We start from the raw sequence: 52,130 nt of genomic DNA, 5'->3' as shown, positions 1-52,130 counted from the left end.
CGCAACACGGTGGAGATCGTGACGCAGGAAGGCGGCGACCCGGCCGCCGTGAGCTTCGACGCCGTGAGCGCCGGCAAGGCGCGCGGCCGCGACGTGGTGCTGGTGGACACGGCCGGCCGCCTGCCGACGCAGCTGCACCTGATGGAAGAGCTCCGGAAGATCAAGCGCGTGGTGCAGAAGGCCGACGGCACGGCGCCGCACGAGGTGCTGCTCGTCATCGACGGCAACACCGGCCAGAACGCGCTGACGCAGGTCAAGGCCTTCGACGAGGCACTGCAACTCACCGGCCTGGTCATCACCAAACTCGACGGCACGGCCAAGGGCGGCGTGGTCTGCGCCATCGCGCGCGAGCGGCCGGTGCCGATCTACTTCATCGGCGTCGGTGAAAAGCTCGAAGACCTGGAAACCTTCAACGCACGCGAGTTTGCGCAGGCGCTGTTGAACTGAGGGATGTGACTCCCGCGCTCCGCCGCTGCGCAGGTCGCTACTCTTCTTCTGTATAGCCGCGCCACTGCTTCATCGCGTGGCGCATCGTCAGCATCTGGCGTTCGAACGTGGGGCAGGCCTTGCACACCATCAGATGCAGGCGCAGCCCGACGCGGTCTGCCCACGGCAGCTGGCGGTCTTCACGGGCCACCATCAGTGCGGTGGCCTCCTTGCAGGTGCGGCGAAACGGGTAAGCGGCCTTCATGTCGTGTGTGTTCGTCCAAACCAGTTCAGTTCCAGGCACTCCCGCAAGCGCAGGCGGGCCCGGTGGAGCTGGACATAGAGATTGGTCGGCGTCAGCCCCAGTTCCTTACAGATCTCGTCGCTGGAGAGCTCCAGCCACTCCCGCATCAGGAACAGGCGCCCCTGCACCGGCGGCAGTTTTTCGGTGCAGGCGTTGAGCACGGCCATGAACTGGCGGCTGCCCAGCGACTGCTCGGGATCGCCCCAGTCGGCGGGCATCTGGGCGTGATGGCCATCGGCCTTGAAGGCCATGTGCTCCAGCGGATCGGTGCTGTCGTCGTCAGAGCCGCTGTCCAGCGTCACCTCGCGCTGACGCTGGCGCAGGATGTCGATGATCTTGTGCTTGAGGATGCCGACCAGCCAGGTGCGCATCTGGGAACGGCCCTCGAAGGCTTGCGGCCGGGCCAGCGCGGCCAGCACGGTCTCGGAGACGGCGTCTTCGGCCCAGGCGTCGTTGCGCAGCTGCAGGCGCGCGAAGCGCAGCAGGTAGGCCCGGCACTCGGCCACCTGGGTCGTGAAGTCGGGCGGGTTCTGGGTCATGGGCATTCGGCGATTCGCTGCGAGTGTAAAGACCCGGCCAGCGGAGGACCGAGGAATATTTTTTGTGCGGCGTGTAAGAACCGATCCTCATCGGCTGACTGACGCCCAACCGGTGAACATCGCCCCGCGACACGCACCGGTTGACTCTCAACCCCCACCTCATTCAGGAGAAAACCGATGAACCAGCGCCAGATGATCACCACCGCCGCCGCTTCGCTGATGAGCCTTGCCATGCTCACCAGCCCCGCCATGGCCCAGGACGCCGCCAAGGAAAAATGCTTCGGCATCGCCAAGGCCGGGCAGAACGACTGCGCCAACCTCTCCGGCTCGCACTCCTGCGCAGGCCAGTCCAAGGTCGACAACGACAAGGGCGAATGGAAGTACGTCGCTGCGGGCACCTGCAAGACCATGGGCGGCATGTCGATGGACGACGCCAAGATGGGCATGAAGAAGTCCTGATCCGCGGCCAACCCTCGCACAAGAAAGCCCGCCACCATGACCGCACACGCTCATCGGCCTCATGCCGCAGCGCCCGAGGTCGGCATCGGTTGGCGGCACCCCCATTACGCAGCGCTGCTGGAACAGCGGCCTGCCCTCGGCTTCATCGAAGTCCATTCGGAGAATTTCTTCGCCCCCGGCGGCGCGGCCTTGGCCGTGCTGCGCGAAGGCCGGGCGCAGCACCCGGTGAGCCTGCACGGCGTCGGCCTGTCGCTGGGCTCAGCGCAAGGTATCGACACCGAGCACCTGGACCAGCTGGCGCGGCTCGTGCAGGCCATCGACCCGGTGCGGGTCAGCGACCACGCCAGCTTCGCGCGCGGTGCCATGGTGCACGCGGCCGACCTGCTGCCCGTGCCGATGAGCCGAGCGGCGCTGGACGCCATGTGCGCCAACGTCCAGCGCGTGCAGGACCGCCTGCGCCGCCCCATCGCGGTGGAAACCCTCTCGGCCTATGTGCAGTGGCGCGAGGCCGAGATGGACGAACCCGAATTCCTCAACGCGCTCGCGCGGCGCAGCGGCTGCGGCCTGCTGATCGACGTGAACAACATCTTTGTGAACGCCCTCAACGGCCAGCTGCGCGGCGAACACGACGACCCGCTGGGCGCATGCCGGCGCTGGCTGAACGCCATCGCGCCAGGACATGTGGCGGAGATCCATCTCGCAGGCCACCGGCACTGCGGCGACATCGTGATCGACGACCACGGCAGCCGCGTGAACGAGCAGGTCTGGGCGCTGTACCGCCATGCCATTGGCCGTTTCGGCGCCGTGCCGACGCTGATCGAATGGGACACGGACCTCCCGGAACTGTCCGTTCTGCTGGAAGAAGCCGACCAAGCCCGCAAGGCCGCGGCGCAGGTGCTGGCCCCGGCCACCGACACACAGGCGGTCGCCGCATGAACACCCTGGACACCCTGACGCTGGCGCAGCAACAGCAGCTTCTGCTGGACGCCCTGTTCGCGCGACCGGGCGATGGCAGGCATGCGGCCGACGCGCGCCTGAACACTCAGCTCGATGTGTGGCATCCCCAGTCCGCACGAGGCCTGGCGGCCTACCGCAGCAACGGCCATGCGATGGCCGAACGCGCGCTGCGCGCCGCCTACCCGGTGATCGCCGCGATGTTCGGCGAGCAGAACTTCGACCTGCTCGCGCGCGACCTCTGGCACACGCACCCGCCCCGCGGGGGCGACCTCGCGCAGTGGGGCGCCGCCCTGCCTGGCTTCCTGCAGGCGAGCGACCAGCTGTCCGACGTGCCCTACCTGGGCGACGTGGCGCGCGCCGAGTGGGCACTGCACCGCGCCGGCAGCGCCGCCGACGCCGAGCCCGATCTGCCCAGCTTCGCGCGGCTGGCCAGCGAAGACCCGCAAGGCCTCACGCTCAGTCTCAGCCCCGGCACCACGGTGATCGGCAGCCGCTTTCCGGTCGCCAGCCTGGTCACCGCGCACCTGTTTGGCGACCCCAGCCTGGCCGAGGCGGCGCAGCGGCTGCGCGACGGGATTGGCGAACACGCCCTGGTGTGGCGCCAGGGCCTGCGCCCGCGCATCGCCGCCATCGATCCTTCGGCGGCCGCGCTGGTGCAGGCGCTGCAGGCCGGCGCCGACCTGCCCGGCGCGCTGGATGCGGCCTGCGCCGCCGACACCGAACCGCCGGCCTTCGACTTTTCGGCCTGGCTCACCGCCACTGTCACCGACGGGCTGGTCATCGGCGTGCAGCGCCTGACCGACCCCGCCCCTCACCTGGAGATGACCCCATGAACACGAGCCTGCTGCAGCGCGGCCTGAGCCTCTGGAACGCGTTGACCACCGCTCTCGACGGCGCCCAGCCGCTGGCCGCGCTGGCGGCACGGGCCTACCTCGCCCAGGTGTTTTTCCTGTCCGGCCTGACCAAGCTACGCGACTGGGACACCACCCTGCTGCTGTTCACCGAGGAATACCGCGTGCCGCTGCTCTCGCCCGGTGTCGCGGCGGTCATGGGCACCGCGGGTGAACTGGTGCTGCCAGCGATGCTGCTGCTCGGGCTGGCCGGGCGCTTTGCCGCGCTGGGCCTGAGCGTGGTCAACGTGGTGGCGGTGCTCAGCCTCAGCGAGATCGCGCCGGCTGCGCTGCAGCAGCACATCACCTGGGGCGTGCTGCTGGCCGCGCTCGCGTTGTATGGCGTGGGCCACTGGTCGGTGGACTGCGCCTGGCTCAAGCCCCGGGTGAACGGCTGGCTGACACCGCAGGCCAGCAGGTAAGCTCACGCAGCGGTTCAAGCCGCGCAACCCCGCCGCCCCGGAGACCCTGCTTGTCGACACCGTCCACCCACCCCCTGCGCCACCACCATGCTGGATAGGGCGATCCAGCAGGCCCTGCGACCGGCCTTCGGCCGTGCCGGCGCCGCCCTGGTTCGGCTGGGTGTGGGCGCCGACGCGGTCACGCTGGCCGGCTTCGTCACCGGCATGGCGGCGGCGCTGGCCATCGGCCTGCGGCAGTTCGTGGCCGGGCTGGTGCTGCTGTTGCTCTCGCGCCTGCTCGACGGTCTGGACGGCGCGGTGGCGCGCGCCTCGACCCCCACCGACCGCGGCGGCTTCCTGGACATCACGCTGGACTTCCTGTTCTACGCCGCGGTCCCGCTGGGCTTTGCGTTCGCCGACCCCGCGGCCAACGCCCTGCCCGCCGCCGTGCTGCTGGCCAGCTTCATCGGCACCGGCAGCAGCTTCCTGGCCTTCGCTGCGCTGGCCGAGAAGCGCCGCCTGGCCGATACCGCGCTGCCGGGCAAGAGCTTCTACTTCCTCGGCGGCCTCACCGAAGCCACCGAGACCATCGCCGCCTTCGCCGCCATGTGCCTGTGGCCGCAGTGGTTCGGCCCCATCGCCTACGGCTTCGCCGCGCTGTGCGCCATCACCACCGCGCTGCGCATCGGCTGGGGCTGGCAGCGGCTGCGCGACGGCGCCTGAGGAGACCCCATGAACCTGCGCAAACTCATGCTTCTGATGGCCGTGCTGATCGGTATCGTGGCCTTCTTCGCATTCGACCTCGGCCGCTTCTTCAGCCTGGAATTTCTCCAGCAGAGCCAGGCGCGCTTCGCCGAGCTGCGCGCGCAGCAGCCGCTGGCGCTGGCCGCGGGTTACTTCCTGCTCTATGTCGCGGTCGCTGCGCTGTCGCTGCCCGGTGCCACCATCGTCACGCTGGCGGGCGGCGCCATCTTCGGTCTGGGCTGGGGTCTGCTGCTGGTGTCGTTCGCCTCCAGCATCGGCGCCACGCTGGCCTTCCTCACCGCGCGTTTCCTGCTGCGCGACAGCGTGCAGAGCCGCTTTGGCCAGCGCCTGGCCGAGGTGGACAAGGGCATCCAGAAGGACGGCGCGTTCTACCTGTTCACGCTGCGGCTGATCCCGGTCGTGCCCTTCTTCGTCATCAACCTGCTGATGGGTCTGACCAAGATGAAGGCCTGGACCTTCTACTGGGTCAGCCAGATCGGCATGCTGGCGGGCACTGCCGTTTATGTGAACGCGGGCACGCAGCTGGGACAGCTCACATCGCTGCAGGGCATCGTGAGTCCTGGCCTGCTGGGCAGCTTCGTGCTGCTGGGCCTGTTCCCGCTGATCGCGCGCAAGATCGTCGAGGCGGTGCAGAAGCGCAAGGTCTACGCGAAGTGGGCCGGCGTGCGGCCGAAGACCTTCGACCGCAACCTGATCGTGATCGGCGCGGGCGCGGGTGGTCTGGTCTCGGCCTACATCGCCGCCGCGGTCAAGGCCAAGGTGACGCTGGTCGAGGCGCACAAGATGGGCGGCGACTGCCTGAACTACGGCTGCGTGCCGAGCAAGGCGCTGATCAGGAGTGCCAAGCTGGCGCACCAGATGCGCCACGCCTCGAACTACGGCCTGAGCGACGCAGCACCCACGTTCAGCTTCAAGGCCGTGATGCAGCGCATCCACGACGTGATCGCCGCCATCGAGCCGCACGACAGCGTGGAGCGCTACACCGGCCTGGGCGTGGAGGTGCTGCAGGGCTACACGAAGCTGGTGAACCCGTGGACGGTGGAGATCACGCTGAACAGCGGCGGCACGCAACGGCTCACCGCGCGCAGCATCGTCATCGCGGCCGGCGCGCGGCCTTTCGTGCCGCCGCTGCCGGGGCTCGACACCGTGGGCTACGTCACCAGCGACACGCTGTGGGATCAATTCGCGAAGCTCGACGAGATCCCGAAGCGACTGGTGGTGCTGGGCGGCGGTCCCATCGGCTGCGAACTGGCGCAGAGCTTCGCGCGCCTGGGTTCGCAGGTGACGCAGGTGGAGATGGCGCCGCGCGTCATGATCCGCGAGGACGAGGAAGTCTCCTCGCTCGCGAAGGCTTCTCTGGAGGCCGACGGCGTGGCCGTGCTGACGGGCCACAAGGCGCTGCGCTGCGAGCTGGTGAACGGCGAGAAGACGCTGGTGGTGGAACACGCTGGCGTGGAAAAGCGCATCGCCTTCGACCAACTGCTGTGCGCCGTCGGCCGCGTGGCGCGGCTCACCGGCTATGGGCTCGAAGACCTGGGCATTCCCACGAACCGCACGGTCGAGACCAACGAGTACCTGCAGACCATCTACCCCAACATCTACGCCGCCGGCGACGTGGCCGGGCCGTTCCAGTTCACCCACGTGGCCGCACACCAGGCCTGGTACGCGGCGGTGAACGCGCTGTTCGGCGACTTCAAGAAGTTCAAGGCCGACTACTCGGTCATCCCCTGGGCCACCTTCATCGACCCCGAGGTGGCGCGCGTGGGCCTGAACGAGCAGGAAGCGAAGGAAAGGAAAATTCCCTACGAGGTCACGAAGTACGGCATCGACGACCTGGACCGCGCCATTGCCGACAGCGAGGCCCACGGCTTCGTCAAGGTGCTGACCGTGCCGGGCAAGGACCAGATCCTGGGTGTGACCATCGTCGGCACACACGCGGGTGACCTGCTGGCCGAGTACGTGCTGGCCATGAAGCACGGCCTGGGCCTGAACAAGATCCTGGGGACCATCCACACCTACCCCACGCTGGCCGAGGCCAACAAGTACGCGGCCGGCGAATGGAAGCGCGCCCACCAGCCGCACCGGCTGCTGGCCTGGGTGAAGCGCTACCACGACTGGAAGCGGACATGAACACCTGGAACACCGCCACCCTCATCGCAGCACTGGCCGGCACGCTGGCGGGTGCGCAGGCGCACGCGCAGACGCTGCCGCCGCTGACCCAGCCCGACGGCGCCCTCCACCCCGGCTGGCGCTATGTCGGTTTTCCCCAGCAGAAGGCGCCGATCCCGCCCACCGTCATCGAGGCCGGCCAGGTCGATGGCCAGCCCGCGGTGAAGGTGGTGACCGCGTCGTCCTACGGCAGCCTGGTGCACGACCTGCAGGACGCGCCGCCCGCGCGCCTGCAGTGGCGCTGGCGGCTGGACCAGCCGCTCTCGGGCGGCAAGGCCTCGCCCGACCTGACCACCAAGGCCGGCGACGACGCGGCGCTCAAGGTCTGCGCCATGTTCGATCACCCGCTGGAGCGCGTGCCCTTCGTCGAACGCACCGTGCTGCGCATCGCGCGCAGCGTCAGCGGCGAGGCCCTGCCCGCAGCCACGGTCTGCTACGTGTGGGACAGCGGCCGCGCCGCCGGCCTGCAGGGCGCCAACCCCTATTCACGGCGCGTGCGCTACATCAGCCTGCGCGGCAGCGAGACCGCGGCGGGCCAGTGGGTCGCGGAGAACCGCGATCTCGCGCAGGACTTCACCACCCTGTTCGGCGACGAACTGCCGCAGGGCGCGCAGACGCCGCACGGCGAGCTGCCCAGGGTCGCCACCGTGCTGATCGGCGCCGACAGCGACAACACCGCCAGCCGCAGCAGCGGCTGGGTGGCCGACCTGCGCTGGACCACCACCACCGGCCCCTGATGTCACACCCCGTAACATCGGGGCCCATGCACCACGGAATCAAGAAGCTGCTGCTGCTCGGCGGCGGACACGCCCATGTCCATGTCCTGTCGCGCCTGGCGCAGCAGCGGCCGGCCGATCTGGACATCACGGTCGTCACGCCCTACCCGTACCAGACCTACAGCGGCATGGTGCCGGGCCTGGTGGCGGGCCACTACAGCGAGACCGACTGCCAGATTCCGCTGGAGCCGCTGATCCGCGCCGCGGGGGCCAAGTGGGTGCGTGCGCGCTGCAGCGGCATCGACGCGGCCGGCCGACGGGCGCGCCTGAGCCCGGCCGGCAAGAGCCGCTCGCAGGACGAGATCCTGCCGCCCGACCTGCCCTACCACCTGCTGTCCATCGACACCGGCCCGGTGATCGACCGCCAGCGGCTCGAAGAACAGATCCCCGGCGCGGCGGACAACGCGCTGATCGTGCGACCGATCGAGGTCTTCGCCTCGCTCTGGCCCCAGGTGCTGGAGCAGGCGCAGCAACGCGCGCTGTCGGTGGCGGTGATCGGCGCGGGCGCGGCCGGGCTGGAGCTGCTGTTTGCGGCCGAGCAGTGCCTGCGCACCCGCGGGGCGGCCGGCGCCCGCTTCACCCTCATCACCGGCGGCGTGGAACCCGCCGCCAGCTACCCCGCCGGCCTGCAGGCGCGCGTGCTGCGCCGGCTCAAACGGCTGAACATCACCGTGCTGCGCGACACCTGTGTCGGCCTGGCGCCGGGCGTGGTGAAGCTGGGCAGCGGCACCGAGCTGGCCTGCGACGTGCCGCTGATCGCCATCGGTGCCCACGCGCCGGCCTGGCTGCAGGGCAGCGGCCTGGCGCTCAGCGAATCGGGGCATGTGCTGGTCAATGAGTTCCAGCAGAGCACCAGCCACCCCGAGGTGTTCGCCGCGGGCGACGTGTGCGCCCGCACCGACCGGCCGCACCCCAGGAACGGTGTCTACGCGGTGCGCGCCGGCCCGCCGCTGGCGGACAACCTGCTGGCGGCCCACGAAGGCCAGCCGCTCAAGCCGCACCACCCGCCAGCGAACACGCTGAACCTGATCTCCTGCGGTGCCGGTCACGCCATCGCCAGCTGGGGGCCGCTGCACGCCGAGGGCGGCTGGGTGTGGCGCTGGAAGGACCACATCGACCGCGCCTTCATGGCCCGATACACCCTGCCCACGGCATGAACACCACACCCGACCGCAGTGCCTGGCAGGTCTTCCTGATCTTCCTGCGGCTCGGGCTTACCAGCTTCGGCGGCCCGGTGGCGCACCTGGGCTACTTCCGCCACGAGTTCGTCGAACGCCGCCGCTGGCTCAGCGAGGCCGCCTACGCCGACCTGGTCGCGCTCTGCCAGTTCCTGCCCGGCCCGGCCAGCAGCCAGGTAGGCCTGGCGCTGGGCCTCTCGCGCGCCGGCTACGCAGGCGCCTTCGCCGCCTGGGCCGGCTTCACCCTGCCCTCGGCCCTGGCCCTGATCGCACTCGCCCTGGGCGTGGCACAGGCGGGCGACGCGCTGCAAAGCGGCGCGGGCGCGGGCCTGCTGCACGGCCTGAAGGTGGTGGCGGTCGCCGTGGTGGCGCAGGCCGTCTGGGGCATGGCGCGCAGCCTCTGCCCGGACACACCGCGCCGCGCGCTCATGCTGGGTGCCGCCGCGGTCCTCATCGCCTGGCCCGGCACGGCCTTGCAGCTGCTGGTCATCGGCGTCGCGGCCGTCATCGGCCTGGCCGCGATGCGTCCGCCATCCGACACCGCCCACGAGCCCTTGCATGTGCCCGTCGGCCGGCGGGCGGGCGCGCTGTGGCTGCTGCTGTTCGCCGCGCTGCTGGTGGGCCTGCCGCTGCTGGCCGCAGCCCTGCCCTCGCAGGCCCTGGCCGTGGTCGACGCCTTTTACCGCGCGGGTGCGCTGGTGTTCGGCGGCGGCCATGTGGTGCTGCCGCTGCTGCAGGCCAGTGTGGTGCCCACCGGATGGGTGAACAACGACGCCTTCCTCGCCGGCTACGGCGCGGCGCAGGCCGTGCCCGGCCCGCTGTTCACCTTCGCGGCCTTCCTGGGTGCCAGCATGCAGAGCGACCCCTCCGGCTGGGCCGGCGGACTGCTGGCGCTGGCAGCCATCTTCGCGCCGGCCTTCCTGCTGGTGGTGGGTGCGCTGCCATTCTGGGAACGCCTGCGCGCCCAGCCCCGCGTGCGCGCCGCGCTCATGGGCATCAACGCCGCCGTGGTCGGCCTGCTGCTGGCCGCGCTGTGGAACCCGGTCATCACCAGCGGCATCCGCGGGATGGGCGACGCGCTGCTGGCGGCAGTGGCGCTGCTGGCACTGATGAAATGGAAATGGCCGCCGTGGGCGGTGGTGGCGGGGTGTGCCACCATCGGGTGGGCCATGGCGGCCTGATCACGCGAAGGACACGAAATGAAACTCGGCTACACCATCACCTACGTCCCCGACGTCGCGGCCTCCTTGGCCTTCTTCGAGCAGGCCTTCGGCCTGAAACGCCGCTTCCTGCACGAGAGCGGCACCTATGGCGAGCTCGACACCGGCGAGACCACGCTGGCCTTCGCCGCGCACGAGCTGGGCGACATGAACTTCGCCGGTGGCCACGTGCACGCCGACACTTCGGCCCAGCCGCTGGGCTTCGAGATCGCGCTGGTCACGGACGATGTGCCGGCCGCGCACGCCCGGGCCGTGGCGGCCGGCGCGCGCGAGATGGCGCCGCCGTCGCAGAAGCCCTGGGGGCAGGTGGTGTCCTATGTGCGTTGCCCGGACGGCATCCTGGTGGAGCTGTGCACGCCGGTCGGCGGGTGATCGGCTTCAGGGTTTGACGAGGTGCCAGATGCCGCGGAAGCCGTCGCCCTTGTGGTCACCCGGCTGCTTGTCGTTGGCCGACTGGTACAGCGGCCGGCCCTTGTAGGCCCACTGCAGGGTGCCGTCGTCGCGGGTCATCAGGGTGAAGTCGTCGAAGGCCTTGGCGCCGTCCTTGGCGAGCATCGGTGGCCAGGTGATGGTGCAGGGCCCGGTGCACAGGATCTTTCCCGGTGCGGTCAGTTCGTTGTCCCAGACGTAGAGGCTCATGCCTTTTTCGTCCGTGAGGATGCCGTTGGTTGTCTTGGGCTGGGCGGCGGCGACGCTGGCACAGGCCAGCAGGAGCAGTGCGACCAAGGTTTTGAAGGTGGTGTGCGGGTGGTTCATGGAGATGTCTCCGGTGGGGTGGGAATTTCCACTCTAGGCGCCTGCCCAGCGTCCGCTTTGACCCCCGTCAAGAGGATGCGTCACACGCGCACTGGCACGGCTCTTGTATGGTCCCTGCACCGCCGTCCGGCGGCCCACACCGGGAGCCCACCATGCCGCAGCAAGTCACCGTGCCCCTCACCTGGCAGCTGGCACCGACCAGCCTGACCCAACCCCTCCTGCCCAACTGGCAGTTCCACCTGTTCAACGTGAACCTCGGGACCTCGTCCAACCCGGCGGTCGAGCAGTCGGCGCTGGCGCGCGTGGGCAGCTACGGCCGCCAGATCGGGCACCTGGCGGAGGCGCTGGAGCTGGTTGTGCGGCGCCTGAAGCTGCTGGAGAGCAAGGACCTGACGTCCGAAGAGAAGGACGTGATCCAGGTGTTCCTGGGCGACGTGTCCACCATCCGGCAGATCAAGGCCTCGATGACCCCGTCCTGAACGGATCAGGCGACGCTCAGCAACCCAGCTGGTCGGCCAGGTGCAGCAGGTCGCTCGCGTGAAGGGTGTTGGCCGCGACCGGTGACACGTCCTTGATGTGCGCCGCGCCGAACTCCAGCGGGCGCTCGATGTAGGCGGTCATCAGGCCGCAGTCGCGCGCCGCGGCCAGATCCTCGTGGTGGGCAGCGACCATCATCACCTCGCCGGGTGCGGCCTCGAACACGTCGGCCGCGCCGAGGTAGACCCGCGGGTCGGGCTTGTAGGCGCGGAACACCTCTGCGCTGAGCACGCAGTCCCAGGGCAGGCAGGCCGCCTTGGCCATGTCGGTGAGCAGGCCCAGGTTGCCGTTGGACAGGCTGCAGATGGTGAAGCGCGACTTCAGGCGCGTGAGCCCGGCCACGCTGTCGGGCCAGGCGGCGAGCCGGTGCCAGACGCGGTTGAGGTCGGCGCGCTCGGCTTCGGTCAGGTGCGCCAGACCGAAGCGCGGCAGCAGGCCATCGAGGATTTCGCGGTGCAGCACATCAAGCTTGACGAAGCCACGCCCGCCCGAGCGCACCGCCTCCATCGCCGGCTGGTAGCCCGCGCGCCAGGCGAGCGCGAAGGCGTCGGCGTCGACCTGCGGAAAGCGCTGGCCCAGCTCGCGCACGATGGAGCCGTGCCAGTCGACGACGGTGCCGAAGATGTCGAAAACGAGAATGCGTGGAGGCTTCATCAGGTACACCACTGGGTTGGAAAGCTCGCCGGGCGGGTCAGCGCACCCGCAGGCGCACGCCGTCGGCCTGCGCGGCCACGATCTCGCCCACTTCCGCCGCAGCGCCGAAGCCGTGCCGGTGGAACACCGCCAGCACCTCGTCCACCGCGTCGGGCGAACAGGCCACCAGCAGGCCGCCGCTGGTCTGCGGGTCGGTCAGCAGGGCCTGGTCGACCGGCTGCAGCGATTCGGCCAGCCGCACCTCGCTGCCGTAGGCGGCCCAGTTGCGGCCGCTGGCCCCCGTCACCATGCCCTGCGCCGCCAGGTCGCGCACACCGCCAATCAGCGGCACGCGGGCCATGTCGAGCGTCACCGTGGTGTCCGAGCCGCGCGCCATCTCCAGCGCGTGGCCGGCCAGGCCGAAGCCGGTCACGTCGGTCAGCGCGTGCACACCGGCGATGGCGGCGAGATCCGGGCCGGGGGTGTTCAGCTTGGTGGTGTTGGCGATCATCTGCGCGTAGCCGTCGGCGCTGAGCGCGTCCTTCTTCAGCGCGGCCGAGAGCACGCCCACGCCCAGCGGCTTGCCCAGCACCAGGCGGTCACCCACTTTCGCGTCGGCGTTGCGCTTGACGCGCCTGGGATGCACCAGGCCGAGTGCGACCAGGCCGTAGATCGGTTCGACCGAGTCGATGGTGTGGCCACCCGCGATGGGGATGCCCGCCGCGGTGCAGACCGCGCGCCCGCCTTCCAGGATCTTGCCGATGGTGTCGGTGGACAACACGCTGATCGGCATGCCCACCAGGGCCAGCGCCATGATGGGCGTGCCGCCCATGGCGTAGACGTCGCTGATGGCGTTGGTGGCGGCGATGCGGCCGAAGTCGAACGGGTCGTCGACGATGGGCATGAAGAAGTCGGTGGTGGCGATCAGCGCCTGCTCGTCGTTGAGCTGGTAGACGGCGGCGTCGTCCGCGGTCTCGATGCCCACCAGCAGCTCTTTCGGAATGGGCATGGCGCTGGTGCCCTTGAGGATTTCACTGAGCACGCCGGGCGCGATCTTGCAGCCGCAGCCGCCGCCGTGCGAGAGGCTGGTCAGGCGGGGCTGGGTGTGGGCGGGCGTGGACGGGGCGTTCATTCGGGGTCTCCGTGGGTTGGGACAAATCGATCCAGCGGGCCAGGCCGGCCGGTTTCAGCGCGGCCCGGCCAGTGCCCGCAGCAGGGCGGCCCGTTCGGCGGCCGGCTCGAACAGCGGCGCTCTGGCCGAGCATTGTGCTTGCAGGGCGGCCAGGGCATCGCCGGCCCCCGCGATGTCCTTGCGGCATTCGCGCAGCCGCGCCACCAGCGCCGCCGCATCGCCCACCGGAAAGTAGCCGCCGTAGTCCGGCCCCAGCATGCCCAGGTTGCCATCCATCTGCGAGGCCAGCACCGGCGTGCCGCTGAGCGCGGCTTCCATGATCACGTGGGCGCCACCTTCCATGCGGCTGGGGTGCACCAGCAGGTGGGCGCGCTGGATGCGGCGGCGCGTGGCCTCGTGCGGCAGGCCGCCGAGCCAGCGGTAGTGCGGGCAGGCCGCGGCCGTCGCGCGCGCCCGATCGGCCAGCGCGGGGTCGAGGGCGTTGCCGATGTGGTCGATCAGGATGCCCTCATCGGGCGCCAGCAGACGCGCAGCCTCGAACACGGTCTGCGGCGACTTCTCTTCGCGCAGATGGCCCACCACCACCACGCGCAGATGCTGGCGCGTCTTGTCCAGGGTCTGGCGCCGCGTGCTCGACTGGAACACCACATGGCACTTGCCGCGGTGGGCCTCGGGCAGGGCCAGGGGCGCCCGCTCCTGCAACACGATGAGGCGGTGCGCCAGCACCAGCGAGCGCTGCGCACGGGCATCGGTCTGGATATCGCGGTAGAGGTCTGTGCCGGTGAGTGCGAGCACCAGCGGCCGGTCGGGATGGGCCTGGGCCCAGGCGGCCACGCTGTCGGCCGAGCGCCGCGCATGCAGCGCCAGCAGCAGGTCGGTACCGTTGTCGGCCATGCGGTCATCGGGCCACGCTTTCACCACGCGAACCTCATAATGGCCCGCTAGCAAACGCGCCCAGCGGTGCGCGGTCTGCCAGTTGCCGTTGTTGGCATCGGCCAGCGCAGGCGTCACGAGACACAGGGAGGGTTTTTTCATGGCGGAACCACAGAGCTCAGCGATTGTGTCCGAAGCAGAAGCCCTGCGCCGTGGCGGCAAAGCCGTGCTGGCACAGGCAATGCAGGACGCGCGCGGCCGCAGCCTGGCGCTGCTCGATGCCTACACGGCCGCGCTCGGCCCCGGGTTGCGCGTGCCCTGCACGCCCGAGCTCAACCCGCCGCTCTGGGAACTGGGCCACATCGGCTGGTTCGCCGACTGGTGGCTGGCGCGTTACCCGCAGCGCCACCTGGGCGTGGCAGCCGATCCGAAGGCCCCGCGATCACCCGCACGCCAGGCCACCCGGGGCGTCGATGCGGACGCGCTCTACCACTCCAGCGAGGTGCCGCACGACCGCCGCTGGCAGCTGCCGCTGCCCGATGCCGACGCGGTGCGCGCCGACCTCCTGGCCAGCCTGGCTGACACGCTGGCACTGCTGGACGAGGCGCCCGAGAACGACGACGGTCTTTACTTCTTCCGGCTCGCGCTGTTCCACGAAGACATGCACGCCGAGGCCGCGATGCACATGGCGCAAACGCTGGGCTTCGATCCCGGGGTCCGGCTGCCGCAGGCCGATCGCGCTGCGCACCGCACCCGTTCGCTGGGCGTCGATGCCACCACCTGGACGCTGGGCCGCAGCGGCCCGGGCTTCGCCTTCGACAACGAGCTCGGCGCACACCCGGTGCCCGTCGGCGCTTTCGAAATCGACGCGCAGCCGGTGAGCTGGGCGCAGTTCCTGCCCTTTGTCGAAAACGGCTCGTACGCGCAGCGCCGCTTCTGGAGCGCGCCGGGCTGGATCTGGCGCCTTTTGGGCGAACGGCAGGCACCGCGCCACCTGCGCCAGACACCACAGGGCTGGGAACAGCAGCGCTTTGGCCAATGGGAGGCGCTGGACCTGTCCGCCCCGGCCCGCCATCTCAGCGCCTTCGAAGCGCAGGCCTGGTGTGCCTGGGCCGGGCGGCGGCTGCCGACCGAGGCCGAGTGGGAGCTGGCGTCGCAGCAGCCCGGCTTCCGATGGGGCGAGGTCTGGGAATGGACCGCCAGCCCTTTCGCGCCTTTCCCCGGTTTCACGCCCCACCCCTACGTGGACTACTCGCAGCCCTGGTTCGACGGCCGGCCGGTGCTCAAAGGCGCCAGTGCCTTCACCGTGCCGCGCATGCGCCACCCCCGGTACCGCAACTACTTCACGCCCGAACGCAACGACATCGTGGCCGGGTTCCGCTCGGTCGCCATGGCGTGAGCGCCGCGACGCTCATGCCGCAGGCGCCCAGAACACGCTGAACCAGCCGCGCTCGTCGGTCCATTGCGTGGCAGGGCCGAAGCCGGCCTCGCGCAGCAGGGCCTCGAAGGCCCCGGGCGTCCATTTGTAGGAGTTCTCGGTGTGCAGGCGCTCGCCATCGGCAAAGCGGCGCTCGCCGCCGGGCCAGCGCACGGTCTGTGCGCCGTCCGAAGCCAGGTGCATCTCGATGCGCGAGGCGGCCTCGTCGTAGAAGGCCACGTGGCGCCAGCGCGCGGGCGCAAAGTCGCTGCCCAGCAAGGCGTTGACGTTCAGCAGCAGGTTGCGGTTGAACGCCGCCGTGACGCCCAGCGCATCGTCGTAGGCGGGTTCCAGCACCGCCTTGTCCTTCACCCGGTCCACACCGATCAGGATGCCGCCGCCCGCACCACCGGCCGCGCACAGCGCGTGCGCCTGGCGCAGCAGGGCCAGCGATTCGCCGGGGTCGAAGTTGCCGATGCTGGAGCCGGGGTAGAACACGCAGCGCGGCGCCGCCGCCAGGTCGTGCCGCTCCAGCCAGTCGGCCGCGGCCGGCGGCAGCGCCAGGCGCGCCGAGAAATCCATGCCCAGGCCCAGCATGGGCACATGACGATGCCGCTGCTGCAGCTCGCCCATGGCGTCCCGCAGGTAGTCCACCGAAATGTCCACCGCCACGTAGCCCCCCGGCCGCAGCACCGGGAATAGCCGCGCGGCCTTGGCGCAGTTGCCCGCGCCCAGGTCGACCAGCACCGCGTGCGGGGGCACCCGCTGCGCCATGGCGGTGCCGTGGGCCGCGAAGATCGCCGCCTCGGTGCGGGTGGGGTAGTACTCGGCCAGCTCGGTGATGGCGTCGAACAGACGCGAGCCCAGCGCGTCGTAGAAGAACTTGGGCGCCGCGCGCGGCGGCTCGGCCAGCAGGCCCGCGACCAGCTCGGCGCGCAGGGCCGCGTCGTTGCTCTGGTGGATCTGCACGAACTCGGGCATGGCCCGATTTATAAACCGCCCCCGCAGCGGTGCAAACCCTCTGGCGCCGGGTTCTAATACCTCCCCCTATCCCCCTTCACCGGATACCCCATGAACCGCAACATCTCCCGCACCCGCCGCGCACTCTTGACCTGCGCCGTGCTCGCCACCACCGCCCTCGCCCCGCTGGCCCACGCGCAGCAGACCGTGTTCCGCGTCACCGCGATCCCCGACGAGTCGCCCACCGAGCTGGCGCGCAAGGCCGCGCCGCTGATGAAGTACCTCGAAGCCAAGCTCGGCATGAAGGTCGAGTTCACGCCCGTGACCGACTACGCCGCCTCCGTGGAGGCGCTGGTGAACAAGAAGGTCGACCTGGCCTGGTTCGGCGGCTTCACCTTCGTGCAGGCCAGCGTGCGCTCTGGCGGCAAGGTGATCCCGCTGGTGCAGCGCGAGGAAGACGAGAAGTTCAAGTCGGTCTTCATCACCAGCGACCCCGCCATCAAGGCCCTGGCCGACCTCAAGGGCAAGGACGTGTCCTTCGGTTCGCAAAGCTCCACCAGCGGCCACCTGATGCCGCGCAGCTTCCTGCTGCAGGCCGGCCTGAACCCCGAGAAGGATTTCAGGCGCGTGGCCTTCAGCGGCGCGCACGACGCGACGATTGCCGCCGTGGCCTCGGGCAAGGTGCAGGCCGGCGCGCTGAACATCTCGGTGTGGGACAAGTTCGTGGCCGACAAGAAGGTCGACACCGAAAAGGTCCGGGTCTTCTACACCACCCCGCCCTACTTTGATTACAACTGGACGGTGCACGCCGACATGCCCGCCGCCACGCGCCAGAAGCTGGCCGACGCCTTCCTGTCGCTGAGCAAGGCCACGCCCGAGGGCAAAGAGATTCTGGAACTGCAGCGCGCCACGAAGTTCGTGCCGACCAAGGCCGAGAACTACAAAGGCATCGAGGCCGCCGCGCGCAGCGCCGACCTGCTGTGACCGGCTGAGGTTGATCGCTTGAAAGTCGCCCTGCAGGCCGCCACCGCGCGGCACCCGGCCGCCCGCCCCGGCACCACGCCCGCCCTGCGCGGGCTGGAGCTGCAGGTGGCCGCCGGCGAGCAGGTGGCCGTGATCGGCCCCAGCGGCGCGGGCAAGACCACGTTGCTGCAGCTGCTGGCCTGCGCGCTGCCGCCCAGCGCCGGCGTGCTGCAGCTGGACGGCCAGTCGCCCTGGCACCTGCCGCGCGCCCAGCTGCAGCGCCTGCGCGGCCGCCTGTTCCTGGCCCCGCAGGTGCCGCCGCTGCCGCCGCGCCAGCGCGTGGTCACCGCCGTGCTGGCCGGCCGCCTGCCGGCCATGGGCACCTGGCAGAGCCTGCGCTCGCTGTTCTACCCGGTGGACATTCCCGCCGCGTTCGAGGCGCTGGACCGCTTCGACCTGGCCGACAAACTGTTCGAACGCGTGGACCGGCTCTCGGGCGGCGAGCGCCAGCGCGTGGGCCTGGCGCGTGCCCTGCTCTCGCCGGCCTCGCTCTGGCTGATCGACGAACCGCTGTCTGCCCTAGACCCGACGCGTGCCAGCCAGGCCATCGACACCCTGCTGTCGGCCGCGCGCGAACGCGGCACCACCCTGGTCGCCACGCTGCACCAGGTGGACGTGGCGCTGGCGCATTTCCCGCGCATCGTCGGCCTGCGCGACGGCACCATCGCCTTCGACCTGCCGGCCGCGCAGGTCGGTCGCGAGCGCCTGGCGGCGCTGTACGCGCAGCACGAGCACGAGCTGACCGGGCCAGCACCGGTAGCGCAAGACCTGGCACAGGCTGCGCCGCAACCCGTGGTGATGCACTGTCGCTGACACATGACCACCGCCACCCTGCCCGCGCACACCGCGCCCACGCGCGACCCGGCCTGGCTGCCGCGCCTGTTCTGGGCCGGCGCGGGCCTCGTGCTCCTCTGGCCGCTGCTGGTCGCCACCGAGTTCCGGCCCTGGGTGATGTTCGAAGAGCAGAGCCTGCGGGTCAGTGGCCAGTTCATCGCCAGCTTCTTCCCGCCCGCGCACTCGGCCGAGTTCCTCACCATGGTGCTGAAGGAGACCTGGCGCACCGTGGCCATGGCCACCGCGGGCGTGGCGCTGGCACTGCTGATCGCGGTGCCGTTGGCGCTGCTGTCGACACGGGTGCTCTCGGTGTCCGCGCTGTCGGGCCGCATGGCGCGCGGGCCGTTCTGGCTGCGCCAGCTCGCGCGCTGGCTGCTGATCGTGCTGCGCAGCATCCCGGAACTGGTGTGGGCGCTGGTGTTCGTGCGCGTGGTCGGGCTCGGCCCCACGGCCGGCGTGCTGGCGATTGCGCTCACCTACGGCGGCATGCTGGGCAAGGTCTACGGCGAAATCCTGGAAAGCGGCGAGACCCACGCCACCGAAGCCCTGCTGCGCAACGGCGCGGGCCGCCTGCAGGCCTTCTTCTACGGCCTGCTGCCCGCCAGCGCGGCCGAGCTGACGAGCTACACCGTCTACCGCTGGGAGTGCGCGATCCGCTCCTCGGTCATCCTGGGCTTTGTGGGCGCGGGCGGCCTGGGCCAGCAGATGGACAACTCGATGAAGATGTTCAACGGCGGCGAGGTCGCGACCATGCTGCTGGTGTTCATGGCCCTGGTCGCCCTCGCCGACCGGGTCAGTGCGTGGCTCAGAAAGGTGCTCGGATGAAGCAGCCCCGCGCCGCCAACGAGGTCTACCGGCTGCCGCCGCCGATCTTCGACGCGCGCTGCAAGGCCTGCTGGTTCACTGTCGGCCTGCTGGTGCTGGTGGTCGCCAGCTTCTGGTCGCTGGACCTGCAGTGGGCGCAGTTTTTCTCGGCCGAGGCGGCGGCCAGCATGGGCCGCTTCGTGGGCGAGTTCTTTCCGCCCGACACCTCGCCGGCCTTCCTGCACAAGGTCGCCGTGGCTGCCTGGGAAACGCTGGCCATGTCGGCCGTGGGCACGCTGCTGGCCGCCATGGCCGGGCTCGCGCTGGCCCTGCCGGCCGCGCGGCTGCACGCGGGCGACGCGGCGCGGACCCGCGCCCCCACACGCCTGCTGCTCAACGCGCTGCGCAGCGTGCCCGAGCTGGTCTGGGCCGCGCTGCTGCTGATCTCGGCCGGCCTCGGCCCGCTGGCCGGCACGCTGGCGCTGGCGCTGCACACTTCCGGTGTGCTCGGCCGCCTGTTCGCCGAGGCGGTGGAGAACGCGCCGCCCGGCCCGGCCGAGGCGCTGCGTGCCCAGGGCGTGGGCCACGGCCGCGTGTTCCTCTACGCCACGCTGCCGCAGGTGCTGCCGCAGCTGATGAGCTACACGCTCTACCGCTGGGAGAACAACATCCGCGCCGCGGCCGTGCTGGGCGTGGTCGGCGCGGGCGGCCTGGGCCAGCTGCTGGCCTTCCACATGGGACTGTTCCACATGCCCAAGACCGCCACCGTGCTGGGCGCGATACTGCTGCTGGTGGCCATCGTCGACGCCGCCAGCCTGGGCGCGCGGCGCTGGATGACGCGGTGATCTCATGAGCGCACACGCACCGCCGGCCCTCACCCCGCTGTCGGCGCTGCAGCGCCGCTTCCATGCCGTGCGCGACCAGTCCCTGGCGCTGGCCGCGCCACTGTCCGAGGCCGACTGCCAGGTGCAGTCCATGCCCGACGCCAGCCCCACCAAGTGGCATCTGGCGCACACCACCTGGTTCTTCGAGACCTTCATCCTCGAACGCGCCGAGCCCGGCTTCCAGCCCTTCGACCCGGCCTACCGCGTGCTGTTCAACAGCTACTACCAGGGCGTGGGCGACCAGCACCCGCGGCCCCAGCGCGGCCTCATCACGCGGCCGGGCATGGCCGAGGTGCGCGCCTACCGCGCGCAGGTCGACGCTCGCATCGACAAGCTGTTCGCGCTAGGCCTGGCGCCCGAGCTGGCCACGCTGGTCGAGCTGGGCCTGCAGCACGAACAGCAGCACCAGGAGCTGCTGCTCACCGATATCAAGCACCTGCTCTCGTGCAACCCGACCGACCCGGTCTACCACCCGCCTCGGTTGCCGGCCCCGGCGGTGCCGCAGCCGCTGCGCTGGTGCGCGTTCGAGGGCGGCGTCGGCGAGATCGGTCACGGTGGCGAGGGCTTCGCCTTCGACAACGAAAGCCCGCGCCACGCCGTGCTGCTGCGCCCGTTTGCACTGGCGGACCGGCTGGTGACGCAGGGCGAGTGGCGCGCCTTCATCGACGACGGCGGCTACAGCGACCCGCGCTGGTGGATGGCCGCCGGCTGGGACTGGCTGCGCGCCCAGCGCATCGCGGCGCCGCTGTACTGGCACAAGAACGAGGAAGCGGGCAGCGATCCCGCGCCACAAGACGGCTGGACCGCCTTCACCCTGCACGGCCGCGTGCCCATCGACCCGCACGCGCCCGTGGTCCACATCAGCTGGTTCGAGGCCGACGCTTACGCGCGCTGGTGCGCCGCGCAGCAGGACGAGCCGGTCCGGCTGCCCACCGAGGCCGAGTGGGAACACGCAGCCCGCCGCCTGGGTGGGCACTGGGCCGACGGTGGCAACTTCCAGGACAGCGGTGCCCTGCACCCCATGCCGCTCGCGCACGGCGCGGACGCCGGGCCGGGCCTGCAGCAGATGGGCGGCGACGTGTGGGAATGGACCGCCAGCGCCTACCTGCCCTACCCCGGCTACCGCCCCTGGACCGGCGCCGTGGGCGAATACAACGGCAAGTTCATGGTCAACCAGATGGTGCTGCGCGGCGGGTCGTGCGCCACACCGCGCGACCACATCCGCGCCAGCTACCGCAACTTCTTCCCGACCGAGGCGCGCTGGCAGTTCAGCGGCCTGCGTCTGGCCCAGGACCTCTGAGCCACCGCACCGGAGCCGGTGCCGCGCGCAGCACGGGGCTGCGGGCGGACCTGGTCGGGCCTTACCAAGGCGTGGTACCCCCCGGCTCGACGAACACCCCGTTCTCTTCACCCGCCAGGGCGTACTGCACCGGCAGCCTCGCGCCTTCGGCCGGGGTCATGGTGCCGTAGCCGGTCAGATCGGTCTTGACGAAACCCGGGCTGACCGAGTTGACGACGATGGGCGTGCTGCGCAACGCCTCCCGGAGCTGCACGGTCAGCATGTTCAGCGCCGCCTTGGAGGCGTTGTAGCCGATGTATTGCGCCGCGTAGTAGGTCGACGACGGGTCGCCGTTGAGCGTGAGCGAGCCGAGCGAACTCGACAGGTTCACAACACGCGCCGCCGGGGCGTCCCGCAGCAGCGGCAGCATCGCCTGAGTCACCGCCAGGGCACCGAAGAAGTTGGTCTCAAACACCCGGCGCACGGCGTCCATCGAGGCCTTGCCGGGCGGGCCATCGGTCGGGTCGAAGATGCCGGCGTTGTTGACCAGGATGTCCAGCCTGCCGTGCTCATGCCGGATCTGCAACGCGGCGGCGCCGATGCTCGCTCCGTCGGTGACATCCAGCCTCAGGGCCTGGGCGGCCAGTCCCTGACGGGCCAGATCTGCGACGGCTGCGCGACCGCGGTCGTCGTCCCTGGCGCCGATGAGGACGTGGACGCCGGCCTGAGCCAGTTGCCGGGCGATTTCAAATCCGATGCCCTTGTTCGCGCCGGTGACGAGTGCGATGCGTTGGGTGGTCATGCAGAAAGTCCTTTCAGAGAAAATGCAACGCCGGCACTATATGAACAATCATTCAGTTTGAGGATTCGCTTTTGGCCTCCACCGCTTCACGCTCACTGAACCCAAGAAGGACGCCGCGCCAGGCCCGGTCGGCGTTCACGCTGGAAGCGATTTTTGAGGCCACCATTCAGCTTTTGGTGGCGGACGGCATGCACCGCCTGACCACCACCAAGGTGGCCGAGCGGGCGGGTGTGTCTGTCGGCACGATGTACCAGTACTTCCCGCACAAGGAGGCGCTGGTCTATGCGCTCAACGAGCGCTATCTGGAAGCCCTGGCCGCGAGGATCGAGGCCACTTGTCAGGCCTGTCGGGGCCGTCCCATCGGCGAGATGGTGGAGGCGCTGATCGACACTTACTGGCGCGCGAAGATGGAGCGCGCGGACGTGACCCGGGCGCTCTACCGCTCCGTCGCCGAGCTGGACAACCAGGCGATGATCGATGCGTTCGCCAGCCGGGCGAACGCGGCCACCTCGGCGATGCTCGCAAGCGCGAGCGATGCAACGTTCACCGACCTCAGGAACGTGAACCTGACGCTGGTCACCGTCGTGTTCGGCGCGGTGCGAAACGCCTTCGAGCGCCACCTGCGGCCCACCGAGGCGCGCAAGCTGCGCCGCCAGCTGGTGGTGATGTGTCGCGCCTATCTGGAGAGCGTGGCGCGACCCTCCGCATGAGGCCACCCGCCGGTCAGCAGGGCTTGGCGGCCTTCGACAGTGCCTTCGGTGCGAGCTCGGCCAGAGAGACCTCCGCAAAGCGCTGAACAAACAGCGCTTCGGCCTGCGCCATGCTGTCCGCCAGCACCGCGTTGACGCGCGCCTGCACCTGGCAGGCCGGGTCACGCTCCCGGTTGCCGAAGGCAAACAGGGTGGGCCGGCCCAGGGCGACGTAGACGTCGAGCAGGGAGATCTCGTGCAGGGGTCTGGCCAGCAGCCACCCCCCGCCGTGGCCCTTCTCGGCGCTGACGTGGCCCGCCGCGCGCAGACCTGCCATGGTCCGCCGGAACACGGCGGGGTTGGTCCCCATGCTCCGGGCCAGCACCTCGGAGGTGATGGGCTCCTTTGCGTGCCCCAGGTGCAGCAGCACATGCAGCACGTCGGACAGGCGTGTGTCTTTGTTCATCCGCTTTTCCCATCATGAAACATCAACTGATATTTGATCATGTACGATCAAGTGTCTTTTGATGATTCATGAAGAAGACCACCACCGCATGACCACCACCGCAACATCAACAGCAAGCCACCCTTACCTGGACGGACCACCAAAGCAGGTACCGGGCTTTGCCAGCCTGCACCGCATGGTGGGGCTGCTGCTCGCCGAGCAGGCGCCTTCCGACGCGCGCATCCTCGTGCTCGGCGCCGGCGGCGGCATGGAAATCGACGCGCTGGCCCGCGAACAGTCCACCTGGCGCTTCGACGGCGTCGACCCATCGAGGGACATGCTGGCGCTCGCCGAGCAGACCGTCCGGCCGCACCAGGGCCGGGTGGCCCTCCACGAGGGCCGCATCGATGCGGCCCCGCCGGGGCCGTTCGACGGCGCGACATCGCTGCTCGTCTTCCACTTCATCCCGCATGCGCAGAAGCTGGCGACGCTGCGCGCGGTCCGCCAGCGCCTCAGGGCCGGAGCCCCCTTTGTCGTGGTGCACATCAGCATCCCGTCCGCCGAGCCCGAGCGCTCCCTCTGGCTGTCGCGGCACCTGGCCTTCGCTGGAACGCCGGCCGCCAGCGCAGGGACCTCCCAGCAGGCGATGCAATCGCAACTGGCGATCCTCTCGCCGGAAGAGGACGAGGCGCGCCTGCGGGAGGCCGGGTTCCAGCGGGTCGCGCTGTTCTACGCGGGGCTGAGCTTCCGGGGCTGGGTGGGGTACGCGTAGGGCGCTGAGCACCGGCACCGGTGGAGCGCCCCGTCGAGCGCCCTCACTTGGGCTGCAGGCGCAGCAACTGGCCCCGGACGTGGTCGGTGAGCAGGTAGATGAGGCCGTCCGGCCCCTGGCGCACGTCGCGCACCCGCTGGTTGAGGTCGGGCAGCAGCTTCTCTTCCTTCACCAGCTTCGTGCCGTTGAACTTCAGCCGCACCAGGTGACGGAACTTGAGCGAGCCCACCAGCATGCTGCCCTTCCAGTCCTTGCCGTAGCGCTCGCTGGTGACCCAGGCCATGCCGGACGGCGCGATCGAGGGCACCCAGTAGTGCAGCGGCTGTTCCATGCCGTCCTTGCTGCTGAGGCCATCGCCGATGGCGCCGCCGCCGTAGTTCTCGCCGTAGGTGATGACGGGCCAGCCATAGTTCTTGCCGGCCTCGGGGCGGTTGATCTCATCGCCGCCCTGCGGGCCGTGTTCGCTGGTCCACAGCCGGCCGTCCGGCCCGATGGCCGCGCCCTGCAGGTTGCGGTGGCCAACGCTCCAGATCTCGGGCAGCGCACCGGGTTGGGTGGTGAACGGGTTGTCGGGCGGCGAGCTGCCGTCCTTGCGCAGGCGCACCACCTTGCCATGGTGGTTGTCCAGGGTCTGCGCGTCGTCCATGCGCTGGAAGCGGTCGCCCAGCGTGAGGAACAGGGTGTGGTCCTTGGCCTCGGCGATGCGGCAGCCGAAATGCACCCGGCTGGCGAACTTCGGCTTCTGGCTGAAGACCACCTTCACGTCCTCCAGCTTCGTGGCGTCGTCCGACAGCCGGGCCGAGGCCAGCGCGGTGGAGTTGCCACCGGCACCGGGTTCGGAGAAGCAGAAGTAGACGGTGCGGTTGCGCTCGAACTGGCTGTCGGTGACCACGTCCAGCAGGCCGCCCTGACCACCCGCGTCGACCTTGGGCACACCGGCCAGCGGCGCGCCGATGTGGCCGTCGGGCTCGACCACGCGCATGCGGCCCGGGCGCTCGGTGACCAGCATGCGGCCCTCGCCGATGAAAGCCAGACCCCAGGGGTTCTGCAGGCCGTTGGCCACCACCTCGACCGAGGGCGAGGCGGCAAACACAGGAACCGAAGCGAACAGCAAGGTTCCCATCCAGCAAGCACCGTGGAACCGGCTCAGCCGGGCCACAGGTGCTGTCCCCCCTTCCAGGGGGGAAGACGCGAAGCGGCGCAGGGGGGTCATCTCGTCATCCTCCGAAGGGGCGAACGCCAAACAGGGCGGCGTGCGCCCACATCACCGTCAGTCCATAAAGCGCCAGCCCGCCCACCACCGCGATCAGGTCGTTGGCACCGCTGGCGGGCAGCACCGGCACCGTCCGCAAGGTGCCGGCCTGGGCGCGGCGCTTGAGCGAGACGCGGTCGGCCGCGGCCCAGAGCAGGAAGCCGCCGAACAGCAGGATGTCGGCCAGGCTGCCGCCGGTGACCGACTGCGCCAGCAGGTGGCCCAGCGCCCAGAGCTTGACGGCCAGCAGCATGGGGTGTTTGGTGGCGCGCTGGATGCGCCCGGGCAGGTAGGCCGCCAGCAGCAGCACGAACACCGGCAGCAGCACCAGCGCGGCCAGGTGGCGCATGCCACCCGGCAGGCTGTAGACCAGCACCGGGTTCTCGCGCGCCAGGCCGTAGCCCCAGACGATCAGCCCCAGCCCCACGGCCGAGACCAGCGAGTACAGGCCCTTCCAGGCGCCCTCGCCCATCTGCGCCACCAGCCGGTCGCGCCCGGCGGGCGCCATGATGGCCACCGAATGCACGCCGAGAAACAGCAGCAAACCCAGGATCAGCACGAGCATGAAACCTCCTTGAAGAGTTGGCGGGACACCTCGGCCATCGAGGGTCGGGCGCCGGGGTCGGTGTCCAGGCAGGACGCGGCCAGGCCGGCCATCATGGCACGCAGCCCGTCTCCGGGTAGGACATCGAGACGATCTCCCAGTTCCTCCAGCAGGCAACCGAAGGCCCGCACCTCCAGCGCCTGCAGCGCGCGGGCCAGCGCCGGCTGGTCAGCCGGCAGCAGGGCGGCGGCGCCGAAGTCGCTGAGCAGGGCGTCGCCGGTGGCCGGGTTCCACAGGATGTTGTGGGCATAGAGGTCGCCGTGCACCACGCCGTGTCCGTGCAGGTGGGCCACCGCGTCGGCCATGCCGCGCAGCAGGCGCAGCGCCGGCCCGGCGGCCAGGCGCCAGCCGTCGGGGTAGACGTCGCGCGTGCAGCTGGCCAGGCTGGGCGGGCCCGCCAGCAGCACGTGCCCGGGCGGGATCAGCGGCAGCAGCATGCCCTGCGCGCCTTCGGGGTGGCCCTGCACACGGGCCACCGGGGTGCACAGCGCGGGGTGCGCCCCCGCGGCACCACCAGCGGCCATTTCGTGCTCGGGCAGGCCGTCGCTGGTGACCGCGCCCTTGAACAGCTTGAGGGCCAGCCCGTCCGGCCGCCCGGCGACCCGGGCGCGCAGAGCCCGGCCCGAGGCGCCTTCGCCCAAGGCCTCGCCCAGCGTGAGGTCGCCCCAGTCCACCACCGGCAGCTGCAGCGGCGGCACCGCCCAGCCCAGCGGGTTGCCGGCCAGCGCCAGCCACGACAGTCGCGGCAGGCGCAGCAGCCAGTCGGGCAGCCGTTCAAAACGGTTGGCCGAGATGCGCAGCAGCTCCAGCCGCTGCGCCCCGGCCAGCCCTTCGGGCAGGGCCTGCAGCCGGTTGCCGGCGAGCATGAGCTTCTGCAGGCGCGGCCGCTCGCCCACCGCGTCGGGCAGGGTCTCGATGGCGTTGTCGGTGAGGATCAGCCAGCGCAGGGCCGGTGGCAGCGACGCCGTGGGCACCCTGGTGATGCGGCAGGCCTTGAAGCCCACCATCTCCAGCGCCCGGCAGTCGCCCAGCACCTCGGGCAGCGTGGTGAAGGGGTTGTCCGACGCGAAGACCACCTTGAGCCGCTGCAGCCGCGGCAACCACGCGGGCAGTGTGGTCAGGCGGTTGCCGCTGAGGTTGAGCACCTCCAGCGAATCGGCCAGGCCGAGCACCTCGGCGGGCAGTTCGGTCAGGCTGCAGGAGAGGTCGAGGCGGGTGGCGCCGGCCAGGTCGCCGCGCAGCAGTTGTTCGAGGGTGTGCATTAGGCACGGATTATGGAATCCGCACCCTCGACAAACGGAACCAAGCTCCTAGAATGAAATTCACAAACATTCATTCATCAGCGGAGCGGACATGACACTCAAACCTTTGGCACTGGTTGCCCTGCTGGCGGCAGCCACCACCCCTGCGGCCATGGCCCAGAGCGTGTACGGCGAGCTGGGCTATTCCGCCCTGTCCATGAAGCTGTCGGTGCCCGTCATCGGCCTGCGCGCCAGTTCCAACCCGGCCATGATCCGGGGCTTGGTGGGCCTGCAGCTCACCGACGGCCTGGCGCTTGAAGCCATCGGCGCCGTCAACTCCGGCAGCAGCGCCTACACCAACAGCAACACCGGCACCCGCTACAGCGGCAAGATCGACCAGCTCTACGGCCTGTACGTGGCGCCCAAGATCGGCCTCGGCCCGGTCGAACTGTTCGGCCGCGTCGGCATGGCGCGCACCAAGCTCAGCTTCCAGGGCCTGGGTTCGGGCGAAGACAAGAAGCTGTCCTACGGCGGCGGCCTGCGCCTGATGCCCACCAGCAACCTGTCGCTGAGCGTGGACTACATGAACTACCTCGACAGCGGCGGTGCCAGCGTCAACGGCTACTCGCTGAGCCTGGGCCTGCGCTTCTGACGGCCCTCAGCCCGGCGGCGGGTCGCCGTCGGGTGCGTACACCAGCAGATCGCCCGGCTGGCACTGCAGGTACTCGCAGATCTTCTCCAGCGTCTCGAAGCGCACGCCCTTGACCTTGCCCTGCTTGAGCAGGGACATGTTGGCCTCGGTGATGCCGACGAATTCGGCCAGGTCGCGCGACTTGACCTTGCGCCTCGCCAGCATCACGTCCAGCTGCACTGTGATGGGCATCAGACGAAACCCTCGTTCTCTTCGGCCAGCGTCTGCCCCTGGGCGATCACCGCGGCCATCAGCCACACCAGGCCGGCGAAGAACAGCGTGAACACCAGGTCCGAGCCGATGCCCACCGAGAGGTGGCGCTGGCCGGGCGGGTTGTTCAGGGTCAGCAGCACCGAGGTGGCGCTGCCTGCCAGCATGGACGCCAGCGCCGCCCAGGCCACCCAGCCCGCAAAGCGGCCGAGCAGCGCGGTGGCCTGCAGCGTGAACACCTGGCCCTGCGCAAACATGCCGAAGCAGCGCCGCGCCTGCCACACCCCCGCCAGCAGCAGGCCCAGCGGCAGCGCCATGACCGCGGCCCCCGCGATGCGCTGCCACACCGCCAGCGGTGCAGCGATGGCCTGCGCAGGCAGGTTGGCGTGGGCCGCCAGCTGGGCCTCGCTGGCCGTGGCCCAGTAGACCACCAGGGCCAGCGGCAGGGCGACCAGCAGCGCCCAGCAGGCGGCCACCATCCAGCGGCTGATGCGGCGCACGCGCTGCGAGGACGGGGGAACGGGATGGGATTCAGCCGTGTTCATGGGTCGCTTTTGTTCAGAGGGGTTTGACTTGCTTTATTGTTTTATGATAATTTTTTACCGATCAACAATGAAAGTCAAGCCCATGTCACACCCTGCCCCCCTTCTGCTGCGCCGCAGCCTGCTGCTCGCCGCCGCCGCGCTGGCGGCCTGCGGCGGCATTCCGCTCACCTCCCTGCCCCGGCTGGCCCAGCTGTCCGGGCAGCTGCTGGAGGCCGACCCGGCGCAGTTCATGGTGGCGCTGCAGGTGGACGCGCGCGTGGTGCCGCCGCCCGGTGCGGTGCCGCTGCTGCACATCCAACTCAAGCCCAAGGTCGAAGGGGCGTTTGCACCGGTGGACAGGAAACTGCCCCTGGCCCTCACCACCGCCACCAGCGCCACGCTGGGCCTGGACGCGCCCGGCCCGGGCCGCCGCTGGCTGGTCTACAGCCTGCCGCCGGCCACGCAGGCCGAACTGAAGAAGGTGCAGGCGACGGTGAAGCAGGCCCAGGCGCAGCCGGGCTACCAGCGCGGCGGCACGCTGGCCCTGGGCGTGGAGCAGAAGGACCTGGCCGTCACCGACCCGGCGCTGGCGCGCACCAAGTGGTCAACCTGGATGCAGGTGAAGCAGAGCGAGGGCTTCTTCGAGGTCTGGAACGGCACGCCCGAAGAGATCAGGAAGCTGGCCGAGGTGAAGCGCTGACGAACCCGGTGCCGAGAGGCAGCACCCGCCCCTCACTTCACCTGCTGCTTGTCGAGCTTGCGCGCCAGCGTGCGGCGGTGCATGCCCAGGCGGCGCGCGGTCTCGGAAATGTTGAAGCCGGTTTCGGCCAGCACCTGGTGGATGCGCTCCCACTCCAGGGTCTTGATCGAACTGGGCCGGCTGGTCAGCGCGACCTCGGTCGTGCCTTCGGAGCGGCCGAACGCCGCCTCGATGTCGTCGGTGTTGGAGGGCTTGGCCAGGTAGTGGCAGGCGCCGAGCTTGATGGCCTCCACCGCGGTGGCGATGCTGGCGAAGCCGGTCAGCACCACGATGAGCATGCCGCCGTCGTGCGCCACCAGCGCGCGCACGCAGGCCAGGCCCGAGGCCTCGCCCTGCAGCTTGAGGTCCACCACCGCGCGGGTCGGCGCGTAGCCGCCGGCCAGCACCGTGGTGAGTTGGTCCAGGCTGGCGGCCACGCGCACCTCGTAGCCGCGGCGCTCGAAGGAGCGCGCCAGGGTGCGCGCAAAGGCCGCGTCGTCCTCGACGATGAGCAGGCGTTGCGCAGAAGCGGTGTCGTCAGATGCCATGGGGCGCGTCCTCGGCCAGGGTGATGGCGGCCAGCGGCAGCGTGATGCGGACCTGCGCCCCGCCCTCGGCAAGGTTGCCCACCACCACATCGCCGCCCAGCGTGCGTGCCACGTTGAATACCAGAAACAGGCCCAGCCCACCACCGGGATGGCCTTTGGTGCTCTGGTAGGGCTTGCCGATCTGCGGCAACAGCTGGGGCGCAAACCCCGGCCCCTGGTCCCAGACGGTGAGCACCAGTGCGTCGTCCTCGCGGCGGGCCTCGAACCACACCGCCTGGGGCGAGGCATCGGCCGCGTTGTCGAGCACGTTGCCGATCATCTGCTGGATGGCCGAGTCGGCCACCATGGGCAGGTCGCTGCCGAAGGCGTTGTGGTAATGCAGGCCGCTGCAGTTGCGCCGCTCGCACCAGGCCTGGACCACGCTGTCGAGGAAGGCGCAGACCGTGGTCTCGCTGGAGGATTCGCCGCGCGCCTCGCCCGCCGAGAGCAGGATGCCGCTGACGATGGCCTTGCAGCGCGCCACCTGGGCCTGCATCTCCGCCACGTCGTCCGCCAGCTCGGGCTCGGAGCTGAAGTGCGGCAGGTGCTGCCAGTCGCCCAGGATCACCGCCAGGGTGGACAGCGGCGTGCCCAGCTCGTGCGCCGCGCCCGAGGCCAGCAGGCCCATGCGCACCACGTGCTCCTCTTCGGCGGCGCGCTGGCGCAGCAGGGCCAGGCGGGTGTCGCGCTCGCGCAGGTTGTCCACGATGCGCGAGATGAAGACCACCAGCAGCACGGCGTTGAGCACGAAGCAGATCAGCATGCCCTGGGTGTAGGGGCTGGCCAGGCCCTGGTCGTGGTCCAGCGGCAGGGGCAGCGGCGGCGCCCACAGCGCCAGCCCCGCGAAGCACAGCGTGGTCACCCCCACCATGACCCAGGTCGCCCACACCGGCAGCAGCACCGCGCCCAGGATCACCTGCAGCAGGAACAGGAACACGAAGGGATTGGTGGCGCCGCCGCTGAGGTAGAGCAAGGCGGTGAGCGCGCCCACGTCCACCAGCAGGGTGAGCAGCAGCTCGGGGCCGGTCACGGGCCGCGGCGAGCGGCAGCGCAGCAGCGAGAGCAGGTTGAACACGCCGAGCCCCGCCAGCACCGCGTACATGACGTGCTCGGGGATCGGGATGTCCATGCCGTGGGCGACCACCGCCACCGTCGCGATCTGGCCGAACAGCGCCATCCAGCGCAGCTGGATCAGCTGCTGCAGGTTTTTCAGGCCAGCCGCCTGGTCCGGACCGACGGCCGCGAGCGACGGGGTAACGACATTCACCATGGGGCTTGCGGTGCCGACGAGAAACATCAGGAGGAGGCTCCGGATTGTCCGGGAAGCCGCCGCCGCGCACCGTCCCGCAGCACAAAGACCGTGGCGGCCACGGTCATCGCGGCCAGTGCGAACCAGGTCAGCGCGTACACGAGGTGGTTGTTGGAGAAGCGCAGCACGGTGAGCCCACCCACGGGCCCGTCGGGCGTGGCGCAGGGCGTGTCGGCACCGGCGTCGACAAAATACGGCGCCACCTTGGTGGGTGATTGGCCTGCGGCCGCAGACAGCGCCTGCACGTCGCGCGAGAACCAGCGCCCGGCGGCCGGGTCGTTGCGGCGCAGGAAGCCGCCGCCGGGTTCGGTGCGCCGCAGCAGGCCGGTGACCGTCGCCGGGCCGGTGCAGCGGGCGGCCTCGCGCGCGCCCTGCCACTGAGAAGCCGAGGGCACGAAGCCGCGGTTGACCCAGACCACGGAGCCATCAGCCATGCGCAGCGGCACCATCACCCAGAAGCCCGCGCCGCGCTCGGTGACGGCCTGCACCAGCTGTTCGGCGCCGTGCAGGAACTCGCCGCCGAGGCGCACGCGCCGGTACTCATCGGCTGCGGGGTCGGCCTGCAGCGCCGGCCAGGTGTCGGCGCCGGGCGCGGCCACGGGCTCGGCATGTGCGCGTGCCGCCACGCGGGCCACGAGATCGTTCTTCCAGGCCAGGCGCTGGACCTGCCAGGCGCCCAGCGCCAGGAACAGCCCGCACAGCAGCGCGCCCGCTCCGGCCAGCAGGGCGCGTCGCAGCGTCATGGGGTGCCGTGCGGCGCCGCGGCGGGCGGGTGGGCGGCGTGGCCGCCGTGCGCCGGCATCATGTTCTCGTTCATGTGGAACATGACCCAGAGCGTGCCGGCGATGGCGATGGCCACGAAGACCACGGTGAAGATGGTCGACAGCAGGGTCCAGCCGCCTTCGACCTTGCCGTTCATGTGCAGGAAACACACCATGTGCACCAGGATCTGGGCCACGGCGAAGGCGCCGAGCACCAGCACAGCCGTGGGCCGGTGGGTGATGACGCCGGCCATGACCAGCCAGAACGGAATGGCGGTGAGGACGATCGACAGCACGAAACCGACCATGTAGCCCGAGAAGCTGCTGTGCGGGCCGTCGTCGTGGTGGTCGTCACCGTGATCGCCGTGATGACCGTCGTGGTGGATTGCAGTGTCGTGCGCGCTCATCACAGCACTCCCATCAGGTAGACAAAGGTGAAGACGCCGATCCAGACGACGTCCAGGAAGTGCCAGAACATCGAGAGGCACATCAGGCGGCGCTTGTTCTCGCGCGTCAGGCCGTGCTGGGCGATCTGGATCATCAGCACCACCAGCCAGATCGAGCCGAAGGTGACGTGCAGGCCGTGGGTGCCGACCAGCGTGAAGAAGGCCGACATGGCGGCGCTGCTCTGCGGCGTGGCGCCTTCGTGGATCAGGTGCGCGAACTCGTACAGCTCCACGCCCAGGAAGCACAGGCCGAACACGCCGGTGACGGCCAGCCAGCCCAGCGTGCCGCCGACCTTGCCCTGCTGCTTTTGCAGCATGGCGAAGCCGAAGGTGATGGACGAGAGCAGCAGGAAGGCGGTGTTGATGGCCACCAGCTTGAGGTCGAACAGCTCGGCGCCACCGGGGCCGCCCGCATAGCTGCGGCCGAGCACGCCGTAGGTCGCGAACAGCGCCGCGAAGATGAGGCAGTCGCTCATCAGGTAGAGCCAGAAGCCCAGCGCGGTGCCGTTCTCGGGGTGCGGCTCGCGGTCGAGGTGGTAGGCGCGCGTGGCGCCGGGGGTGAGGGCGATGTCAGACATGGCGGGCCAGCAGTTGGGTGCGTGCGTGTTCGGTGGCGGTCACTTCGGACGCGGGGATGTGGTAGTCGCGCTGGTAGTTGAAGGTGTGCACGATGGCCGCGAGCACGATGGCCGCGAACGAGGCGATGGCCAGCGGCCACATGTGCCAGATCAGCGAGAAACCCCAGACCAGCGAGAGCGCCGACAGCACCACACCGGCACCGGTGTTCAGCGGCATGTGGATGGCCTTGAAGCCGGACAGCGGGCGCTGGTAGCCGTGCTTCTTCATGTCGGCCCAGGCGTCGATGTCGTGCACCACCGGGGTGAAGGCGAAGTTGTACTGGGGCGGGGGCGACGAGGTGGCCCACTCCAGCGTGCGGCCATTCCACGGGTCGCCGGTGTGGTCGCGCAGCTGCTCGCGCCGGAAGAAGCTGACGGCGATGCAGACCAGGAAGCTGGCGATGCCGATGGCCACCAGCACGGCGCCGAACAGGGCGATCTGGAACCAGATCTGCAGCGACGGGTCCTCGAAGTGGCTGACGCGGCGCGTCACGCCCATCAGGCCCAGCACGTACAGCGGCGTGAAGGCGAACCAGTAGCCGGCCAGCCAGAACCAGAAGGACACGCGGCCCCAGAAGTCGTCGAGCCGGAAGCCGAAGGCCTTGGGGAACCAGTACACCATGCCGGCGAACAGGCCGAACACCACGCCGCCGATGATCACGTTGTGGAAGTGCGCGATCAGGAACAGCGAGTTGTGCAGCACGAAGTCGGCCGAGGGCACGGCCAGCAGCACGCCGGTCATGCCGCCGACGACGAAGGTCACCATGAAGCCCACGGTCCACAGCATCGGCACCTCGAAGCGGATGCGGCCGCGGTACATGGTGAACAGCCAGTTGAAAATCTTCGCGCCCGTGGGGATCGAGATGATCATGGTGGTGATCCCGAAGAACGAGTTCACGCTGGCGCCCGAGCCCATGGTGAAGAAGTGGTGCAGCCACACCAGGTAGGACAGGATGGTGATGCAGACCGTGGCGTAGACCATCGACGTGTAGCCGAACAGGCGCTTGCCGCTGAAGGTGGCGACCACCTCGGAGAAGACGCCGAACACCGGCAGGATCAGGATGTAGACCTCGGGGTGGCCCCAGATCCAGATCAGGTTCACGTAGAGCATGGGGTTGCCACCCAGCTCGTTGGTGAAGAAGTTGGTGCCGACGTAGCGGTCCAGGCTCATCAGCACCAGCGCGGCGGTGAGGATGGGGAAGGACGCGACGATCAGCGCGTTGGTGCACAGCGCGGTCCAGGTGAAGACCGGCATGCGCATCAGGCCCATGCCCGGTGCGCGCATCTTCACGATGGTCACCAGCAGGTTGATGCCCGAGAGCGTGGTGCCCACCCCGGCGATCTGCAGCGACCAGATGTAGTAGTCCAGCCCCACGCCGGGGTTCTGCGCGCCGAGGTTGGACAGCGCCAGCCAGCCCGAGGTGGAGAACTCGCCCAGGAACAGCGAGACCATCACCAGTACCGCGCCGGCGGTGGTCATCCAGAAGCTGAAGTTGTTGAGGAACGGGAAGGCGACGTCGCGCGCGCCGATCTGCAGCGGCACCAGGTAGTTCATCAGCCCGGTGACCAGCGGCATGGCCACGAAGAAGATCATGATCACGCCGTGGGCGGTGAAGATCTGGTCGTAGTGGTGCGGCGGCAGGTAGCCCAGGTTGTCGCCGAAGGCCATGGCCTGGTGCAGGCGCATCATGATCGCGTCGGCGAAGCCGCGCAGCAGCATCACCAGGCCCAGGATCATGTACATGATGCCGATCTTCTTGTGGTCGATGCTGCAGAACCAGTCGCGCCACAGTGGGCCCCACAGGCGGAATTTCGTCAGCAGGACGAGCACGCCCAGGCCGCCGAGCACCACGGCCACGAAGGTCCACAGCAGGATGGGCTCGTGCGTCATCGGGATCGAGTCCCAGGTCAGGCGCCCCAGCAGCCAGTGGTTGGAAACGGAAGAAGGATCAGCGGACATGGTGGTGTCTTGGGTGAACGGGTCGGTCGGTGCTCAGGGGCGGGCGGTGAACGTGGGCAGCGTGTCGTCGGCGGAGCAGATCTCCTGCGCGGCGGCGGCTTCGAGGGCGCGGGCGCTGCGGTGGGCGCGGTTGCGCGAGGCGTCGAGCGCCATCACCTGGTGCATGCAGGTCTTGCCCTCTTCCACGCAGAGGCCCACCACGCGGTCGAACAGGCCGTCCTCGACCGACGAGAAGCGCTCCACCGGGTGGCGCTCGCTGGGCTTGGCGAGCGCCAGGTAGGCCTGGCGGGTCAGCGGCTGGCCCTCGGCCTTGGCCCTGGCCACCCACTGCTCGAAGTCCTGTTCGCTCAGGCCGTGGAAGCGGAAGTTCATGCCCGAGAAGCCGGCGCCGCTGTAGTGCGAGGACATGCCGCGGAACACGCCGGGCCTGTTGATGACGGCGTTCAGCTCGGTCTGCATGCCGGGCATGGTGTAGATCATGCCGGCCAGGTCGGGCACGTAGAACGCGTTCATGGTGGTGCTGGAGGTCAGCGTGAAGCGGATCGGGCGGTCCACCGGCGCGGCCAGCTCGTTGACGGTGGCGATGCCCTGCTCGGGCAGCACGAACAGCCACTTCCAGTCCAGCGACACCACCTGCACCTCCAGCGGCTTCACGTTCTCGGGCAGGGCCTTCTGCTCGGAGATGCGGTCCAGCGAGCGGTAGGGGTCGAGCTTGTGGGTGGTGATCCAGGTGATGGCCCCCAGCGCGATGATGATCACCAGCGGTGCGGCCCAGATCACCAGTTCCAGCTTGGTCGAGTGGTGCCAGTCGGGCGCGTAGTCGGTCTCGGCGTGCCGGCTGCCCTGGCGGTAGCGCCAGGCGAACCACAGGGTGAGCGCGATCACCGGCACGATGATCAGCAGCATCAGCAGGGTGGCGATCACGACCAGGTCGCCCTGCTGGGCGGCCACGTCACCGGCGGGGTTGAGCACGACCAGCTTGCTGCAGCCCGTCAGCAGGCTGGCGAGCAGGGGCAAGGCGGCGAGACGGAGGGGTGTGGTAGGGCGCATGCGGAGCAGGAGGGTTTCTCGACAAGCCGAACCGGGAAAACCCCAGTTGCGGAATCGGCGGGAATGTATCGGCTTTCCACCCCGTTTTCGATTGGACGTTTTGTCCTATGTCAATGCGCCGGACTTCGAGTCACGATATAGGGGTCGCTCAAAATCGGCTCTCCGGAATCCCCACATGCCCAGCCACAGCCTTGAAAAACCCGGCGCCGCGCCCCGCCAGCCCGCCGCCGCCCCGACCCACGAACACACCAGCCCGGGCGACATCGCCGTCGGCGTGGTGATCGGACGGACCTCGGAATACTTCGACTTTTTCGTCTTCGGCATCGCCTCGGTGCTGGTGTTCCCGGCGGTGTTCTTCCCGCACCTGAGCCGGCTGGACGGCACCCTGTTCGCCTTCGGCATCTTCGCGCTGGCCTTCGTCACCCGCCCCATCGGCACGGTGCTGTCGATGGCGGTGCAGCGCCGCTGGGGGCGCGCCACCAAGCTCACCCTCGCCCTCTTCCTGCTGGGCACCTGCACCGCCGGCATGGCCTTCCTGCCGGGCCACGCCAGCCTGGGCGCCGCCGCCATCGTGCTGCTGACCGTGCTGCGTCTGGGCCAGGGCCTGGCGCTGGGCGGCTCATGGGACGGCCTGCCCTCGCTGCTGGCGCTGAACGCACCCGCCAGCCGCCGCGGCTGGTACGCCATGCTCGGCCAGCTCGGTGCGCCACTGGGCTTCGTGCTGGCCGCCGGCCTGTTCGCCTACCTCACCAGCAGCCTGTCGCAGGAGGACTTCCTCAGCTGGGGCTGGCGCTATCCCTTCTTCGTGGCCTTCGCCATCAACGTGGTCGCGCTGTTCGCCCGCCTGCAGCTGGTGAGCGCGCATGAGGAGGAAGGCCTGCTGAACCGGCAGGAGTTCGAGCCCGTGTCCACCCGTGAACTGCTGGGCTCGCAGGGCCACAACGTGTTCATCGGCGCCTTCGCCGCGCTGGCCAGCTACGCCCTCTTCCACATCGTCACGGTGTTCCCGCTGTCGTGGATCCACATCTACGCCGGTCAGCCGGTGACTGGTTTCCTGGTGGTGCAGATCGTGGGCGCGTTTCTGTGCGCGGGCGCCATCGTCGCCTCGGGCTGGCTGGCCGACCGCTACGGCCGCCGCACGACCCTGGGCAGCCTGGCGGTGCTGATCGGCGTGTTCAGCGGCTTCGCGCCGATGCTGCTCAACGGGGGCGAAGTGGGCCAGGACCTGTTCATCCTGATCGGCTTCGTCCTGCTGGGCCTGTCCTACGGCCAGGCCTCGGGCACGGTCACGGCCAACTTCGCGCCGCGCTTCCGCTACACCGGTGCGGCGCTCACGTCCGACCTGGCCTGGCTGTTCGGCGCCGCCTTCGCACCGCTGGTGGCGCTGGGCCTGTCGGCCCACTTCGGACTCGCCTTCGTCAGCCTGTACCTGCTCTCGGGCGCAGCCTGCACGCTGGGCGCGCTGCGCCTGAACCGCGCGCTGGAATCGCGCGACTGAACCTCAGACCACCATGCCGGGGTTGCCCTGCATGCCCACCAGCTTGGGCGTGTTGATCTTGCGCGGCGCGATGGTCTTGTGGTTTTTGAAGTAGGCCTCCATCACATCCCAGATCGGCTCGCCCTTGGCGCCTTCGGCCACCGGTGCCCAGCCCGCCACCTTGTAGGTCTTGCTGGCTTCGATGGGCTTGCCATTGAGCACCATGTTGCTGATGCGCTTGCCCGAACCCGCATTCGGGTCGCAGGTATAGGCCAGACCACCCACGCGCACCATGTCGCCGCCCTGCTGGTAGTAGGGGTCGGGGTTGAACAGGTTGTCGCAGACGTCTTCCAGCACGGTCTTGATGGTCTCGCCGCTCATCTCGGTCAGCGTGCTGGTCGGGTAGGTGATGGCCACCTGGTCCATCATCAGTTCGCGCGTGATGGCCTGGCCCGGCAGGATGGTCGTGCCCCAGCGGAAGCCCGGCGAGAACGCCAGGTCGGCGCCCTTGACCTCCATCAGCGCGTCCACGATGAGCTGATCCCACGAGCCGTTGAAGTTGCCGCGGCGGTACAGCAGGCCTTCCGACACCGCCAGCGTCTCGTCGAGCTTGGCCTTGTAGGGCGCACGCACCTTGTCGATGTAGGCCTGCATCTCTTTGTCGGCCGGCAGCAGGTTGGCGAACACGGGCAGCAGCTTGTAGCGGAAGTCCTGCACCTTGCCACCGCGCACATCGAAGTCGAGCACGCCCAGGAACTTGCTGTTGGAGCCGGCGTTGGTCACCAGGGTCTGGCCCTTGGCGTTCTTGACCACCAGCGGCGCGGGCATGCCGTCGTGCGTGTGGCCGCCCAGGATGGCGTCGATGCCGGTCACGCGCGAGGCCATCTTGATGTCCACGTCCATGCCGTTGTGCGAGATGACGACCACGGCCTGCGCCCCCTTGGCGCGCACCTCGTCGACCATCTTCTGCATGTTCTCGTCCTGGATGCCGAACTCCCAGTTGGGCACCATGTAGCGCGGGTTGGCGATCGGGGTGTAGGGGAACGCCTGGCCGATCACAGCGACGGGCACGCCGTTCATTTCCTTGATGACGTAGGGCTTGAACACCGGGTCGCCGAAGTCGTTGGTCTTGACGTTCTGCGCCAGGAAGTCCAGCTGGCCGGCGAAGTCCTTCTCGATGATCTCCTTGACGCGCTGCTCGCCCAGGGTGAACTCCCAGTGCGGGCACATGGCGTTCACGCCCAGCAGCTTGCAGGCGTCGACCATGTCCTGGCCATTGGTCCACAGCGCGGTGGCACTGCCCTGCCAGGTGTCGCCGCCATCGAGCAGCATGGCGTGCGGACGGCTGGCCTTGAGCATCTTGACCAGGGTGGCCAGGTGCGCGAAACCGCCGACCTTGCCGTAGGTCTTCGCGGCCTTCTCGAAGTTGAGGTAGGTGAAGGCGTGCGCCTCGGCGGTGCCGGGGCGGATCTTGAAGTGCTTGAGCAGCGCCTCGCCCACGATGTGCGGCGGCCGGCCCACGGCGTCGGCCACGCCCAGGTTCACGTTGGGCTCGCGGAAGTGGATGGGCATGAGCTGCGCATGGCAGTCGGTGAAGTGCAGGAAGCTGACGTTGCCGAACTTCGGCAGGTCGTACAGCGCCTGTCCCGCGCCAGGCTTGGCGGCCAGCACGTCCTTGTGGTTCAGGGCCATGCCGCCCGCACTGGCGACGGCCAGCACCTGCATGAATTCACGACGGCTGAAGCTCATAAACATTCCTTCTCAATTGCACACTGATATTTGAGTCAAATTTTTTTGGCCGGAGGGCCCGCGCCGGCTTGCACCGGCGCGGGCCCGGCCGGTCACTGGTTGACCGGCGACTTGGGGTCCAGCAGCAGGGCCATCACGTCCTTGAGGTTCTTCTCGCTCAGGATGCCCTTGTGGCCGGCGCGCGGCATCTGCGAACACGCGTTGTAGGCGCGCGAGTTCCACAGCTTGCCCCAGGTGTATTCCACGATGGCCTTGGAGGCCGGCGCATCCGGATCGCTCACGCCCCGCAGCTTGCCGTAGTTGTAGAGGCTGGGGCCGAGGTTGCCGAAGGAGATTTCCTTCTTGTCCATCTGGTGGCAGTTGTAGCAGTTGCCGCCGTTGACGTCGGTGGCCTTGTCGGTCCAGGTCAGGCCGCGGCCGCTCTGGGCGATCTTCTCGCCCTCCTTCCAGTCTCCGATGAACTTGCCGTCGCTGGGCATCTTGATGGTCTTGAGCGCGTCGGCCTCAATGGCCTTGGCGGTCTTCTCGTCCAGCGGCTTGCCAGCCACGTCGGCGGCGCTGCACAGGCGGTTGGCTTCGTCCTGCTTGAGGTAGTCCAGCGTGGCGATGCCGTTGGGCTGGAACGAGGCTTTCACGACACTGGCGTGCACCTGGTCGTAGTCGGCACCGGCACCGCCGGTGGAACAGGCGCCCAGCGCCAGGACGGTCAGGGGGAACAGGGCGATGGCAAAGGTCTTTTTCATGGGTCGTCTCCTGCGGATCAGCGCTTGATGGCCGGCACGATGGACTCGGCGCCCTTGGCGTTCACACCCATGTACACCTGCAGCGCGATGGTGGCGTCGCTGCCGAACTTGGGCTCGGGGAAGCGCTGCTGGCGGTAGCAGTCGTTCAGGCGCTTCTGCATGGTCCACATCTGCGAGTTCGACACGCGGTAGGCCGGCCAGGCGGCCACCCCCACACCGTCGCCCGGGTTCTTGGTCAGGTTGGGCAGCTCCTGCAGGCGGATGCGGCCACCGTCGACGCCGTGGCAGGACGAGCAGGCAAAGTCGTGCGGGCCGCCGCGCTGGAAGAACAGGCGCTTGCCCACCTCGTACATGGTCTTTTCCTGGGCATGCGTTTGCGACAGATTGAACCGCTCGCCCTTGGACTGGGTCGCCACATAGGTGGTGATGGCCACCAGGTTGGCGCCCTCGCCTTTTCCGATCGAAGGCGCGGCCTTGTACAGCTCGGCCTCGCTGAGACCCTGCAGCGTGACCATGCAGTGGATCAGACGCGTCTCCAGGTCCATGACCTTGCCGGTGTCCTTGAAGTAGCGCGGCAGCTCGGTGAAGGCGCCCTTGAGCACACCGGGGCCCTTGCCCAGGTCGCATTGCTCCAGCGAGGCGTTCTTCGGCCCGCGCTTCTGCTTCCACAGTTCCTCACCCTTCATCTCGAAAAGTTCGGCCGGGTTGCCGTCCTGCAGCATCTCGCGGTATTTGTTGATGCCGTCCAGCGCGGCGTTGCCCTGGGCATGCACCGCACCCAGCGCGAAAACGCCACCCATCAGGAGGGCGGCATGGCGAGCGTCGAATTTCATGGGTGATCTCCTGTTGTTGTGAAAGGCAAAGGCACGGCAGGTTCAGCCGTCCAGGGTCACCGCGGAACCGGCTCCGCCGGGCCGCAGGTGACGCCCCCCTTGGGGGGTCGCGCGAAGCGCGGCGGGGGGTTAGGCGATCGCCGCTTCGTCGGTGCGCGAATCGCCCTTGTTGTCGACCCACTTCACCACGACCTTGTCGCCCTTGGCCGCGCCCTTGAACTTGAAGGACAGGAAGGGGTTCTGCGACACCGAGCCGCTGAACATGGCCTTGAGCACGGTCTTGCCGTTGTGGGTGGCTTCCAGGTCCTTGATGAAGTGGGCGGGAATGAGGGCGCCGGCCGCGTCTTTGCGGGTACCGGGTTCCATGGGGTGGGACATCAGCACGCGAACGGTGGTTTCGTCGCCGGCGAGGGCGGCACGGATGCGCATCGGATCAGCCATGATGGACTCCTGTCAATTCAATGAAATGGGGGAAGGTTCGGGAGGTTCGGGGCCGGTCAGCCGCCGCAGCCACCCAGGGTCACCTTGGTTTCCTTGGTGGCCGAGAAGAGCTTGCCGTCGGCCTTGACCACGGCGATCACGTTGGTGCTCTGGCCCATCTTCAGGCGGGTCTGCACGTCGGCGGCGGTGCCGGCCGGGATCATGAAGCCGCACGACAGCGGGGTCGGGTTCTTCTCGACGATCAGGTACATCTCGGTGGTGTTGGGCAGCTTGCTGGTGGCGCCCACGGGCACCACGGCGCCGTTCTCGGCGATGTCGGGCGACACCACCGACACCTGGTCGCTGGTGGCGGGCGTGCCACCGATGGCCTTGAGTGCGTCTTCCAGCGTCTTGACCTGGAAGCTGGCCTGGTCGACGGCGGCCTGGGCCTGGCTCTGGGTGACGATGCCCAGCGAGACCAGCGTGGCGAACGCGCCGGTGGACTTGAGGGCGGTGCGACGGGATTGGTTCATCTTGAACTCCTGGTGAAAAGAGGGATGGGAGATTATTTGTCGGGAGCGCCGGCCAGCACCCACTCGGCAAGCAGTTTCAGCTCGTCGTCCTTCAGGGCGGGCTGGGGCGGCATGGGCACCGCGCCGTACAGACCCGAACCGCCGGACTTGATGCGCGCGGCCACCACGGCCACGGCGTCGGCCTGGCCCTTGTGTTTGGCGGCCACTTCCTTGTAGGCAGGGCCGACCAGCTTCTTGTCGACCGCGTGGCAGGCCAGGCAAGCGCTCTTGGTGGCCAGGGCCTTGGCGGCGGCGGCGTCGACCGCAAAGGCGCCGGCACACGACAGCAGCGCGGCCGCCGACACGACGATTCGGGAAAGGTGCATGGTCATAGGGTAGTGGCTCCTTGTGATGGGAAGAATGGGGTTAACGAGTAAATCCGAATATTCAATCTGGCTTGTCCTTCACTCACTTCGCACCGGTGGCGATCCACTGCGCGATGGCCTTGGCGTCGTCGTCCTTGATCTGGGGCTGGGGCGGCATGGGCACCGCGCCCCACACCCCCGAACCACCGGACTTGATCTTGCCCACCAGGTAGGCCTCGGCATCGGCCCGGCCCTTGTGCTTGGCGGCGATCTCGTTGAAGCCGGGGCCGACGATCTTGTTCTTCACGCCGTGGCAGGCGGTGCAGGCGTTGGCCGCCAGCAGGCTGCTGACGTTCGTGCCCTTGCCGGCCGCCGGCGCGGCGGGTGCCACGGTGGCGGCCGCGGCAGCACCGATCAGCCCCTTGGGCGCGGGCTGGGTGGTGTCGGCGCCACGCACCGGACCGATCACGCGGTTCTGCTGCTGGATGTTGCCGTGCGCGTCGCGCGCGAAGTCGGGCAGGAAGGAATGCACCTTGGGGTCCACCGCGCAGTCCTTCATGCAGGCCACGTTCTTCACGTCGCCCTTGCCATTGACCTTCCACAGCGGCTCGTGGAACACCATGCCGTTGCGGTTGGGCATGCGCTGCTGCACCTCGGCGATGTTCTTGTCGCTCAATGTGAAGTCGGGCGGCACCACTTCGGCCAGGCTCAGCAGGTAGGCCGTGACGCCGTAGACCTCGTCGGGCTTGAGCGTCTTGGGGTTGTTCCAGGGCATCGCCCGGTTGATGTAGTCCCACAGCGTGGAGAGCGTGGCCACCTTCATGATGGTGGTCTTCTGCGGTGCGGTGCTCTTGGCACCTTCCACCAGCGCGGCCACGCGCCCGGTCTCGATGTCCTTCTTGGTGGTGCCGCCGATGATGGGCGTGAACACCTCGTTGGACTCGCCGAAGGCACCGTGGCAGGAGGCGCAGCGCGACTCCCACACGGTCTCGCCCAGGGACACGCTGCCGGCACCGGCCGGCAGGCCCTTGAAGTCGGGGCGCACGTCGATGTCCCAGGCCTTGACCTCGGCTGGCGTGGCGTCACGGCCCATGTTCGCCCAGGGTTTGTCCTGTGCAAACGCCGAAGCCGAAGCCAGACCCAAGGCGAGCGCAGCGACGCCGCGAGACAGGCCAAGAAAGCCGTCGAACCGGCTTTGCCGGGCGACAGGCTTTGCCCCCTTGAGGGGGGATGCGTTTACACGAAGTGAATAAGCGACGGGGGTGGGTTTCATTTAGTACACCTGCACGTTGGAGACTTCGCCGTTTTCACCGACCAGCCAGCTCTGGATCGCGTTCTGGTGGTAGACCGACCGTGTGCCGCGCACCGCGCGCAGCTGGTTGATCTTGGGCTGCACATAGCCCGTGCTGTCGATGGCGCGGGCCTGCAGGATGGCGGGCTTGCCATCCCACACCCAGTCGATGTTGAAACGCGTCAGCGCCTTGGGCAGCACCGGGCCTTCGATGCGCGCGGTGCGCCAGTTGCGGCCGCCGTCCACGCTCACATCCACGCGCTTGATCGTTCCGCGGCCCGACCAGGCCAGGCCGGTGACGTTGTAGTAGCCCTTGTCCAGCAGCGTCTGGCCGGCCGAGGGCGTGGTGATGACCGACTTGCACTCCTGGATGCCGGTGTACTGGCGGTGCGTGCCGTCGGGCATGTGGTCGATGTAGTGCACCGCCTCGTCCTTGGTCGCCCACTTCTGGTCGCCCACCTCGATGCGGCGCAGGTACTTCACCCAGCTCACGCCCTGGATGCCCGGCACCACCAGGCGCAACGGGTAGCCGTTCTCCGGCCGCAGCATCTCGCCGTTCATGCCCCAGGCCACGATGCAGTCGTCCATGGCGCGCTCGATGTCGATGGTGCGCGTCATGGACGAACCGTCGGCGCCTTCGGCCAGCACGTACTTGGCGGCCTTCTTGTCGTACCCGCACATCTCCAGCAGGGTGGACAGCAGCACACCGGTGAACTCCGAGCAGCTGACCATGCCGTGCGTGTACTGCACGGTGGGCACCGCCACGTTGCCCCACTCGGTCGCCGTGTTGGCACCGCACTCGATGAAATGGATGCGCGAGACGCTGGGCAGGCGCATCAGGTCGTCCATGGTGAACACGCGCTGACGCTTGACCAGACCGTTGACCATCAGGCGGTGCTTGGACGGGTCGATGTCCCACCAGCCCTGGTGGTGGCGCTCGAAGTGCAGGCCGCTGGGCGTGATGATGCCGAACAGGCCCTGCAGCGGCGTGAAGCTCACCGAGGCCTGGTCGACGCGGGTCAGGCCCGGGCTCTGGCGGCGGCGCAGGTTGGTTTCCCACTTGCTGGGCTGGCCGTAGCCCGGGTCCATGGCCACCGGCTGGCCCAGGCCCGTGCTGTGCTCGGGCAGCTTGAGGATGGCGTCCTCGCCCTCCGCACCGGCCGCCATCGCGCGGCTGGCCGCACCAACCGAGGCTGCGACGCCGGCGCCCATGGCCAGGGCATTGCCCATGAAGCGGCGGCGGGCCTTGCGCGCCTGTTCCAGCTTCTCGGCACTCAGGAAATTCTCGGGCGCGGGCAGCACGCGCCCGATCACGTCGTTCAGGTCTTTAGACACTGGTGGGTTCCTTCTCGTTGGCGGGGAATGGGCGGGGCGCCGCAACGACGCCCTGTCCGGGTGGGGACAACTCGGCGTCGGCGCGGGCCAGCATCTGCGTCGAGACCGTGCGGCAGAGTTCGATGTAGAGCGGGTCGGCCACGCGGTAGAACACCTGCGTGCCCTCGCGGCGGCGCGACAGCAGGCCGGCCTGGTACATCAGGCCCAGGTGGCGCGAGGCGTTGGCCTGGGCCAGCCCGGTTTCGCGGATCAGTCCGTTGACGCACTTCTCTTCCTGGCACAGGGCATGGAGGATGCGCAGGCGCGTGGGCTCGCCGAGCACGCTGAAGTAGCGCGCCACCGACTCGAACACCGACTGCATGCTGTCCACCTGGTCTGTCTCCGGAAGAATTTGATTTCAATCAATCAACTATATGATTGATTGCCTATATACAGATTAGTGTAAACCCGGATTCCTTCGGATCGCTGACAGACGGGACCTCCGACGCCCCGGCCAAAGGCCAACGCACTGACGACGCGCTGACAAAACCCCGCAAATTCGCTTTGATTTCTCTAGGGTTTTTACCGTTCAGGCAGGGTTTTTCCCGGTGCTAGCATCAAGCATCTAAATATGCGAAATCACTGATGCTTTGCCTGCCAGCCGAGGGGCTCTGCTACAGTTTTTGATCCCTTCCCCAACCCCAGTGGAGACAACGATGGTCAAGACAATGAAATGGCTGACGGCGGGCGCCCTGTGTGCCGCTGCCGTGGGAGCGCAGGCCCAGGTGAACCAGGTGCGCGTGTGGGCAGCCGCCTGCGCCAACTGCCATGGCACCGAGGGCCGTGCCCTGCAGGGCAACGAGCCGTTGGCGGGCAAGGACAAGGACGAGCTGTACCAGAAGCTGATGGACTTCAAGAGCGGCCGCAAGCCCGCGACCATCATGCACCAGCTGTCCAAGGGCTACTCCGACGAGCAGCTCAAGGACATCGCCGCCTACTTTGCCGCCCAGAAGAAATAAGGAGCCCACCATGCAACGTCGTCAATTTGTTCAGACCCTGGGCGCCGGTTCGGTCCTCGCGGGCATTGGTGGTCTTGCAGGCTGCGCCACGGGTGGCGGCTACGGCCCCAAGGTGGTGGTGGTCGGTGGCGGCTACGGCGGTGCCACCGCCGCCAAGTACGTGCGCATGTTCTCCGACTACGGCATCCAGGTGACCCTGGTCGAGCCCAACGCGGCCTTCGTCTCCTGCCCCATCTCCAACCTGGTGCTCCAGGGCAGCAAGACCATCGCCGACATCACCACGCCCTACGACAACCTGGAAAAGCGCCACGGTGTGAAGATCGTGCGCGACATGGTCACCAGCATCGACGCCGAGAAGCGCGTGGTGAAGCTGGCCGCCGGTGGCGAGCTGCCCTATGACCGCCTGATCCTCTCGCCCGGCATCGACTTCATGTGGGACACGGTGGCCGGCATGACCAAGCCCGGCGCGCAGGACAAGGTGCTGCACGCCTGGAAGGCCGGCCCGCAGACGGTGGCGCTGCGCAAGCAGCTCGAGGCCATGCCCGACGGCGGCGTGTACGCGCTGTCGATCCCGCTGGCCCCGTACCGCTGCCCGCCCGGCCCCTACGAGCGCGCCTGCATGGTGGCCAACTACTTCAAGAAGGCCAAGCCCAAGAGCAAGGTCGTGATCTTCGACGCCAACGACGACATCCAGTCCAAGAAGGGCCTGTTCATGAAGGCCTGGGACGAGCACTACAAGGGCATCATCGAGTACCGCCCCAAGCACAAGGTGGTCGAGGTCGACGCCTCCACCAACACCCTGAAGTTCGAGTTCAACGACGACTTCAAGGCCGCGGTGGCCAACGTGGTGCCCAACATGCGCGCCGGTGACATCGCCGTGCGCACCGGCCTGGCCACCGCCAACAACCGCTGGTGCGAGGTGGACTTCCTGACCTTCGAGTCGAAGGCGAAGAAGAACATCCATGTGCTGGGCGACGCGATCCAGATCGCCCCGGGCATGCCCAAGTCGGGCCATATGGCCAACCAGCATGGCAAGACCTGCGCCGCGGCCGTGGTCTCGCTGCTGCAGGGCAAGGAGCCGCCGCAGCTGCCGATCTACGCCAACACCTGCTACAGCTTCGTGACCGACGAGGACGTGGTGCACGTGGCCAGCGTGCACCGCTACGACGCCGAGAAGAAGACCATGCTGGCCGTGCCGGGCTCGGGCGGCGTGTCGTCCGCCGCGAGCGAACTCGAAGGCCGCTACGCGCACGCGTGGGCGCGCAACATCTGGGCCGACACCCTGGCCTGACGGACTCCCGCAGCGCCCCGGTGTCTCATCGGGGCGCTTTTTTTCGCAAACAAATATCAGTCAGAGGTTATGCAATGAAGGCCCACCGACTCACCCTGCTCGCTCTCTTGGCGCTGGCCGGCACCACCGCCTGGGCCCAGGCCGACGAGGCACGGGCCAAGAAGATCGCGGGCGGCTCCTGCTTCCTGTGCCATGGCGCGCAGGGCGAGTCGACCAGCGAGGTGTTTCCGCGCCTGGCCGGGCAGCACGCCGAATACATCACCAAGCAGCTCACCGCTTTCAAGAGCGGCGCGCGCAAGAGCACGGCCATGGTGGAGATGGTCAGCAAGCTCACACCGGACGAGATGGTGGCGTTGGGCAAGTACTACGAGAAGTTCGTGCTCCCGCGCGAAGAAGCCAAAGACCCGCAGCTCGCCGCGATGGGCCGCTACATCTTCCACAACGGCAACAAGTTCAGCGGCGTGCCGGCCTGCGTGAGCTGCCACGGCACCAACGCCGAGGGCGCTGCCAACCTGCCCCGCCTGGCGGGCCAGATCCCGGGCTACATCCACACACAGCTCAAGTCCTTCAACAAGCGCGAGCGCACCAACGACAACGCGGTGATGCACACGGTGGTGGAGAAGATGACGGAGCTGGAGATGGCGGCCGTGGCGGAATACGTCAGCAGCAAATAAAACGAACCCCCACGCTCCGCCGCTGCGCGGGTCGCTGCCCCCCGAGGGGGCGCGAATTCAGCTTGGGGCGGCCCGGCGCTGAATTCAAGCCTGCGTGGCCCTTCTTGAGAAAGCGCGCCGCACCACCGCGGCGCCCGCGCCGCTGCCGCTGTCGGGTGCCGTGGCCTGTGCGGTCGACACCGGCTGCGCGGGCGTGCACCGCAGCGCGTCGAAGGTGGCTTTCAGCTCCTTCTTCAGGGTCCTGAGCTGCGCCATGTGCGCGTCGATCTGCGCTATCTTGGCCTGCAGCTGCTGCTCGATCTCGGCGCGGCCGAAGGCGCCCTTCGCCACCTGCGGCAGGATGGCCCGGATCTCCGCCAGCGAGAACCCCAGCGCCTGTGCGCCCCGCACGAACCGCACGGCGGCGACATCGGCGTCGGTGTAGCTCCGGTAGCGGTTGGCCTGGCGCCGTGGCGCGCCGATGAGGCCTTGCTTCTCGTAGTAGCGGACGGTGTCGGTGGACACCCCGGCCGCCTGGGCGAACTGGCTGATGTTCATGGTGGCGCAGGCGCTGAAACCCTTGAAACGGGCGCTTGACATTGGAGCATGGACCAGACTTTACGCTCGGCCAATCCATCCATCAGGCCACGAAAAATGCTCCGATCCTTTCTGCACTTGTGCACGCTCCTCCTGCCGGTCGTCATGTCGGCCACGCTGCAGGCCCAGACCATTTCCCCGACGCCCGGCTCCCCGCCGAAGGTAGGCTTTGCCATCATCAAGACCTCGCAGGTGGCCGTGCCGCAGGCGCTGCTGGTGCCGGGCGGAGACATCACCCGGCAGGTGAACTCCAACTTCTCGGCGTTCCTGATCAAGCACCACGGCGACTACCTGCTGTTCGACACCGGCCTGGGCGAGCAGATCGATGCCCAGTACCAGCAGGGCATGCCGCTGTGGTGGCGGCCCTTCTTCACCTACGACAAGCCGGTGGTGAGCGCGCGCACGCAGCTGGACAGGGCCGGCATGCCGCCGCTGCAGCGCGTGATCCTGAGCCACAGCCACTGGGACCACGCCGGCGGCGTGCAGGACTTCCCGGAAGCGCGGATCGGCATTGCCGCGGCAGAGCGACCCCGGTTGCGCGCTCCGAGCACCGGCCCCGGAGGCACCTGGGCCTCGCAGGTCGGCGCGGACGCCATCCGGTGGGAGGAGCTGGCGTTCCAGCCCGTGCCGTTCATGGGCTATCCCGAAAGCCTCGACCTCTACCAGGACGGCACCGTGGTGCTGGTCCCGATGCCCGGCCACACCCCGGGCTCGCTGGGCCTCTTCGTCACCACCGATTCCGGCCGGCGGTATTTCTTCATCGGGGATGCGGCCTGGACCCTGGCGGCCTTGCGGCAGGGCGCACCCAAGTTCTGGGTGGCGGGAAAGCTGGTCGACGGGGACGCCCCGCAGACGCAGACCAGCCTGGACAAGGTCCGCGCGCTGATGCTGGCCGACCCGGATCTGGTCGTGATTCCGGCCCACGACAGCACCGTGCAGGACGCCCTGGGCTACTTCCCGGCCTGGGTCCGCTGAGCGGCGCTGGCACGCATGCGCCGGTACAGCCAGCCGGCGATGGCCAGGTTCAGCAGGTTCCAGGCGATGCCGTTGATGAAGGCGGCGTCGTAGCTGCCGGTCATGTCAAAGATCCAGCCCGAGAGCCAGCCACCCAGCGCCATGCCGATCAGGGTGGCCATGATCACCGCGCCAACCCGCGCGCCCACCTCCTGCAGCGCGAAGTGCTCGCGGATGATGATCGCGTAGGACGGCACGATGCCGCCCTGGAACAGGCCGAACAGGGCCGACACCACGTACAGCGGCACCATGCCGTCGAAGGGCAGGAACAGCAGCAGCGCCACGCCCTGCAGCGCCGAGCCCAGCAGCAGGGTGCGGATGCCGCCGATGCGGTCGCAGATGAAGCCCGAGACGAGGCGGCTGACGATGCCGCTGGCCAGCATCAGCGAGAGCATCTCGGCGCCGCGCGCGGCGCCGTAACCGAGGTCGGTGCAGTAGGCCACGATGTGCACCTGCGGCATCGACATCGCCACACAGCAGCCCACGCCCGCCACGCACAGCAGCCACTGCGCGCTGGACGGGCTCAGGCCGAAGGGGCGGCTGCGGTCGGCGGCTGGCGCGGCGCCCGCAGCGGCCACGGGCTGCGGCAGCGCCAGCGGTGGCCGCTGCCGCATCAGGCCCGAGAGCGCGAGCATGCCCAGGCCGCAGACCAGACCCATGATCGTGTACGTGGGGCGCCAGCCGATGGTCTCGATGCCGTGCTGCACCAGCGGCGGCCAGAGCGCGCCGGCGATGTAGTTGCCGCTGGCGCAGATCGCCACCGCGATGCCGCGGCGCCGGTTCCACCACTGCGAGGTGTCGGCCAGCAGCGGCGCGAAGGTGGAGGCACCGCCCAGCAGGCCGAGCAGGCCGTGCGCGAGACCGAAGGTCCAGATGCTGCCGGACTGCGCAGCCCAGAGAAAGCCGCCCGCCACCGCCAGCGCGCCCACCCAGAGCACCTTCATCAGGCCGTGCCGGTCGGCCATGCGGCCGGTCCAGATGCCGCCAATGCCCAGACACACCATCATGAAGGTGTAGGGCAGCGAGGCGCTGGCGCGGTCGATGCCGAACTCGGTCTGCACCGTGGGCAGCACCACCGACACCACGTACATGCTGCTGTTGCCCAGCACCACCAGGCCCAGCGCCACCAGCAGCCGCCAGGCGGCCTGGCGCGAATCGATGACGGAGGGGTCGGCGTGCAGGGGTCGGTTCATCCCCGCAATCTAACGCAGGCGCAGCACCACGCCCTGTCTCGATGGCAGCTCTTCGCGGGCAGCTCGGCCCGCGCAGGCAGCTCAGGCCACCTGCGCGGCCAGCTCGCCCTTGTCGTAGCGCTTCTGCATGGCTTCGAGGCTGTGCACCTTCGTGATCTTGCTGGCCATGCCGGCGGCACCGAAGGCTTCGTAGCGCGCCGCGCAGATCGCCTGCATGGCCTTGGTGGCTTCCTTGTAGAACTTGCGCGGGTCGAAGTTCTTCTTGTCTTCGGCCAAGTGACGCCGAATGGCGCCGGTGCTGGCCATGCGCAGGTCGGTGTCGATGTTGACCTTGCGCACGCCGTTCCTGATGCCTTCGACGATCTCTTCCACCGGCACGCCGTAGGTCTGGCCCATGTCGCCGCCGTACTGGTTGATGATCGCCAGCCAGTCTTCCGGCACGCTGGACGAGCCGTGCATCACCAGGTGCACGTTGGGGATGCGCTGGTGGATTTCCTTCACGCGGTCGATGCGCAGCACCTTGCCGCTGGGCTTGCTGGTGAACTTGTAGGCGCCGTGGCTGGTGCCGATGGCGATGGCCAGCGCGTCCACCTGGGTCTTGGTCACGAAGTCGGCGGCCTCGTCCGGGTCGGTCAGCAGCATGGAATGGTCCAGCTCGCCCTCGGCGCCGTGCCCATCCTCTTCACCGGCCTTGCCGGTTTCCAGCGAACCCAGGCAGCCCAGTTCGCCTTCCACCGACACGCCACAAGCGTGGGCCAGGTCCACCACCTGCTTGGTGGTGTTGACGTTGTATTCGTAGCTCGCGGGCGTCTTGCCGTCGGCCAGCAGGCTGCCGTCCATCATGACCGAGCTGAAACCCGACTGGATGGAGCGGAAGCACACGCCGGGCGTGGCGCCGTGGTCCTGGTGCATGCACACAGGGATGTGCGGGTACATCTCGATCGCGGCGGCGATCAGGTGGCGCAGGAAGGGCTCGCCCGCATAGGAGCGCGCACCGGCCGAGCCCTGCAGGATGACCGGGCTGTCCACCGCGGCGGCGGCCTGCATGATGGCCTGCACCTGCTCCATGTTGTTGACGTTGAACGCGGGCAGGCCGTAGCTGTTTTCAGCCGCGTGGTCGAGCAGCTGGCGAAGGGAAATGAGGGCCATGGGGTTGTCTCCGTGGGATTGAAAAACTCAGGGTTCAGCGCGCTTTGCCAGGATCTCGAACGCCGGCAGCGTCTTGCCTTCCAGCACTTCGAGGAAGGCGCCGCCGCCGGTGGAGATGTAGCCCACGTCCTTCTCGATGCCGTACTTGGCAATGGCGGCCAGCGTGTCGCCACCGCCGGCGATGCTGAAGGCACTCGATTCGGCGATCGCCTGAGCGATCACCCTGGTGCCGTTCTCGAAGGCCGCGAACTCGAACACGCCCACCGGGCCGTTCCAGACGATGGTGCCGGCCTGCTTGAGCTTCTGTGCCAGCTTGGCCGCCGTCTTGGGGCCGATGTCCAGGATCAGGTCGTCGTCGGCCACCTCGGTCGCGGCTTTCACCGTCGCGGGCGCATCGGCGGCGAAGGCCTTGGCACAGACCACGTCCTCGGGGATCGGCACCTCGGCGCCGCGCGCCTTCATGGCGGCGATCACGGCCGTGGCCTCGCCCAGCAGGTCGGGCTCGGCCAGGCTCTTGCCGATCTTCAGACCCGCGGCCAGCATGAAGGTGTTGGCGATGCCGCCGCCGACGATCAGGCCGTCGACGTTTTTCGCG

General features: G+C 68.9%; 61 protein-coding genes (1 of these 61 running past the window's edge). 27 read left to right on the top strand and 34 right to left on the bottom strand.

All coding sequences use genetic code 11. The annotated features are described in order from the left end of the window. Positions 1-447 carry the end of a signal recognition particle-docking protein FtsY gene (ftsY, locus tag HPS01S_RS00305; RefSeq protein ID WP_066149528.1) on the top strand. Its footprint begins 603 nt before the window's first position, so only the last 447 of its 1,050 coding nucleotides appear in the window; its start codon lies beyond the left edge, outside the window; it ends in the stop codon at positions 445-447. Between the two features lie 37 nt (positions 448-484). Here ftsY and HPS01S_RS00300 read toward each other — a convergent pair whose 3' ends face one another. Continuing rightward, positions 485-691 carry a zf-HC2 domain-containing protein gene (locus HPS01S_RS00300; RefSeq protein WP_066149526.1) on the bottom strand — a complete coding sequence of 69 codons (207 nt, stop codon included), beginning with the start codon at positions 689-691 and terminating at the stop codon, positions 485-487. Next, entirely contained in the window at positions 688-1,275 is a 588-nt protein-coding gene (locus HPS01S_RS00295) for a sigma-70 family RNA polymerase sigma factor (protein ID WP_066149524.1), read from the bottom strand. Before HPS01S_RS00295 ends, HPS01S_RS00300 begins: the two co-directional genes overlap by 4 nt. 171 nt (positions 1,276-1,446) lie before the next feature. On the opposite strand from HPS01S_RS00295, the gene HPS01S_RS00290 reads away from it, so the two are divergent. From HPS01S_RS00290 to HPS01S_RS00245, 10 genes are all read left to right on the top strand, one after another. Further along, the gene (locus HPS01S_RS00290) at positions 1,447-1,728 is read left to right on the top strand and encodes a BufA1 family periplasmic bufferin-type metallophore (RefSeq protein ID WP_066149521.1); all 282 of its coding nucleotides are present in this window, start codon (positions 1,447-1,449) and stop codon (positions 1,726-1,728) included. Between the two features lie 36 nt (positions 1,729-1,764). Further along, positions 1,765-2,664 carry an MNIO family bufferin maturase gene (gene bufB, locus HPS01S_RS00285; RefSeq protein ID WP_066149518.1) on the top strand — a complete coding sequence of 300 codons (900 nt, stop codon included), beginning with the start codon at positions 1,765-1,767 and terminating at the stop codon, positions 2,662-2,664. Further along, a complete protein-coding gene (locus HPS01S_RS00280) occupies positions 2,661-3,518 on the top strand; it encodes an HvfC/BufC N-terminal domain-containing protein (protein ID WP_066149515.1) in 858 nt (285 codons plus the stop codon). Before bufB ends, HPS01S_RS00280 begins: the two co-directional genes overlap by 4 nt. Continuing rightward, entirely contained in the window at positions 3,515-3,997 is a 483-nt protein-coding gene (locus HPS01S_RS00275) for a DoxX family protein (RefSeq protein WP_066149511.1), read from the top strand. Before HPS01S_RS00280 ends, HPS01S_RS00275 begins: the two co-directional genes overlap by 4 nt. Positions 3,998-4,084: 87 nt before the next feature. Further along, complete coding sequence (locus HPS01S_RS00270; RefSeq protein ID WP_066149509.1) at positions 4,085-4,699, top strand: CDP-alcohol phosphatidyltransferase family protein; 615 nt, start codon at positions 4,085-4,087, stop codon at positions 4,697-4,699. A 9-nt stretch (positions 4,700-4,708) separates the two neighbouring features. After that, entirely contained in the window at positions 4,709-6,871 is a 2,163-nt protein-coding gene (locus HPS01S_RS00265) for a dihydrolipoyl dehydrogenase family protein (RefSeq protein ID WP_218016576.1), read from the top strand. Beyond that, a complete protein-coding gene (locus HPS01S_RS00260) occupies positions 6,868-7,647 on the top strand; it encodes a DUF3047 domain-containing protein (protein ID WP_066149505.1) in 780 nt (259 codons plus the stop codon). The genes HPS01S_RS00265 and HPS01S_RS00260 overlap by 4 nt, the downstream gene beginning before the upstream one ends. Positions 7,648-7,673: 26 nt before the next feature. After that, complete coding sequence (locus tag HPS01S_RS00255) at positions 7,674-8,843, top strand: FAD-dependent oxidoreductase (RefSeq protein ID WP_066149502.1); 1,170 nt, start codon at positions 7,674-7,676, stop codon at positions 8,841-8,843. After that, positions 8,840-10,045: a chromate efflux transporter gene (chrA, locus tag HPS01S_RS00250; RefSeq protein ID WP_066149499.1), complete on the top strand. Its 1,206-nt coding sequence runs from the start codon at positions 8,840-8,842 to the stop codon at positions 10,043-10,045. Before HPS01S_RS00255 ends, chrA begins: the two co-directional genes overlap by 4 nt. Positions 10,046-10,063: 18 nt before the next feature. After that, a complete protein-coding gene (locus tag HPS01S_RS00245; RefSeq protein ID WP_066149496.1) occupies positions 10,064-10,456 on the top strand; it encodes a VOC family protein in 393 nt (130 codons plus the stop codon). Between the two features lie 6 nt (positions 10,457-10,462). Here HPS01S_RS00245 and HPS01S_RS00240 read toward each other — a convergent pair whose 3' ends face one another. Next, complete coding sequence (locus HPS01S_RS00240; RefSeq protein ID WP_066149493.1) at positions 10,463-10,840, bottom strand: COG4315 family predicted lipoprotein; 378 nt, start codon at positions 10,838-10,840, stop codon at positions 10,463-10,465. Between the two features lie 152 nt (positions 10,841-10,992). Between HPS01S_RS00240 and HPS01S_RS00235 the strand changes: the two genes are divergently transcribed. Then, positions 10,993-11,319, top strand: a complete 327-nt coding sequence (locus HPS01S_RS00235; protein WP_066149490.1) for a hypothetical protein — start codon at positions 10,993-10,995, stop codon at positions 11,317-11,319. Between the two features lie 16 nt (positions 11,320-11,335). On the opposite strand, the gene HPS01S_RS00230 is transcribed toward HPS01S_RS00235, so the two are convergent. The 3 genes from HPS01S_RS00230 to senB are packed head-to-tail and all read right to left on the bottom strand — an operon-like array spanning position 11,336 to position 14,177. After that, the gene (locus tag HPS01S_RS00230; protein ID WP_066150855.1) at positions 11,336-12,031 is read right to left on the bottom strand and encodes a haloacid dehalogenase type II; all 696 of its coding nucleotides are present in this window, start codon (positions 12,029-12,031) and stop codon (positions 11,336-11,338) included. A 37-nt stretch (positions 12,032-12,068) separates the two neighbouring features. Further along, positions 12,069-13,142 (bottom strand): selenide, water dikinase SelD, encoded by a 1,074-nt coding sequence (selD, locus tag HPS01S_RS00225; protein ID WP_066149487.1) that lies wholly within the window; start codon positions 13,140-13,142, stop codon positions 12,069-12,071. Positions 13,143-13,196: 54 nt separating this feature from the next. After that, the gene (senB, locus tag HPS01S_RS00220) at positions 13,197-14,177 is read right to left on the bottom strand and encodes a selenoneine biosynthesis selenosugar synthase SenB (protein ID WP_066149484.1); all 981 of its coding nucleotides are present in this window, start codon (positions 14,175-14,177) and stop codon (positions 13,197-13,199) included. On the opposite strand from senB, the gene senA reads away from it, so the two are divergent. Then, complete coding sequence (gene senA, locus HPS01S_RS00215; RefSeq protein ID WP_066149481.1) at positions 14,176-15,414, top strand: selenoneine synthase SenA; 1,239 nt, start codon at positions 14,176-14,178, stop codon at positions 15,412-15,414. The two genes, senB and senA, sit on opposite strands and share 2 nt — an antisense overlap. A gap of 12 nt (positions 15,415-15,426) precedes the next feature. Here senA and egtD read toward each other — a convergent pair whose 3' ends face one another. Further along, a complete protein-coding gene (egtD, locus tag HPS01S_RS00210) occupies positions 15,427-16,413 on the bottom strand; it encodes an L-histidine N(alpha)-methyltransferase (protein WP_066149478.1) in 987 nt (328 codons plus the stop codon). A gap of 90 nt (positions 16,414-16,503) precedes the next feature. On the opposite strand from egtD, the gene HPS01S_RS00205 reads away from it, so the two are divergent. From HPS01S_RS00205 to egtB, 5 genes are read left to right on the top strand one after another with little or no spacing between them, the layout of a single operon-like run. Continuing rightward, positions 16,504-17,376 carry a putative selenate ABC transporter substrate-binding protein gene (locus HPS01S_RS00205; RefSeq protein ID WP_066149475.1) on the top strand — a complete coding sequence of 291 codons (873 nt, stop codon included), beginning with the start codon at positions 16,504-16,506 and terminating at the stop codon, positions 17,374-17,376. Between the two features lie 18 nt (positions 17,377-17,394). Continuing rightward, positions 17,395-18,228, top strand: coding sequence for a phosphonate ABC transporter ATP-binding protein (locus HPS01S_RS00200; protein WP_066149472.1), 834 nt, complete (start codon positions 17,395-17,397; stop codon positions 18,226-18,228). A gap of 3 nt (positions 18,229-18,231) precedes the next feature. Continuing rightward, positions 18,232-19,074, top strand: a complete 843-nt coding sequence (locus tag HPS01S_RS00195; RefSeq protein ID WP_066149470.1) for a PhnE/PtxC family ABC transporter permease — start codon at positions 18,232-18,234, stop codon at positions 19,072-19,074. Continuing rightward, positions 19,071-19,898: a phosphonate ABC transporter, permease protein PhnE gene (gene phnE / locus HPS01S_RS00190; RefSeq protein ID WP_066149467.1), complete on the top strand. Its 828-nt coding sequence runs from the start codon at positions 19,071-19,073 to the stop codon at positions 19,896-19,898. Before HPS01S_RS00195 ends, phnE begins: the two co-directional genes overlap by 4 nt. 4 nt (positions 19,899-19,902) lie before the next feature. Continuing rightward, positions 19,903-21,237: an ergothioneine biosynthesis protein EgtB gene (gene egtB, locus HPS01S_RS00185; protein WP_066149463.1), complete on the top strand. Its 1,335-nt coding sequence runs from the start codon at positions 19,903-19,905 to the stop codon at positions 21,235-21,237. 61 nt (positions 21,238-21,298) lie between these two features. Here the strand turns inward: egtB and HPS01S_RS00180 are convergent, their stop codons facing one another. After that, on the bottom strand, positions 21,299-22,018 hold the full coding sequence (locus tag HPS01S_RS00180) for an SDR family oxidoreductase (protein ID WP_066149460.1): 720 nt from the start codon (positions 22,016-22,018) through the stop codon (positions 21,299-21,301). Positions 22,019-22,089: 71 nt separating this feature from the next. Between HPS01S_RS00180 and HPS01S_RS00175 the strand changes: the two genes are divergently transcribed. Continuing rightward, positions 22,090-22,728 (top strand): TetR/AcrR family transcriptional regulator, encoded by a 639-nt coding sequence (locus tag HPS01S_RS00175; RefSeq protein ID WP_066149458.1) that lies wholly within the window; start codon positions 22,090-22,092, stop codon positions 22,726-22,728. Between the two features lie 13 nt (positions 22,729-22,741). Here the strand turns inward: HPS01S_RS00175 and HPS01S_RS00170 are convergent, their stop codons facing one another. Continuing rightward, positions 22,742-23,173, bottom strand: a complete 432-nt coding sequence (locus HPS01S_RS00170) for an Rrf2 family transcriptional regulator (RefSeq protein WP_066149455.1) — start codon at positions 23,171-23,173, stop codon at positions 22,742-22,744. Between the two features lie 61 nt (positions 23,174-23,234). Here HPS01S_RS00170 and HPS01S_RS00165 point away from each other — a divergent pair, with 61 nt between their 5' ends. Beyond that, positions 23,235-23,924 (top strand): class I SAM-dependent methyltransferase, encoded by a 690-nt coding sequence (locus HPS01S_RS00165; protein ID WP_255284120.1) that lies wholly within the window; start codon positions 23,235-23,237, stop codon positions 23,922-23,924. Between the two features lie 43 nt (positions 23,925-23,967). On the opposite strand, the gene HPS01S_RS00160 is transcribed toward HPS01S_RS00165, so the two are convergent. The 3 genes from HPS01S_RS00160 to HPS01S_RS00150 all read right to left on the bottom strand — a co-directional run bounded on the left by HPS01S_RS00160 (position 23,968) and on the right by HPS01S_RS00150 (position 27,042). Then, positions 23,968-25,047, bottom strand: coding sequence for a PQQ-dependent sugar dehydrogenase (locus HPS01S_RS00160; protein WP_066149452.1), 1,080 nt, complete (start codon positions 25,045-25,047; stop codon positions 23,968-23,970). 94 nt (positions 25,048-25,141) lie between these two features. Beyond that, positions 25,142-25,741 (bottom strand): NnrU family protein, encoded by a 600-nt coding sequence (locus tag HPS01S_RS00155; RefSeq protein ID WP_066149447.1) that lies wholly within the window; start codon positions 25,739-25,741, stop codon positions 25,142-25,144. Then, positions 25,729-27,042: a leucine-rich repeat-containing protein kinase family protein gene (locus tag HPS01S_RS00150; RefSeq protein ID WP_066149444.1), complete on the bottom strand. Its 1,314-nt coding sequence runs from the start codon at positions 27,040-27,042 to the stop codon at positions 25,729-25,731. Before HPS01S_RS00150 ends, HPS01S_RS00155 begins: the two co-directional genes overlap by 13 nt. Positions 27,043-27,133: 91 nt before the next feature. On the opposite strand from HPS01S_RS00150, the gene HPS01S_RS00145 reads away from it, so the two are divergent. Continuing rightward, positions 27,134-27,673 carry an outer membrane beta-barrel protein gene (locus HPS01S_RS00145; RefSeq protein ID WP_066149438.1) on the top strand — a complete coding sequence of 180 codons (540 nt, stop codon included), beginning with the start codon at positions 27,134-27,136 and terminating at the stop codon, positions 27,671-27,673. Between the two features lie 6 nt (positions 27,674-27,679). Here the strand turns inward: HPS01S_RS00145 and HPS01S_RS00140 are convergent, their stop codons facing one another. Both HPS01S_RS00140 and HPS01S_RS00135 read right to left on the bottom strand, forming a co-directional pair. Next, positions 27,680-27,904: a helix-turn-helix domain-containing protein gene (locus tag HPS01S_RS00140; RefSeq protein WP_066149435.1), complete on the bottom strand. Its 225-nt coding sequence runs from the start codon at positions 27,902-27,904 to the stop codon at positions 27,680-27,682. Then, positions 27,904-28,467: a DUF2975 domain-containing protein gene (locus tag HPS01S_RS00135; RefSeq protein ID WP_084396916.1), complete on the bottom strand. Its 564-nt coding sequence runs from the start codon at positions 28,465-28,467 to the stop codon at positions 27,904-27,906. Before HPS01S_RS00135 ends, HPS01S_RS00140 begins: the two co-directional genes overlap by 1 nt. A gap of 82 nt (positions 28,468-28,549) precedes the next feature. Here HPS01S_RS00135 and HPS01S_RS00130 point away from each other — a divergent pair, with 82 nt between their 5' ends. Then, positions 28,550-29,146 (top strand): hypothetical protein, encoded by a 597-nt coding sequence (locus HPS01S_RS00130; protein ID WP_066149429.1) that lies wholly within the window; start codon positions 28,550-28,552, stop codon positions 29,144-29,146. A gap of 32 nt (positions 29,147-29,178) precedes the next feature. On the opposite strand, the gene HPS01S_RS00125 is transcribed toward HPS01S_RS00130, so the two are convergent. From HPS01S_RS00125 to cyoA, 7 genes are read right to left on the bottom strand one after another with little or no spacing between them, the layout of a single operon-like run. Continuing rightward, the gene (locus tag HPS01S_RS00125; RefSeq protein ID WP_066149426.1) at positions 29,179-29,733 is read right to left on the bottom strand and encodes a response regulator transcription factor; all 555 of its coding nucleotides are present in this window, start codon (positions 29,731-29,733) and stop codon (positions 29,179-29,181) included. Next, the gene (locus HPS01S_RS00120) at positions 29,723-31,042 is read right to left on the bottom strand and encodes an ATP-binding protein (protein ID WP_174545226.1); all 1,320 of its coding nucleotides are present in this window, start codon (positions 31,040-31,042) and stop codon (positions 29,723-29,725) included. The genes HPS01S_RS00125 and HPS01S_RS00120 overlap by 11 nt, the downstream gene beginning before the upstream one ends. Positions 31,043-31,068: 26 nt before the next feature. Further along, positions 31,069-31,824: an SURF1 family protein gene (locus HPS01S_RS00115; protein WP_066149420.1), complete on the bottom strand. Its 756-nt coding sequence runs from the start codon at positions 31,822-31,824 to the stop codon at positions 31,069-31,071. Continuing rightward, on the bottom strand, positions 31,821-32,249 hold the full coding sequence (gene cyoD, locus HPS01S_RS00110; protein ID WP_066149417.1) for a cytochrome o ubiquinol oxidase subunit IV: 429 nt from the start codon (positions 32,247-32,249) through the stop codon (positions 31,821-31,823). The genes HPS01S_RS00115 and cyoD overlap by 4 nt, the downstream gene beginning before the upstream one ends. Beyond that, the gene (gene cyoC / locus HPS01S_RS00105) at positions 32,249-32,866 is read right to left on the bottom strand and encodes a cytochrome o ubiquinol oxidase subunit III (protein ID WP_066149414.1); all 618 of its coding nucleotides are present in this window, start codon (positions 32,864-32,866) and stop codon (positions 32,249-32,251) included. The genes cyoD and cyoC overlap by 1 nt, the downstream gene beginning before the upstream one ends. Then, the gene (cyoB, locus tag HPS01S_RS00100) at positions 32,859-34,865 is read right to left on the bottom strand and encodes a cytochrome o ubiquinol oxidase subunit I (RefSeq protein WP_066149411.1); all 2,007 of its coding nucleotides are present in this window, start codon (positions 34,863-34,865) and stop codon (positions 32,859-32,861) included. Before cyoB ends, cyoC begins: the two co-directional genes overlap by 8 nt. Positions 34,866-34,898: 33 nt before the next feature. Next, the gene (cyoA, locus tag HPS01S_RS00095) at positions 34,899-35,915 is read right to left on the bottom strand and encodes a ubiquinol oxidase subunit II (RefSeq protein WP_066149408.1); all 1,017 of its coding nucleotides are present in this window, start codon (positions 35,913-35,915) and stop codon (positions 34,899-34,901) included. 175 nt (positions 35,916-36,090) lie between these two features. Here cyoA and HPS01S_RS00090 point away from each other — a divergent pair, with 175 nt between their 5' ends. After that, positions 36,091-37,413 (top strand): MFS transporter, encoded by a 1,323-nt coding sequence (locus tag HPS01S_RS00090; protein WP_066149405.1) that lies wholly within the window; start codon positions 36,091-36,093, stop codon positions 37,411-37,413. 3 nt (positions 37,414-37,416) lie between these two features. Here HPS01S_RS00090 and soxB read toward each other — a convergent pair whose 3' ends face one another. From soxB to HPS01S_RS00045, 9 genes are all read right to left on the bottom strand, one after another. Next, on the bottom strand, positions 37,417-39,141 hold the full coding sequence (soxB, locus tag HPS01S_RS00085; RefSeq protein ID WP_066149402.1) for a thiosulfohydrolase SoxB: 1,725 nt from the start codon (positions 39,139-39,141) through the stop codon (positions 37,417-37,419). Positions 39,142-39,233: 92 nt separating this feature from the next. Beyond that, positions 39,234-39,884 (bottom strand): sulfur oxidation c-type cytochrome SoxX, encoded by a 651-nt coding sequence (soxX, locus tag HPS01S_RS00080; RefSeq protein ID WP_066149399.1) that lies wholly within the window; start codon positions 39,882-39,884, stop codon positions 39,234-39,236. A 17-nt stretch (positions 39,885-39,901) separates the two neighbouring features. After that, positions 39,902-40,717: a sulfur oxidation c-type cytochrome SoxA gene (gene soxA, locus HPS01S_RS00075; RefSeq protein ID WP_079367097.1), complete on the bottom strand. Its 816-nt coding sequence runs from the start codon at positions 40,715-40,717 to the stop codon at positions 39,902-39,904. Positions 40,718-40,846: 129 nt separating this feature from the next. Then, complete coding sequence (gene soxZ, locus HPS01S_RS00070) at positions 40,847-41,158, bottom strand: thiosulfate oxidation carrier complex protein SoxZ (RefSeq protein WP_079367098.1); 312 nt, start codon at positions 41,156-41,158, stop codon at positions 40,847-40,849. A gap of 56 nt (positions 41,159-41,214) precedes the next feature. Continuing rightward, complete coding sequence (soxY, locus tag HPS01S_RS00065) at positions 41,215-41,670, bottom strand: thiosulfate oxidation carrier protein SoxY (protein WP_066149394.1); 456 nt, start codon at positions 41,668-41,670, stop codon at positions 41,215-41,217. A gap of 32 nt (positions 41,671-41,702) precedes the next feature. Continuing rightward, the gene (locus HPS01S_RS00060; protein ID WP_066150846.1) at positions 41,703-42,035 is read right to left on the bottom strand and encodes a c-type cytochrome; all 333 of its coding nucleotides are present in this window, start codon (positions 42,033-42,035) and stop codon (positions 41,703-41,705) included. A gap of 82 nt (positions 42,036-42,117) precedes the next feature. Next, complete coding sequence (locus tag HPS01S_RS00055; protein ID WP_255284119.1) at positions 42,118-43,107, bottom strand: c-type cytochrome; 990 nt, start codon at positions 43,105-43,107, stop codon at positions 42,118-42,120. 180 nt (positions 43,108-43,287) lie between these two features. Further along, positions 43,288-44,640 (bottom strand): sulfite dehydrogenase, encoded by a 1,353-nt coding sequence (gene soxC / locus HPS01S_RS00050; protein ID WP_066149391.1) that lies wholly within the window; start codon positions 44,638-44,640, stop codon positions 43,288-43,290. Beyond that, on the bottom strand, positions 44,633-45,001 hold the full coding sequence (locus tag HPS01S_RS00045; RefSeq protein WP_243721754.1) for an ArsR/SmtB family transcription factor: 369 nt from the start codon (positions 44,999-45,001) through the stop codon (positions 44,633-44,635). The genes soxC and HPS01S_RS00045 overlap by 8 nt, the downstream gene beginning before the upstream one ends. Before the next feature lie 334 nt (positions 45,002-45,335). Here HPS01S_RS00045 and HPS01S_RS00040 point away from each other — a divergent pair, with 334 nt between their 5' ends. The 3 genes from HPS01S_RS00040 to HPS01S_RS00030 all read left to right on the top strand — a co-directional run bounded on the left by HPS01S_RS00040 (position 45,336) and on the right by HPS01S_RS00030 (position 47,603). Beyond that, positions 45,336-45,638, top strand: coding sequence for a c-type cytochrome (locus HPS01S_RS00040; RefSeq protein WP_241559647.1), 303 nt, complete (start codon positions 45,336-45,338; stop codon positions 45,636-45,638). 10 nt (positions 45,639-45,648) lie between these two features. Continuing rightward, positions 45,649-46,929, top strand: a complete 1,281-nt coding sequence (locus HPS01S_RS00035) for an NAD(P)/FAD-dependent oxidoreductase (RefSeq protein ID WP_066149388.1) — start codon at positions 45,649-45,651, stop codon at positions 46,927-46,929. A gap of 74 nt (positions 46,930-47,003) precedes the next feature. Further along, positions 47,004-47,603, top strand: coding sequence for a c-type cytochrome (locus HPS01S_RS00030; RefSeq protein WP_066149385.1), 600 nt, complete (start codon positions 47,004-47,006; stop codon positions 47,601-47,603). A gap of 84 nt (positions 47,604-47,687) precedes the next feature. On the opposite strand, the gene HPS01S_RS00025 is transcribed toward HPS01S_RS00030, so the two are convergent. Next, a complete protein-coding gene (locus HPS01S_RS00025) occupies positions 47,688-48,182 on the bottom strand; it encodes a MerR family transcriptional regulator (protein WP_066149382.1) in 495 nt (164 codons plus the stop codon). Positions 48,183-48,257: 75 nt separating this feature from the next. On the opposite strand from HPS01S_RS00025, the gene HPS01S_RS00020 reads away from it, so the two are divergent. Then, positions 48,258-49,154 carry an MBL fold metallo-hydrolase gene (locus HPS01S_RS00020; protein WP_169803923.1) on the top strand — a complete coding sequence of 299 codons (897 nt, stop codon included), beginning with the start codon at positions 48,258-48,260 and terminating at the stop codon, positions 49,152-49,154. On the opposite strand, the gene HPS01S_RS00015 is transcribed toward HPS01S_RS00020, so the two are convergent. The 3 genes from HPS01S_RS00015 to pgk all read right to left on the bottom strand — a co-directional run. Continuing rightward, positions 49,130-50,386, bottom strand: a complete 1,257-nt coding sequence (locus HPS01S_RS00015) for an MFS transporter (RefSeq protein WP_066149376.1) — start codon at positions 50,384-50,386, stop codon at positions 49,130-49,132. The genes HPS01S_RS00020 and HPS01S_RS00015 overlap by 25 nt on opposite strands. Before the next feature lie 81 nt (positions 50,387-50,467). After that, a complete protein-coding gene (gene fba / locus HPS01S_RS00010; RefSeq protein ID WP_066149373.1) occupies positions 50,468-51,535 on the bottom strand; it encodes a class II fructose-bisphosphate aldolase in 1,068 nt (355 codons plus the stop codon). A gap of 27 nt (positions 51,536-51,562) precedes the next feature. Beyond that, positions 51,563-52,130, bottom strand: a 568-nt coding sequence (gene pgk, locus HPS01S_RS00005) for a phosphoglycerate kinase (protein ID WP_084396909.1), incomplete at its 5' end; no start/stop codon positions are given.

This window comes from Hydrogenophaga pseudoflava NBRC 102511, from assembly GCF_001592285.1.
Taxonomy (GTDB): domain Bacteria; phylum Pseudomonadota; class Gammaproteobacteria; order Burkholderiales; family Burkholderiaceae_C; genus Hydrogenophaga; species Hydrogenophaga pseudoflava.
This window is presented reverse-complemented; position numbering and strand designations above follow the sequence as displayed.

Bases quoted from the DNA above. Each gene is read 5' to 3' on its own strand.
- soxA (WP_079367097.1), bottom strand. From the start codon at position 40,717: ATGAAATTCGACGCTCGCCATGCCGCCCTCCTGATGGGTGGCGTTTTC.
- HPS01S_RS00270 (WP_066149509.1), top strand. From the start codon at position 4,085: ATGCTGGATAGGGCGATCCAGCAGGCCCTGCGACCGGCCTTCGGCCGT.
- HPS01S_RS00125 (WP_066149426.1), bottom strand. From the start codon at position 29,733: ATGGCATCTGACGACACCGCTTCTGCGCAACGCCTGCTCATCGTCGAG.
- HPS01S_RS00235 (WP_066149490.1), top strand. From the start codon at position 10,993: ATGCCGCAGCAAGTCACCGTGCCCCTCACCTGGCAGCTGGCACCGACC.
- HPS01S_RS00030 (WP_066149385.1), top strand. From the start codon at position 47,004: ATGAAGGCCCACCGACTCACCCTGCTCGCTCTCTTGGCGCTGGCCGGC.
- soxZ (WP_079367098.1), bottom strand. From the start codon at position 41,158: ATGGCTGATCCGATGCGCATCCGTGCCGCCCTCGCCGGCGACGAAACC.
- HPS01S_RS00060 (WP_066150846.1), bottom strand. From the start codon at position 42,035: ATGCACCTTTCCCGAATCGTCGTGTCGGCGGCCGCGCTGCTGTCGTGT.
- HPS01S_RS00135 (WP_084396916.1), bottom strand. From the start codon at position 28,467: ATGAACACGGCTGAATCCCATCCCGTTCCCCCGTCCTCGCAGCGCGTG.
- HPS01S_RS00035 (WP_066149388.1), top strand. From the start codon at position 45,649: ATGCAACGTCGTCAATTTGTTCAGACCCTGGGCGCCGGTTCGGTCCTC.
- HPS01S_RS00155 (WP_066149447.1), bottom strand. From the start codon at position 25,741: ATGCTCGTGCTGATCCTGGGTTTGCTGCTGTTTCTCGGCGTGCATTCG.
- HPS01S_RS00265 (WP_218016576.1), top strand. From the start codon at position 4,709: ATGAACCTGCGCAAACTCATGCTTCTGATGGCCGTGCTGATCGGTATC.
- HPS01S_RS00290 (WP_066149521.1), top strand. From the start codon at position 1,447: ATGAACCAGCGCCAGATGATCACCACCGCCGCCGCTTCGCTGATGAGC.
- HPS01S_RS00130 (WP_066149429.1), top strand. From the start codon at position 28,550: ATGTCACACCCTGCCCCCCTTCTGCTGCGCCGCAGCCTGCTGCTCGCC.
- soxX (WP_066149399.1), bottom strand. From the start codon at position 39,884: ATGAAAAAGACCTTTGCCATCGCCCTGTTCCCCCTGACCGTCCTGGCG.
- HPS01S_RS00240 (WP_066149493.1), bottom strand. From the start codon at position 10,840: ATGAACCACCCGCACACCACCTTCAAAACCTTGGTCGCACTGCTCCTG.
- egtB (WP_066149463.1), top strand. From the start codon at position 19,903: ATGAGCGCACACGCACCGCCGGCCCTCACCCCGCTGTCGGCGCTGCAG.
- HPS01S_RS00025 (WP_066149382.1), bottom strand. From the start codon at position 48,182: ATGTCAAGCGCCCGTTTCAAGGGTTTCAGCGCCTGCGCCACCATGAAC.
- HPS01S_RS00255 (WP_066149502.1), top strand. From the start codon at position 7,674: ATGCACCACGGAATCAAGAAGCTGCTGCTGCTCGGCGGCGGACACGCC.
- phnE (WP_066149467.1), top strand. From the start codon at position 19,071: ATGAAGCAGCCCCGCGCCGCCAACGAGGTCTACCGGCTGCCGCCGCCG.
- HPS01S_RS00120 (WP_174545226.1), bottom strand. From the start codon at position 31,042: ATGGTGAATGTCGTTACCCCGTCGCTCGCGGCCGTCGGTCCGGACCAG.
- HPS01S_RS00040 (WP_241559647.1), top strand. From the start codon at position 45,336: ATGGTCAAGACAATGAAATGGCTGACGGCGGGCGCCCTGTGTGCCGCT.
- HPS01S_RS00145 (WP_066149438.1), top strand. From the start codon at position 27,134: ATGACACTCAAACCTTTGGCACTGGTTGCCCTGCTGGCGGCAGCCACC.
- HPS01S_RS00165 (WP_255284120.1), top strand. From the start codon at position 23,235: ATGATTCATGAAGAAGACCACCACCGCATGACCACCACCGCAACATCA.
- HPS01S_RS00205 (WP_066149475.1), top strand. From the start codon at position 16,504: ATGAACCGCAACATCTCCCGCACCCGCCGCGCACTCTTGACCTGCGCC.
- HPS01S_RS00045 (WP_243721754.1), bottom strand. From the start codon at position 45,001: ATGCAGTCGGTGTTCGAGTCGGTGGCGCGCTACTTCAGCGTGCTCGGC.
- senA (WP_066149481.1), top strand. From the start codon at position 14,176: ATGGCGGAACCACAGAGCTCAGCGATTGTGTCCGAAGCAGAAGCCCTG.
- cyoA (WP_066149408.1), bottom strand. From the start codon at position 35,915: ATGCGCCCTACCACACCCCTCCGTCTCGCCGCCTTGCCCCTGCTCGCC.
- HPS01S_RS00115 (WP_066149420.1), bottom strand. From the start codon at position 31,824: ATGACGCTGCGACGCGCCCTGCTGGCCGGAGCGGGCGCGCTGCTGTGC.
- bufB (WP_066149518.1), top strand. From the start codon at position 1,765: ATGACCGCACACGCTCATCGGCCTCATGCCGCAGCGCCCGAGGTCGGC.
- HPS01S_RS00015 (WP_066149376.1), bottom strand. From the start codon at position 50,386: ATGAACCGACCCCTGCACGCCGACCCCTCCGTCATCGATTCGCGCCAG.
- soxB (WP_066149402.1), bottom strand. From the start codon at position 39,141: ATGAGCTTCAGCCGTCGTGAATTCATGCAGGTGCTGGCCGTCGCCAGT.
- HPS01S_RS00150 (WP_066149444.1), bottom strand. From the start codon at position 27,042: ATGCACACCCTCGAACAACTGCTGCGCGGCGACCTGGCCGGCGCCACC.
- HPS01S_RS00195 (WP_066149470.1), top strand. From the start codon at position 18,232: ATGACCACCGCCACCCTGCCCGCGCACACCGCGCCCACGCGCGACCCG.
- HPS01S_RS00260 (WP_066149505.1), top strand. From the start codon at position 6,868: ATGAACACCTGGAACACCGCCACCCTCATCGCAGCACTGGCCGGCACG.
- HPS01S_RS00170 (WP_066149455.1), bottom strand. From the start codon at position 23,173: ATGAACAAAGACACACGCCTGTCCGACGTGCTGCATGTGCTGCTGCAC.
- HPS01S_RS00300 (WP_066149526.1), bottom strand. From the start codon at position 691: ATGAAGGCCGCTTACCCGTTTCGCCGCACCTGCAAGGAGGCCACCGCA.
- chrA (WP_066149499.1), top strand. From the start codon at position 8,840: ATGAACACCACACCCGACCGCAGTGCCTGGCAGGTCTTCCTGATCTTC.
- senB (WP_066149484.1), bottom strand. From the start codon at position 14,177: ATGAAAAAACCCTCCCTGTGTCTCGTGACGCCTGCGCTGGCCGATGCC.
- selD (WP_066149487.1), bottom strand. From the start codon at position 13,142: ATGAACGCCCCGTCCACGCCCGCCCACACCCAGCCCCGCCTGACCAGC.
- HPS01S_RS00160 (WP_066149452.1), bottom strand. From the start codon at position 25,047: ATGGGAACCTTGCTGTTCGCTTCGGTTCCTGTGTTTGCCGCCTCGCCC.
- HPS01S_RS00295 (WP_066149524.1), bottom strand. From the start codon at position 1,275: ATGCCCATGACCCAGAACCCGCCCGACTTCACGACCCAGGTGGCCGAG.
- HPS01S_RS00090 (WP_066149405.1), top strand. From the start codon at position 36,091: ATGCCCAGCCACAGCCTTGAAAAACCCGGCGCCGCGCCCCGCCAGCCC.
- HPS01S_RS00055 (WP_255284119.1), bottom strand. From the start codon at position 43,107: ATGGGCCGTGACGCCACGCCAGCCGAGGTCAAGGCCTGGGACATCGAC.
- HPS01S_RS00180 (WP_066149460.1), bottom strand. From the start codon at position 22,018: ATGACCACCCAACGCATCGCACTCGTCACCGGCGCGAACAAGGGCATC.
- fba (WP_066149373.1), bottom strand. From the start codon at position 51,535: ATGGCCCTCATTTCCCTTCGCCAGCTGCTCGACCACGCGGCTGAAAAC.
- cyoC (WP_066149414.1), bottom strand. From the start codon at position 32,866: ATGTCTGACATCGCCCTCACCCCCGGCGCCACGCGCGCCTACCACCTC.
- HPS01S_RS00245 (WP_066149496.1), top strand. From the start codon at position 10,064: ATGAAACTCGGCTACACCATCACCTACGTCCCCGACGTCGCGGCCTCC.
- HPS01S_RS00140 (WP_066149435.1), bottom strand. From the start codon at position 27,904: ATGCCCATCACAGTGCAGCTGGACGTGATGCTGGCGAGGCGCAAGGTC.
- egtD (WP_066149478.1), bottom strand. From the start codon at position 16,413: ATGCCCGAGTTCGTGCAGATCCACCAGAGCAACGACGCGGCCCTGCGC.
- HPS01S_RS00280 (WP_066149515.1), top strand. From the start codon at position 2,661: ATGAACACCCTGGACACCCTGACGCTGGCGCAGCAACAGCAGCTTCTG.
- soxY (WP_066149394.1), bottom strand. From the start codon at position 41,670: ATGAACCAATCCCGTCGCACCGCCCTCAAGTCCACCGGCGCGTTCGCC.
- cyoD (WP_066149417.1), bottom strand. From the start codon at position 32,249: ATGAGCGCGCACGACACTGCAATCCACCACGACGGTCATCACGGCGAT.
- cyoB (WP_066149411.1), bottom strand. From the start codon at position 34,865: ATGTCCGCTGATCCTTCTTCCGTTTCCAACCACTGGCTGCTGGGGCGC.
- HPS01S_RS00275 (WP_066149511.1), top strand. From the start codon at position 3,515: ATGAACACGAGCCTGCTGCAGCGCGGCCTGAGCCTCTGGAACGCGTTG.
- HPS01S_RS00230 (WP_066150855.1), bottom strand. From the start codon at position 12,031: ATGAAGCCTCCACGCATTCTCGTTTTCGACATCTTCGGCACCGTCGTC.